This is a genomic window from Aminobacterium sp. UBA4834 (assembly GCF_002400205.1).
GTDB classification, from domain to species: Bacteria; Synergistota; Synergistia; order Synergistales; family Aminobacteriaceae; genus Aminobacterium; species Aminobacterium mobile.
On record NZ_DHFC01000019.1, the window covers coordinates 1 to 48,497 of the forward strand.

50 protein-coding genes, 5 tRNA genes and 1 pseudogene are annotated in these 48,497 nt (G+C 41.8%); 54 read left to right on the forward strand and 2 right to left on the reverse strand.

Features of this window, described 5'->3' with window-relative positions; translation table 11 throughout:
- The first annotated feature begins 221 nt into the window (after positions 1-221).
- The 22 genes from B3L97_RS09125 (at position 222) to B3L97_RS09230 (ending at position 20,259) form a co-directional block, all read left to right on the forward strand.
- Complete coding sequence (locus B3L97_RS09125; RefSeq protein ID WP_286934934.1) at positions 222-1,802, forward strand: GspE/PulE family protein; 1,581 nt, start codon at positions 222-224, stop codon at positions 1,800-1,802.
- An 18-nt stretch (positions 1,803-1,820) separates the two neighbouring features.
- Positions 1,821-3,023, forward strand: coding sequence for a type II secretion system F family protein (locus B3L97_RS09130; RefSeq protein WP_286934935.1), 1,203 nt, complete (start codon positions 1,821-1,823; stop codon positions 3,021-3,023).
- 33 nt (positions 3,024-3,056) lie between these two features.
- Positions 3,057-3,515, forward strand: a complete 459-nt coding sequence (locus tag B3L97_RS09135; protein ID WP_286934936.1) for a type II secretion system protein — start codon at positions 3,057-3,059, stop codon at positions 3,513-3,515.
- Positions 3,497-3,853 (forward strand): hypothetical protein, encoded by a 357-nt coding sequence (locus B3L97_RS09140; RefSeq protein WP_286934937.1) that lies wholly within the window; start codon positions 3,497-3,499, stop codon positions 3,851-3,853. The genes B3L97_RS09135 and B3L97_RS09140 overlap by 19 nt, the downstream gene beginning before the upstream one ends.
- Positions 3,819-4,685 (forward strand): hypothetical protein, encoded by an 867-nt coding sequence (locus B3L97_RS09145; RefSeq protein ID WP_286934938.1) that lies wholly within the window; start codon positions 3,819-3,821, stop codon positions 4,683-4,685. The genes B3L97_RS09140 and B3L97_RS09145 overlap by 35 nt, the downstream gene beginning before the upstream one ends.
- 5 nt (positions 4,686-4,690) lie before the next feature.
- Positions 4,691-5,158 carry a hypothetical protein gene (locus B3L97_RS09150; protein ID WP_286846720.1) on the forward strand — a complete coding sequence of 156 codons (468 nt, stop codon included), beginning with the start codon at positions 4,691-4,693 and terminating at the stop codon, positions 5,156-5,158.
- A gap of 15 nt (positions 5,159-5,173) precedes the next feature.
- Positions 5,174-6,067 carry a hypothetical protein gene (locus B3L97_RS09155; protein ID WP_286934939.1) on the forward strand — a complete coding sequence of 298 codons (894 nt, stop codon included), beginning with the start codon at positions 5,174-5,176 and terminating at the stop codon, positions 6,065-6,067.
- Positions 6,064-6,609 carry a hypothetical protein gene (locus B3L97_RS09160; RefSeq protein ID WP_286934940.1) on the forward strand — a complete coding sequence of 182 codons (546 nt, stop codon included), beginning with the start codon at positions 6,064-6,066 and terminating at the stop codon, positions 6,607-6,609. The genes B3L97_RS09155 and B3L97_RS09160 overlap by 4 nt, the downstream gene beginning before the upstream one ends.
- Positions 6,606-7,124: a hypothetical protein gene (locus B3L97_RS09165; protein ID WP_286846715.1), complete on the forward strand. Its 519-nt coding sequence runs from the start codon at positions 6,606-6,608 to the stop codon at positions 7,122-7,124. The genes B3L97_RS09160 and B3L97_RS09165 overlap by 4 nt, the downstream gene beginning before the upstream one ends.
- Entirely contained in the window at positions 7,108-7,683 is a 576-nt protein-coding gene (locus B3L97_RS09170) for a hypothetical protein (protein ID WP_286846713.1), read from the forward strand. Before B3L97_RS09165 ends, B3L97_RS09170 begins: the two co-directional genes overlap by 17 nt.
- A gap of 29 nt (positions 7,684-7,712) precedes the next feature.
- A complete protein-coding gene (locus tag B3L97_RS09175; protein WP_286934941.1) occupies positions 7,713-9,314 on the forward strand; it encodes a hypothetical protein in 1,602 nt (533 codons plus the stop codon).
- 37 nt (positions 9,315-9,351) lie between these two features.
- Positions 9,352-9,440 (forward strand) — tRNA-Leu (locus B3L97_RS09180).
- A 41-nt stretch (positions 9,441-9,481) separates the two neighbouring features.
- Positions 9,482-9,558: transfer RNA gene (locus B3L97_RS09185), tRNA-Met, on the forward strand.
- 8 nt (positions 9,559-9,566) lie between these two features.
- Positions 9,567-9,643 (forward strand) — tRNA-Met (locus B3L97_RS09190).
- A 74-nt stretch (positions 9,644-9,717) separates the two neighbouring features.
- Entirely contained in the window at positions 9,718-11,130 is a 1,413-nt protein-coding gene (gene tilS / locus B3L97_RS09195) for a tRNA lysidine(34) synthetase TilS (RefSeq protein WP_286846707.1), read from the forward strand.
- A 1-nt stretch (position 11,131) separates the two neighbouring features.
- Positions 11,132-11,668: a hypoxanthine phosphoribosyltransferase gene (gene hpt / locus B3L97_RS09200; RefSeq protein ID WP_286846704.1), complete on the forward strand. Its 537-nt coding sequence runs from the start codon at positions 11,132-11,134 to the stop codon at positions 11,666-11,668.
- Between the two features lie 39 nt (positions 11,669-11,707).
- A complete protein-coding gene (gene ftsH / locus B3L97_RS09205) occupies positions 11,708-13,615 on the forward strand; it encodes an ATP-dependent zinc metalloprotease FtsH (RefSeq protein WP_286846701.1) in 1,908 nt (635 codons plus the stop codon).
- Positions 13,616-13,731: 116 nt separating this feature from the next.
- Positions 13,732-15,783: an excinuclease ABC subunit UvrB gene (gene uvrB, locus B3L97_RS09210; RefSeq protein ID WP_286846699.1), complete on the forward strand. Its 2,052-nt coding sequence runs from the start codon at positions 13,732-13,734 to the stop codon at positions 15,781-15,783.
- On the forward strand, positions 15,707-18,550 hold the full coding sequence (uvrA, locus tag B3L97_RS09215) for an excinuclease ABC subunit UvrA (protein ID WP_286846697.1): 2,844 nt from the start codon (positions 15,707-15,709) through the stop codon (positions 18,548-18,550). Before uvrB ends, uvrA begins: the two co-directional genes overlap by 77 nt.
- Positions 18,528-19,304 carry a 23S rRNA (guanosine(2251)-2'-O)-methyltransferase RlmB gene (gene rlmB / locus B3L97_RS09220; protein ID WP_286846695.1) on the forward strand — a complete coding sequence of 259 codons (777 nt, stop codon included), beginning with the start codon at positions 18,528-18,530 and terminating at the stop codon, positions 19,302-19,304. The genes uvrA and rlmB overlap by 23 nt, the downstream gene beginning before the upstream one ends.
- Before the next feature lie 15 nt (positions 19,305-19,319).
- Positions 19,320-20,120, forward strand: a complete 801-nt coding sequence (gene proC, locus B3L97_RS09225) for a pyrroline-5-carboxylate reductase (RefSeq protein WP_286846693.1) — start codon at positions 19,320-19,322, stop codon at positions 20,118-20,120.
- 64 nt (positions 20,121-20,184) lie between these two features.
- Positions 20,185-20,259: transfer RNA gene (locus B3L97_RS09230), tRNA-Val, on the forward strand.
- A 116-nt stretch (positions 20,260-20,375) separates the two neighbouring features.
- On the opposite strand, the gene B3L97_RS09235 is transcribed toward B3L97_RS09230, so the two are convergent.
- The gene (locus tag B3L97_RS09235) at positions 20,376-21,443 is read right to left on the reverse strand and encodes a serine hydrolase domain-containing protein (RefSeq protein ID WP_286934942.1); all 1,068 of its coding nucleotides are present in this window, start codon (positions 21,441-21,443) and stop codon (positions 20,376-20,378) included.
- A 272-nt stretch (positions 21,444-21,715) separates the two neighbouring features.
- Here B3L97_RS09235 and B3L97_RS09240 point away from each other — a divergent pair, with 272 nt between their 5' ends.
- From B3L97_RS09240 to B3L97_RS09395, 32 genes and pseudogenes are all read left to right on the forward strand, one after another.
- Positions 21,716-22,081 (forward strand): holo-ACP synthase, encoded by a 366-nt coding sequence (locus tag B3L97_RS09240; RefSeq protein WP_286846689.1) that lies wholly within the window; start codon positions 21,716-21,718, stop codon positions 22,079-22,081.
- 6 nt (positions 22,082-22,087) lie between these two features.
- Positions 22,088-23,620, forward strand: coding sequence for an NAD(P)H-hydrate dehydratase (locus B3L97_RS09245; RefSeq protein ID WP_286934944.1), 1,533 nt, complete (start codon positions 22,088-22,090; stop codon positions 23,618-23,620).
- The gene (locus tag B3L97_RS09250) at positions 23,601-23,825 is read left to right on the forward strand and encodes a hypothetical protein (RefSeq protein ID WP_286846685.1); all 225 of its coding nucleotides are present in this window, start codon (positions 23,601-23,603) and stop codon (positions 23,823-23,825) included. The genes B3L97_RS09245 and B3L97_RS09250 overlap by 20 nt, the downstream gene beginning before the upstream one ends.
- A gap of 20 nt (positions 23,826-23,845) precedes the next feature.
- Positions 23,846-24,313, forward strand: coding sequence for a tRNA (adenosine(37)-N6)-threonylcarbamoyltransferase complex ATPase subunit type 1 TsaE (gene tsaE / locus B3L97_RS09255; protein WP_286846683.1), 468 nt, complete (start codon positions 23,846-23,848; stop codon positions 24,311-24,313).
- On the forward strand, positions 24,310-24,987 hold the full coding sequence (gene tsaB, locus B3L97_RS09260) for a tRNA (adenosine(37)-N6)-threonylcarbamoyltransferase complex dimerization subunit type 1 TsaB (RefSeq protein WP_286934946.1): 678 nt from the start codon (positions 24,310-24,312) through the stop codon (positions 24,985-24,987). Before tsaE ends, tsaB begins: the two co-directional genes overlap by 4 nt.
- Positions 24,988-25,189: 202 nt before the next feature.
- Positions 25,190-25,399: a 4Fe-4S dicluster domain-containing protein gene (locus B3L97_RS09265; RefSeq protein ID WP_024822388.1), complete on the forward strand. Its 210-nt coding sequence runs from the start codon at positions 25,190-25,192 to the stop codon at positions 25,397-25,399.
- Positions 25,392-26,525: a 2-oxoacid:acceptor oxidoreductase subunit alpha gene (locus B3L97_RS09270; protein ID WP_024822387.1), complete on the forward strand. Its 1,134-nt coding sequence runs from the start codon at positions 25,392-25,394 to the stop codon at positions 26,523-26,525. Before B3L97_RS09265 ends, B3L97_RS09270 begins: the two co-directional genes overlap by 8 nt.
- On the forward strand, positions 26,525-27,352 hold the full coding sequence (locus tag B3L97_RS09275) for a 2-oxoacid:ferredoxin oxidoreductase subunit beta (RefSeq protein WP_024822386.1): 828 nt from the start codon (positions 26,525-26,527) through the stop codon (positions 27,350-27,352). The genes B3L97_RS09270 and B3L97_RS09275 overlap by 1 nt, the downstream gene beginning before the upstream one ends.
- Entirely contained in the window at positions 27,345-27,905 is a 561-nt protein-coding gene (locus tag B3L97_RS09280) for a 2-oxoacid:acceptor oxidoreductase family protein (protein ID WP_024822385.1), read from the forward strand. Before B3L97_RS09275 ends, B3L97_RS09280 begins: the two co-directional genes overlap by 8 nt.
- A 144-nt stretch (positions 27,906-28,049) precedes the next feature.
- Positions 28,050-28,427, forward strand: a complete 378-nt coding sequence (locus B3L97_RS09285) for a P-II family nitrogen regulator (protein ID WP_286934947.1) — start codon at positions 28,050-28,052, stop codon at positions 28,425-28,427.
- A 15-nt stretch (positions 28,428-28,442) separates the two neighbouring features.
- A complete protein-coding gene (locus tag B3L97_RS09290) occupies positions 28,443-29,627 on the forward strand; it encodes a cation:proton antiporter (protein WP_286846671.1) in 1,185 nt (394 codons plus the stop codon).
- A gap of 96 nt (positions 29,628-29,723) precedes the next feature.
- Positions 29,724-31,115 carry a 23S rRNA (uracil(1939)-C(5))-methyltransferase RlmD gene (gene rlmD / locus B3L97_RS09295; protein WP_286846669.1) on the forward strand — a complete coding sequence of 464 codons (1,392 nt, stop codon included), beginning with the start codon at positions 29,724-29,726 and terminating at the stop codon, positions 31,113-31,115.
- 546 nt (positions 31,116-31,661) lie between these two features.
- The gene (locus tag B3L97_RS09300; RefSeq protein WP_286846667.1) at positions 31,662-32,045 is read left to right on the forward strand and encodes a cupin domain-containing protein; all 384 of its coding nucleotides are present in this window, start codon (positions 31,662-31,664) and stop codon (positions 32,043-32,045) included.
- Between the two features lie 370 nt (positions 32,046-32,415).
- Positions 32,416-32,730, forward strand: coding sequence for an ArsR/SmtB family transcription factor (locus B3L97_RS09305; protein ID WP_286846664.1), 315 nt, complete (start codon positions 32,416-32,418; stop codon positions 32,728-32,730).
- Positions 32,731-32,812: 82 nt separating this feature from the next.
- Positions 32,813-33,826 carry a permease gene (locus tag B3L97_RS09310; protein WP_286846662.1) on the forward strand — a complete coding sequence of 338 codons (1,014 nt, stop codon included), beginning with the start codon at positions 32,813-32,815 and terminating at the stop codon, positions 33,824-33,826.
- A 211-nt stretch (positions 33,827-34,037) separates the two neighbouring features.
- Positions 34,038-34,580, forward strand: a complete 543-nt coding sequence (locus B3L97_RS09315) for a DUF2703 domain-containing protein (RefSeq protein ID WP_286846658.1) — start codon at positions 34,038-34,040, stop codon at positions 34,578-34,580.
- A 9-nt stretch (positions 34,581-34,589) separates the two neighbouring features.
- Positions 34,590-35,150 (forward strand): thioredoxin family protein, encoded by a 561-nt coding sequence (locus tag B3L97_RS09320; RefSeq protein ID WP_286846656.1) that lies wholly within the window; start codon positions 34,590-34,592, stop codon positions 35,148-35,150.
- Entirely contained in the window at positions 35,147-35,836 is a 690-nt protein-coding gene (locus B3L97_RS09325; protein ID WP_286934949.1) for a cytochrome c biogenesis protein CcdA, read from the forward strand. Before B3L97_RS09320 ends, B3L97_RS09325 begins: the two co-directional genes overlap by 4 nt.
- 27 nt (positions 35,837-35,863) lie before the next feature.
- Entirely contained in the window at positions 35,864-36,217 is a 354-nt protein-coding gene (locus tag B3L97_RS09330) for a thioredoxin family protein (protein WP_286846652.1), read from the forward strand.
- Between the two features lie 5 nt (positions 36,218-36,222).
- Positions 36,223-37,279, forward strand: a pseudogene (arsB, locus tag B3L97_RS09335) (ACR3 family arsenite efflux transporter).
- Between the two features lie 44 nt (positions 37,280-37,323).
- Entirely contained in the window at positions 37,324-37,479 is a 156-nt protein-coding gene (locus tag B3L97_RS09340) for a hypothetical protein (RefSeq protein ID WP_286846643.1), read from the forward strand.
- A gap of 261 nt (positions 37,480-37,740) precedes the next feature.
- A complete protein-coding gene (locus B3L97_RS09345; RefSeq protein WP_286934951.1) occupies positions 37,741-38,013 on the forward strand; it encodes a GNAT family N-acetyltransferase in 273 nt (90 codons plus the stop codon).
- A 390-nt stretch (positions 38,014-38,403) separates the two neighbouring features.
- Positions 38,404-38,479: transfer RNA gene (locus B3L97_RS09350), tRNA-Gly, on the forward strand.
- Positions 38,480-38,692: 213 nt separating this feature from the next.
- Positions 38,693-39,019 carry a cell envelope integrity/translocation protein TolA gene (locus B3L97_RS09355; RefSeq protein WP_024822375.1) on the forward strand — a complete coding sequence of 109 codons (327 nt, stop codon included), beginning with the start codon at positions 38,693-38,695 and terminating at the stop codon, positions 39,017-39,019.
- On the forward strand, positions 39,006-41,012 hold the full coding sequence (locus tag B3L97_RS09360; protein WP_286934953.1) for a V-type ATP synthase subunit I: 2,007 nt from the start codon (positions 39,006-39,008) through the stop codon (positions 41,010-41,012). The genes B3L97_RS09355 and B3L97_RS09360 overlap by 14 nt, the downstream gene beginning before the upstream one ends.
- Positions 41,013-41,054: 42 nt before the next feature.
- Positions 41,055-41,534: a V-type ATP synthase subunit K gene (locus B3L97_RS09365; protein ID WP_024822373.1), complete on the forward strand. Its 480-nt coding sequence runs from the start codon at positions 41,055-41,057 to the stop codon at positions 41,532-41,534.
- Positions 41,535-41,560: 26 nt separating this feature from the next.
- Entirely contained in the window at positions 41,561-42,142 is a 582-nt protein-coding gene (locus B3L97_RS09370) for a V-type ATP synthase subunit E (protein WP_286934955.1), read from the forward strand.
- A gap of 17 nt (positions 42,143-42,159) precedes the next feature.
- Positions 42,160-43,170, forward strand: a complete 1,011-nt coding sequence (locus B3L97_RS09375; RefSeq protein ID WP_286934957.1) for a V-type ATPase subunit — start codon at positions 42,160-42,162, stop codon at positions 43,168-43,170.
- Positions 43,163-43,501: a V-type ATP synthase subunit F gene (locus B3L97_RS09380; protein WP_286934958.1), complete on the forward strand. Its 339-nt coding sequence runs from the start codon at positions 43,163-43,165 to the stop codon at positions 43,499-43,501. Before B3L97_RS09375 ends, B3L97_RS09380 begins: the two co-directional genes overlap by 8 nt.
- Before the next feature lie 25 nt (positions 43,502-43,526).
- Positions 43,527-45,323, forward strand: coding sequence for a V-type ATP synthase subunit A (locus B3L97_RS09385; protein WP_286934960.1), 1,797 nt, complete (start codon positions 43,527-43,529; stop codon positions 45,321-45,323).
- Positions 45,313-46,734 carry a V-type ATP synthase subunit B gene (locus B3L97_RS09390; RefSeq protein WP_286934961.1) on the forward strand — a complete coding sequence of 474 codons (1,422 nt, stop codon included), beginning with the start codon at positions 45,313-45,315 and terminating at the stop codon, positions 46,732-46,734. Before B3L97_RS09385 ends, B3L97_RS09390 begins: the two co-directional genes overlap by 11 nt.
- A 14-nt stretch (positions 46,735-46,748) precedes the next feature.
- The gene (locus tag B3L97_RS09395; RefSeq protein WP_024822367.1) at positions 46,749-47,372 is read left to right on the forward strand and encodes a V-type ATP synthase subunit D; all 624 of its coding nucleotides are present in this window, start codon (positions 46,749-46,751) and stop codon (positions 47,370-47,372) included.
- A gap of 135 nt (positions 47,373-47,507) precedes the next feature.
- Here the strand turns inward: B3L97_RS09395 and B3L97_RS09400 are convergent, their stop codons facing one another.
- Positions 47,508-48,317 carry a CheR family methyltransferase gene (locus tag B3L97_RS09400; protein WP_286846621.1) on the reverse strand — a complete coding sequence of 270 codons (810 nt, stop codon included), beginning with the start codon at positions 48,315-48,317 and terminating at the stop codon, positions 47,508-47,510.
- Between the last annotated feature and the right edge of the window lie 180 nt (positions 48,318-48,497).

A 48,497-nucleotide genomic window follows, 5' to 3' on the forward strand; every position in this document is an offset into this window, starting at 1 on the left:
GCCTTACATTCTGGAATGATAGAGAACTGACAAAAAGCGTGTAAAGAAACGAAAAGAACAGAAAGAGTATTTCCCTTCACTGAAACGATCATTATATAAGTACTACTTCCCTTAAGTCTTTCTATTCCATATTTTCTATAAAGAAAATAATCTCTTAATATGTTATTCTTTATTATATTATTTATAGCTTTTCTATATCTTTCTTTACATGTGGTGATATTGTGTTTTTAGATGAGAGAACATGGAAAAACTTTTCTGCTTTTCTTTTGAAAGACGAAGTGACAGGACCTCTTATTAAGAATAATTATGAAAAATATCGTCGTACATCTTTTCCTATTGCCGAGTTTTTACATCTTTCGCCAGGATTAGAAGATCGTCTTCTTGCTCTCATGCGAATGTTTACGCAGCTTCCTATTGTATTTTTGCCTCTTTCCCCTCCTAATAAAGAGGCGTTGGCTTTTTTTACTATGGAACAGATAGAACGGTTAGACATTCTTCCTCTCTCATGTATTCCTGAAAAAAATGAACTTCAAATAGCTCTTTTTGACCCTTTTAACGCAGATAAACTCCGTTATATACATAATGCGACCCATATGAACCTTAAACTTTTTCTAGCTCCTCTCTCCCAGATCCGCAAAATCGTTTATGGCCTCCAAGGTAATAAAGAAGGGGAAGTAAGCTTATCATCTCCTAACTCAGTTGTATGTTTTGTAGATTCTATTATCGAAAAAGCTTTAACATGTAGAGCCTCTGATATACATGTAGAACCTTTCGCAGATTTTAGCCGTATCCGTTATAGAGTTGATGGATGTTGCTACCCTATGTATGTCTTTTCTCCTGATTTTCATCCATCTGTGATTTCTCGAATAAAGTTGCTTGCATCTATGGATATAGCAGAAAAGAGACTTCCTCAAGATGGCCGTTTTTGTCTCCATCCATCTCTGTCTATGCCTATAGATGTCAGAGTTTCTTCTTTACCGACGCTCTACGGAGAAAAATTAGTTCTTCGTCTCCTGGACCCATCGGCATCTCCTGAGAATATTGAAAAATTAGGACTTGGCAGTAGTGAGCTCGATCAACTAAGAAATATTCTCAATAAAGGAGAAGGAATGTTCCTTGTTACAGGACCTACTGGGAGTGGAAAATCAACAACTTTGCACGCTTTAATTGACGAAATGAATGCCGATGTTCTGAATATAACAACTGTGGAAGATCCTGTAGAACGTACACATGAAGGTGTAACACAAGTACAGGTAGACGAAAAAACAGGTCGTTCTTTTCATTCTGTTTTGCGCTCAATTCTGCGACAAGATCCTGACGTTATTATGGTCGGCGAGATTCGGGATCCTGAAACAGCGCAGCTCGCCATGAGAGCAGCACTTACGGGGCATTTCGTTTTATCTTCTCTTCACACGGAGGATGCAGCAAGTGCTCCTTTGCGCCTGATGGAAATGGGAGTTCCTCCATTTCTAGTTGTATCGGCTCTAAAAGCAGTTCTTTCTCAGCGACTGATACGTCTTCTTTGCCCTTATTGCAAAGAAGTTCTTTCTGATATAAGCGTGGGTAAAAAATACACAGCGAGAGGATGTCATTATTGTCAAGGGACTGGGTATAAAGGAAGGACTGGAGTTTTTGAACTCATGTTCATAACTCAAAATATACGTCGTCTTCTTTTGCAAGAAGAGCCAACGCAGTTACTTCGTGTTCAGGCTAAAAAAGAAGGAATGAAAACTTTAAGCGAGAATGCAATGGAAAAAGTGTATTTAGGAGAAACGTCTGTGGAAGAAATTTCTCTGCTTTAAAGGGAGGTTAAGAGAAAAGTGATTTTCCGGTACCGTGCTCGTTCGACTTCAAATGGCGAACGAATTTCGAGTGGCTCTATAAAAGCTTCATCAAAGAAAGACGCAGCACAAAAACTTCAAGCACAAGGCCTTATGCCTGTCTACTTGAGGCGACATGTATCAGCGGAACTTTTTTCTTTCCCTTCAAGAGGTAAACGCCGTCTTTCTTCTCGTTTCTTAGCGAGCTTTTTTTCTCAACTTTCCTCTATCCTGCAAGCAGGGGGAACTATATCATTAGCTCTTGTTGTAATAGAGCAAGAGTGCCCCAAAGCTTCTTTTATTCCGTTTATTAAAGATTTGAGAGTAAATTTAGAGAAGGGGTTGGCGTTCAGTGATAGCTTATATGAAAGTGCTTTTTTGCCTCCTGGAGTTGTTCCTATTGTAAAGGCCGGAGAAGAAAGTGGAAAACTTCCTAAAATGCTATCGCAATTGTCGCTTTTCTTTGAACAAAAAATTGATTTTCATCGGAAGCTTTTTACAGCATGGCTTTATCCCGCTTTTATAGGAATTTTAGCTTGTTTTGTCTTTGGAATTCTTTTTAATAAAGTCTTACCTGAAATAGAGGACTTTTTAAAAAGACTGAATATCCCTCTTCCTAAAATAACGAGGCTTATTATTTTTTTATCAGAGAGGCGGAAATTTATAGGGCTATTAACGTTGATGTTTTTGGTATTTTCTGTGGTTATCTGGCACTATTTCAGAAAAGGGTTTCCCTTTGATCGTTTTAATTATCAGAGATGTTCTATCAGTTTTTTTAGAAAAAAATTTTTATTGGTTCGAAGCCTGTATATATTGGCAGCTCTTTTAGAGGCGGGAATGCCCTTGTTAAAAGCTATTCACTTGACAGGAAATGCTACCGGTCATGAGGGAGTCCAAAGAATCTGGGAGGAAGTGGCTCAGAAACTTGGTCAGGGAGTACCCCTGGGGAGAGCTTTTCGAGAGCACTCTTTTTTCCCTTCCGCTTTTGCTCCTCTGGTTTCTTTAGGGGAACAGACAGGCACTCTGCAATGGGTGATTCAAAAAGAAGCAGAACAAAATAAGAAGAGCCTCGCTACAGATTTCAAGAGGGTTGAAGTCCTTATGGAGCCTGTCCTTACACTTGTAATCGGCATTTTTGTTCTCTTTATGGTTGTAGCTCTGTTTATGCCTCTTATGAGAGCTGTGCATAGCCTTGTGTTGTAACAAATTTATAGGGAAAGGAGCGAAAATAACAAAGTGAAAGGATTTAAAGGAAAAACAGAGGGGTTTTCGTTAATAGAACTGCTTGTGGTTCTCATGATCATGGGGCTCTTATCAGGGGGGGTAATGATTGCAGCTTCTCGGGCTATGGCTTCTGCGGAGGCGGTTCGAATTATATCTGATTTGAGGTCTATTAAAGTTGCTTATCTCATGTTTTCTATGGAAGAAGATGCAGAAATTAATGATCCATCTACTTTTGATATAACGTGCCTCGAAACGTATCTTGATAGAAAAATTCAGGCCGAATCTTTTTCTTTGTATGGAAATGAGGAAAAACTTTTTATAGGTTGCGGTCCCATAAAAAAGAAAGTTTCTCGGTATATAGAACAACGGGCGGAAGAAAATGGACTATATGGCTCATCCAGCTCTTCGGAAGAGCCCCAAACACCCTATGTAAGTGGTGAAGAACCTTGGGTATGGATAAGGGTTATGTAACTGAAGACGAGAAAAAGTCTGAAGGTTTTATCTTTGTCGAAGCCTTAATAGGTCTTTTAATAGGTTCTCTTCTTTTAACAAGTGTGTTTTATACCCTTACCAATACTATGGCTTTCATTTCTCGAAACCATAAATCTTTCGTTGGTTGCTGGGCTGCTCATTACGTAGCGGAATATGGCTGGGATGAGGACAACTTTTCCTCTCCAGATTTAGGCTTTTGGATTGAGAAGAAGCTTGTAAATTCTTGCAATATCATAGTTTCAGTTTTTTCTTGCTCATTTGTAGAAGGGGACCTGAAAAATCATGAAAAAATTTATGAACTTTCAATCTGGAGATAGAAGGAAATATTATGGTTTATGTCTTCCGGAAGTTCTTATGGCCCTCTTCGTAGGAGCGATGGTAAGCACAGCTTTATTATGGGGCTGGCGAGGAATGTCTGATTGTGTGTCTCTTATGGTTTTGGAAAGAAAAACGCAAGTAAAAACAGCTCATGCTATAGCTCTTTTAATGCCTAAAGTTCTCAATGGAGCCTTGGGGATTCCTGGAGTGCCAGAAGAGTACCAAAAGACCTTTAGTGATATACCAGCTCTTGGAGCATGGAGAAAGCCAGTAACTATTGTTCCGAACAATAGAGCTCAGAACCTTGGCATTGACTGGGGAGATGAGCTTCGAATAGTTTATGCCGTCCCTACTGCCAATAAAGTACAGTCAGTTTTTCCAGAAAAACAAGAGGTGGTTCTCTCTGTTCCTCCTTCACCTAATAAGCTTAGAGGAACGACAGGAAAAGCAGGAAAAACTTTTAATTGGGTGATTTTCTTAGGAGCTTCTCGCCCTTTGCGATTGAAGGGGATACGGGGAAGAATATTACAATTATCCGAATTGAGTGAAGATGTTGCAAGTATCCCAGTTGGTGCTTCCTTACATTTGCTTAGAGCTGCCAAAATATATGTAAAGATGGGACCAAGTGGAGGTCCAGAGCTATATTGTCACGATGTTACATATCAAAACTCGCAACCAGTGGTAAGCGGCATAGAAAAAGCATCTTTTGCTTATAACGAGGAGAAAGGAGTTCTAGAAGTTTGCTTTTTAGTAAAGCACAAAAAAAAGAGCCAAGAAGTAAACACTGCCTTTCGACTACGCAATATGCCTCTAAAAGCGGAGGATTCGTAGTAATAGTGATATTAATCTCTTTGGCTTATTTTTCCATGTTAATCCCTTGGTTCTATTCTTTCCTGGAAGACAATCTATGGATGACTGATGTTGTGGATATCTGGGTAAAACTTTATCACAGCTCTCTTTTTGGAGTATATCAAGGAATTCACTGGATCAAAACATATCATCAACAAGGGAAAGAATGGATTTTTTATGCTAGGAAAGAAGGGGTACCTCCTTATAATTTGTTACCCCCTGAATATGAAATTTTGAATCTTAATGGAGTAGAGGTACAAGTTGTAGCTTTGGATTGTGGTGTTTATTACGAAGATCGGGAAAAATGGATGCCTCCATATTTCAGATCATCTCAGGATGATCGATATATATGGTTTTGTTCTAAAGGGAGGAAGGGATCAACAGCTATAAAGGTGGAGTGTCTAGTGCATTACCCTACCTGTAGAAGTATCTATTGGTCTTTTGGAAACCTTTAAAGAGAGGTGATTTTTTTGTGGAACTTCCCTTGGGGGAAAAAATGGAAGAAAATTCCCCTCACTGGGGTTTCTATAGAGAAACGGGTGGTTCGATATATTCATCTAGACTGGGAAAAAGGGCAGTTGCATGTTAAGCAAGCATTAAAGTTGCCATCCCCAAAGGAAAAGAATATTTTTGATCGGACACAGGATTGGCTCTCTCTTTTCTTGTCCTTGAAAAAGGAATCGTTTCTACCGCTGAATCCGTTAATGAACATAAGTTTTATGCTAAAGGAAACGGCTTTGCATACTTTGTGTTTCCCTTTAATGTCTCATAAAGAATTGCGAGAGGCTTTTAAATGGGAGTTTCAACGAATTTTTGGGATGGGCTTAGATGATACGTGTAGAGACAGTGTTGCTCTAGAGCTGTCCGATGGGCGGAAGGGGCAACATTGTTTTCTTACTGCGGCTATAAAGAAATGTCATGTTTTGAAACTTATGAAACTTTTAAAAAAATCTCGAATAGGTGCAGCCTGCCTTGAACCTCCTCAAATAAGTCTTTTGCGAGCCTTTAAAGGGGTCGATTCTTTAGAGAGAGAGCCAATGATGCTTGCTTTTCGAGATGAAGAAGAAGAAATAACGTCTCTTATCATTTCTGAAAATGAAGATATACGAAGTGCTATTCTCCCTTTAAAAGAAACAGTGGAACAGATCCACATGGAAGTAGCTCTGTGCGAAAAAGATATTCAAAATCTTTCGGGACAATACTGGCTTAGGGGGTGCAAAGACATGAAGAATGAAATTACGCAAATTCTTCCTTCGTTTATACCAGCACTATCTCCATGGAAGAAATGGAAAATAGAAAAAAATGGGTTTGATTTAGATGGTTTTGAAGTCGCAGTGGGCGTAGCGTTAAGGGATTTCTCATGAGTTTATCTATGGATTTGCTTCCATCTTATATAAAAGGCAGAAAAAGAGACCTCCTTAACAAATGGGAAGAAGGGATTATGTGGGGCGTGGTTGCATTTTTTACTTTTTCCTTGGGATTTGCCTTGCATAACGGAAAGAAATGTGGAATGAAAATGGAGGAAAATATAGGATACATGCAGAATAAAATAGCCCAGATGGCGATTTTGCAAAAAGAGTTAGATCATCAATATACGACATTATGTTCTGAATGTAAAAACTGGATCTCGTTTTTTCAACAATCAAGATTTTTCTTCGGGCGTTTTTTAGAGATTCTCACAAGCAATCTTCCCGATTCGGTTTCTCTTAAAGAAATTTCTTTTGACCAAAAGTCTGTTCTTTTGGTAGGAGAGGGTAGAGGTGATGAGATATTGTTGTGGAGAGATTCTCTTTCTGAGTTTTTTCCTTCAGAAGAGATATGCTGCCCTCTCCTCTCGTGGAAAGGTGATTTTGCTCTGTTTAAAATGAAAATAACCCAGAGCAAGAGATGCGAGCGATCTCATTGAAGAAAAGTTCACTGTATCTGCGTTTTTTCAAGGGGACATGGGGAGTATTTATTCTCGTCTGTTTCTTTATTTTATGTTGCATGGTTGTGAGACAAAAAACAGCGAGGACGCGATTGCTACAAGTAAGCCTTCAAAAGCAACGAGTAGAGGAAAAGGTTGCGTGTTTAATGCAGCAAGTCTCTCTTTACGAAAAAATCTTAAAGCAAGTTGAAGAAAAATATAAAAGAGATACAGCTTCTTCCCCGAGCCCGAGAAAGAGACTTTATGATCTGGCAAAAAAATGTGGGTTGACTATTGCAAGGTTTTACGAAGATCAGAAGGAACCGAATCTTGTACGTATGGAATGTAGAGGGCTCTACTCTCAGTGTGTCGATTTTATTAAAGAAAGCGAAAAACTTTATGGCTTAGCACATTTACAGCAAGGGGAACTATATCCCTGTCGAGAAGAAGTTTTTTTACACATTTCATTTGATATAAGAAAGATAGGTGAAAAACAAAGTGACAGTAAAATATAGTCTATGGAAATTTTTATCTCTACTCAGTCTTCTTAGTGGTTCTTTTGTTTTTTTATATTTAGGTTATATCTGGTTCCCCCAAAATGTCGCAGTTTATGGTGATGTGATGGAATCAAAAAAGGCTCAGATTCCTCAATGTAACGAAAATTCACATGAAGACGAGCAGTATATAAAAACTCTCGCTACTTTTCTTCGTTGCGAAGTAGAAAGTAAAGGGAATAGAGAGCAACTTTTTGCACTCCCACGAAAACTATCCCCATTTATAAGCTCTCGAAGAGAATCTTTAGAAAAACGGAAGGAAGAGGAAGCTTCTCATCCTCTTATGCGCATCTCTGGCGTTCTACTGGGGGAGGGGGGAAATTTATCCCTCGTGGATATGTTGTCTAGCGGAGAAGAGGGCACCATTGTAAGAGAAAAAGAAGTGCTAGGAGACCAAAAGGTAGTGTTCCGTCATATCTCCATAGATAATGTGGAATTAGAGGTAGGGGGGCAGCATTCATTTGTGGCGATAGGGGAAAAATGGGAAAATTCTTCTTTTCAAGGTGCTGAGGGTCATTGATATTATTAAAAAAAGAATATGTTTCTTTCATGAAAAAATCTATCTTTTTTATTTTTGTTTGTATCTGTACAAGTAGTGTGGCTTGGTGTGAAGATTTCCCTACTATGCTTGGGGTTAAAGTTAAACAGATAGGGGATCAGAAGGTTTGTATGGAAGTATCGGGTATTTCCTTACCATTTCCAGAGATACGTAACAGTGGAGAAGGAGAAAGTCTATTGAAATGGCCAGGAGTCTTTCTCCCTGCAAAAAAGTGGGAGAAAGACTATCCTTTCCCTCTATTGTTTTCAGTTCGGGCCTGGGAAGAAAATGGCCATACTTTTATGAATTTATTACACGAAGATGGCATGCACATTTCCCTCAAGGATGGGGGGAATGGTAAAAAGCATATTTCTCTTGTAAAAATATTACAAAAGGAGAGGGGGCCTCTTATACAGAAAAGAAAAGAAATTACAAATTTTTCTGAGTACTCGAAACCTATCTCACTCTCTTTAAGAGAAGTGAGACTTACGGATGTTTTTCGTCTTTTTGCGGAGTTTTGGGGTGTGAATTTGCTCCTCGATGATTCTGTTCCTCAGAAGAATATAACCCTTACTCTTAAAAATCTTCCTGCCGATGTAGCTTTCGGATATATATTAAAGACTCAAGGTCTTCGCTTTGCTACTCTCGGTGATACAACTCTATGGATTGGGTCCTCTGAGGATCTTGGTAAAAAACTGGGGATGGCCAGAACAAAAGCGTATCATTTAGCCTATAGCGATGTAGTTCAGGTCAGGAACATAATTATGCGTCTTACAGGTTTACGTAAAGTAGTTGAAGATAAAAGAAGGAACTTTCTTTACATTACGGCGGTAGAAGATGATCTTTTAAAGGTTGAAGAGTTGCTTTCAGTTATTGATCATCCTGGGAAACAGGTCATGATTGAAGCTCGAATAGTAGAGGTGTCTGACCGAGCGGGGGAAGAAGTCGCTTCATGTATTGACTCAATTTATCGTCATTGGCTTTTAGAGTATCAAGGCGGAGGCAGCCCCGGAAAGGTAAGGTATCAGTACAGCTCTGGAGAAAAGGATTCTCCTGTAGTAGAAACTTTAACAGGTACTATGAGGAAACTTGATGCTCTTCTATCTATGTTAGAAAAAGAAGAGAAAGGACATGTTCTGGCCGAGCCATCGGTTATTGCTGTAGAGGGAACTAAGGCGAAAATTCGTCTTGTTCAGAAGTATCCCTATGTTTCTGTCCGCGACGAAGCTGGCAATCCTTCTTATGTTTCCGAAGAAGTGGGGCCTCAGTTGGAAATGACCCCTTTCATAGGAAGAGATCAGATAGTTACAATAGATTTAGCTATTCGAACGGGGGAAGTCTTGTCATGGCGAGAGGGAGCAAGGGGAGAAACCTACCCAGAAACGAGTACCCGAGAGGTTGAAACTACTGTTCGGATTCGTGACGGAGAGCCTTTTGTCATAGGGGGTCTTTTTAAGGAACAGAAACGGGAAAATCATTATAAAGTTCCAGTTTTGGGAGACGTGCCTTTTCTAGGGACAATGTTTGCTTCTCATAACACGGAGAAGGAAAAAAATGAGGTAATTGTGATTGTCATTCCACATATTCTTCATGTTTCTAATTCCGCCCCTTGACTAAACTGGGAGTCCTCCTTATAATGTCTGAGTGCTGGCCGGGCTGGCGGAATAGGTAGACGCACGGGACTTAAAATCCTGGGGACCGAAAAGTCCGTGCGGGTTCGAGTCCCGCGTCCGGCACCATAAAAGAATTCGTCGAGTTTTTATTTTAGGTAAAACTACATCGCGGGGTGGAGCAGTCAGGAAGCTCGTCGGGCTCATAACCCGAAGGTCGCAGGTTCAAATCCTGCCCCCGCAACCATTTTTTTAGGCGGTGTAGCTCAGATGGCTAGAGCATGCGGTTCATACCCGCAGTGTCACTGGTTCGATTCCAGTCACCGCCACCAATATTTAAAGATAACAGGCGGGAGCCATGTCTCCCGCCGTTTTTGTTTCACCTCGTATTAGTGGAGGTGGAGTGATGAATGGTGTGAAAAGCGTAGACAAAGATCTTCCCTTCGAAATGTCCTTATCATATTTACGTCGCCGCTTTTGGGCTATAGCCCAAAAGCAAGGCTGGGCAGATAAAAAAGGCCCGGCAGTGGTCGCTGTCTCAGGCGGTAGCGACTCCGTGGCCCTCCTGTGGTTTTTTGTTCAATTTTGGCCTTATGAAGTTATCGTAGCCCATTTGGAACATGGAATTCGAGATCAGAGCTCTCTAGATGATGCGGTTTTTGTCCGCCATCTAGGAGAGGGGTGGGGTTGTCGAGTATGTATAGAACATTCTTCTGTGCCAGATCTTCTTCGCAAGGGAGAATCTGTAGAGGAGGGAGCTCGAAGGATCCGCTACGATTTTTTAAGACGTGTGGCTCAAAAACATAATGCCGTAATAATAGCACTAGGCCACACGGCTAATGATGTAGCAGAGACGGTTCTTTTTAATATATGCCGAGGGACAGGCCCGTCTGGACTTGTGGGAATTCCAGAAGTGCGTGGTCTTTTTGTTCGGCCCCTCATAAATTGGTGGCGTGACGAATTAAGAGAGCTTATATCTTCTCGAGGAATTTCCTGGAGAGAAGATATAACGAACGTTGACGTTACTTATACAAGGAATCGAATTCGCCTCGAAATCCTACCTCTTTTGGAACGAACAGTAAATTCAGCTACTCGAAAGCATCTAGTAGCGTTGGCAAAAGATATGCAGGAGTATAGAACGGAAGAGGAGGAAACCGGACAGGCTCTTTTGTTAGAAGGAAGACGGGATTTCCCACTAGCCCAATATGCGGCGGATGTTTCTTTTGCTCGTTCTTTATCGAAACGAGATCTGGCCTGGTTTATCCGTGCAGTAGGTCGAGATCTTCGCCTTAAAGCTCTTCCAAGGCATCGTCTCACAAATCTCATTGATACTATCAAAAAATCTGGACGATGGCTTTTCCAGTGGGAAAAAGAAAGTTTTGTATATTGTGGATCTGATTTTATAGTATGGATAAATCCTAAAGTCCTGTATAATACTCTCGCTGAAGATCAAGAAATTCTCCTAGAAGGAGAGGGTTGTAGTTTCAGATGGGGAAGATGGAGTGTGGAATGGGAGAAGGTTCGTTCTTTACCCCCGATCAAAAAATATCCTCTTTCTTCTAGATGTGTTATATATTCTTTACAAGAGGGCAAAAAATTTCGTATTACTACTGTCTCCGCTATCAGTGCCACTCTCTCTAAAGAAGAACGGAAAGCTATTCCGTGGTGGCTCTTTGATTTCTGGCCTGTTTTAGAAGGTCCTGGCGGATGGCGTTGGATACCACAATGGGGGGCTTCACATAATGTCGTGAAAGAAGAAGGCCCCTGGATCATTTTTAAGCTGACGCTTCTGGCTTCAGCCCTGGAAGGGGAACGGTAGAATGAACTATGTAGTGTCGGAAGTGCTCCTGTCGAAGGATACCATATCGAAAAAGGTACAGGAGCTTGGGGAACAGATCGCTCAAGATTATGCTGGAGAAGATTTGGTAACAGTGGGGATATTGAAAGGAGCCGTTGTTTTCCTTTCTGATCTCGTTCGTCATATTGGAAATAATGTGAATGTTATTATGGATTTTATGGCAGTATCTTCCTACGGGGACTCCACGAAAACCTGTGGTGTTGTTAAAATAAACAAGGATATTGATACGAGCATTAAAGGGAAACATGTTCTTATCGTAGAAGACATTGTAGATACGGGCCTAACTCTTTCTTACCTCATTCGATTGATGAAGGAGCGTCATCCTAAAAGTGTTCGTGTGTGTGTTCTTCTTGATAAGATGGAGCGGCGTAAAGTTCCAGTGTCAGTAGATTATAAGGGATTTGATATTCCAGATGAATTCGTGGTAGGGTATGGGTTAGATTATGCTGGCAAATGGAGAAATCTTCCTTCAATCCACGTTGTGGATGTACAAGAATAGCCCTATAGAGGGCAATTTACTGAGAGGCGGCGATATTTAGTGGGCCGATTGATCAAGAATCTCGGGTTGTATTTGATTCTCGTTGTGCTTGTGGTCAGCTTGGTGAATGTTTTCCTTTCACCAGTTCACAACCCCCAGCAAGCAGAAGCAATTACGTACTCCGAGTTCCTGACCGCTGTGAATACGGGCCAGGTTAAAAGTGTTTCTATTAAAGACAATACTATAAGTGGACGTTTTATAGACGGCAGAAATTTCCAGGCGGAAGTAGTTGGAACTGGTGATCTTGCAAAGGAGATTGCAGCGAAGGGGGTTAATGTAGAAGTTACTCCTCCCCAGAAAACTCCGTGGTGGGCGACAATGATTTCGTCGTTCTTCCCTACCTTGTTACTTATAGGAGTATGGATATTTTTCTTATATAACATGCAGGGTGGCGGAGGTAAGGTCATGAACTTCGCTAAAAGCAAGGCAAAGCTCTTCCTTGATAATCGCCCGAAGGTAACGTTTAAGGATGTGGCGGGATGTGACGAATCGAAAGAGGAGCTCAGTGAGGTCGTTCAATTCCTCCGTGATCCAGGGAAGTTTAAGGCGTTAGGGGCGAGGGTTCCTAAAGGGGTGTTGCTTCTGGGACCTCCGGGAACAGGGAAAACCCTTCTCGCTCGAGCTGTAGCTGGAGAGGCTGACGTACCCTTCTTTAGTGTCAGTGGCTCCGATTTTGTAGAAATGTTTGTTGGGGTTGGGGCTGCGCGTGTGCGAGATCTTTTTGAGCAAGCAAGAAAGTATCAGCCTTGCATTATATTTATCGATGAGATGGATGCCGTCGGTCGTCAGCGTGGAGCAGGACTTGGTGGCGGCCATGACGAGCGCGAGCAGACCTTGAACCAGTTGTTAGTGGAACTAGATGGTTTTGACGAGTCTACAGGGATTATCCTTATCGCGGCGACCAATAGGCCGGATATTCTTGATCCAGCTCTTCTCCGCCCAGGGCGGTTTGATAGGCATGTAGTTGTAGATCGCCCAGATGTAAAAGGGAGAGAGGAAATTCTAGAGGTCCACGTTCGCAATAAGAAATTAGATAAAGATGTAGACCTTGGTGTTGTAGCTCGCCGAACCCCCGGTTTTGTAGGGGCGGACCTTGCTAATTTAGTGAATGAAGCTGCTCTGCTTGCCGCAAGGGCTGGGAAGAATCTCATAACCATGGCTGAGTTTGAAGAAGGCATTGACCGAGTCATAGCTGGACCAGAACGCAAAAGTCGACTAATTAGCGATAAAGAACGACGCATCATAGCGTATCATGAGACGGGGCATGCTTTGGTAGCGAAGTATCTTCCTGATTGTGATCCGGTGCATAAGATATCTATTATCCCTAGAGGGCATATGGCTCTTGGATACACTCTTCAGCTTCCTGTGGAAGATCGCTTCCTTATGTCAAAGGTGGAGCTGATAAACCAGATTACAGTGCTTCTTGGCGGACGAATAGCTGAGGAACTCAACTTTGGGGATGTGACAACCGGAGCCGGTAACGATCTAGAACGAGCAACATTCATTGCTCGTAAAATGGTTACTGAATACGGTATGAGCGAGAAATTAGGTCTCGTTAAGCTTGGCCATAAACATCAGGAAGTCTTTTTGGGACGGGATATCACGGAAGATCGAAATTATAGTGATCATGTAGCCTATATGATCGATCAGGAAATAAAATTCCTTATCGATAGTTGCTATCAGAAGGCTAAAAATATATTAAGTGAAAACCAGGATCAAGTGGACCTTGTAGCAGAAGCCCTTCTTGAGAAAGAGGTTATTGAAGGGAAAGAGCTTGACCAGCTTCTTGGCATTTCTGGTGGAGAAAGTGCGGAGAGAGAAGAACCTACCCGAAATGTGGATCTAGAAGAGAAAAGTCAGGTTCGTACAGGGGCAGGAAGGCCTGGAGTTGTCGGGAATCCTGCATAAAAAGTAGAGAAGAAACAAGGGCGTGTCTGCAAAAGCGGGCACGCTCTTTTGTTGTAAAAAGGGATAAAATAAAAAGATATTAGTAAAGCATGTAAAACTAAAGGAGTTCTAGAGTGATGGCTCATTTATTTAATCTTGAAGCAGACTGGCCTCCATCAGGGGATCAGCCGGAGGCCATCGAAGCTCTTACCCAATCTTTGCGGCAAGGGCATCGTTTCCAAACCCTTTTAGGGGTAACTGGTAGTGGAAAAACCTTTACTGTAGCAAATGTCATAGCTTCTTTTGATAGACCAGTGTTAGTTTTAGCACATAATAAAACGCTGGCGGCGCAGCTTTATACAGAGTTCAAAGGTTTTTTCCCAGAGAATGAGGTTCATTATTTTGTAAGTTACTATGATTACTATCAGCCGGAGGCTTATATCCCTTCAAGTGATACTTACATAGAAAAAGATGCCTCTGTGAATGATCGGATAGAGAAATTGCGACTTGCTGCGACAAAAGCTCTTATTGAACGCCGCGATGTTATTGTAGTGGCAAGTGTATCGTGTATCTACGGTTTAGGGAAAAAAGAGATGTACGAAAAAGTTATATTCCCTTTTGCTGTGGGAGAAGAGTGGGAGCGCAGGAAGTTCATGGAATGTCTTCTAGATAGTTATTATGAGCGAAACGATATGCTTTTGGAGCCAGGGAAATTCCGTGTTCGAGGCGATATTATTGAAGTTTTTCCCTCATATAGCAACGACACTGCCCTCCGTATAGCTTTTTTTGACGAAGAGATAGAACGTATTGATGAGATAGATCCAGTAAGTGGCCGTTCAGTGAAGCAGCTTGAAAAAGCTTCGATTTTCCCAGCTCAGCACTATATAACCAGTCGCGATGCTATAGATCAAGCTATGGAAGATATTCAAAAGGAACTTGAGGAGCAAGTTTGTCTCCTTAAGGAACGGGGAAAATTGCTGGAGGCCCAAAGACTTGAAATGCGTACTCGTTACGATATGGAGATGCTCCAAGAAGTAGGATACTGTTCGGGGATAGAAAACTATTCTCGTTATCTGGATGGACGGGAAGCCGGAGAACCTCCAGGTACGCTTCTTGATTTCTTCCCCGATGATTTTATTATGGTAATAGATGAGTCTCATATTACCTTGCCGCAGGTTCGTGGTATGTATAATGGCGACAGAGCTCGTAAATTGACGCTGGTAGAAAATGGTTTTCGTTTACCCTCCTGCTTAGACAATAGACCATTGAATTGGCAAGAGTTTAAAAAACATATGGGGCAGGTTATTTTTATCTCGGCTACTCCTGGTGATTGGGAGAAGAAGGTCTCTTTAAGCATAGTGGAACAGATTATACGCCCTACAGGGGTGGTAGATCCGGAAGTTATTGTGAGCCCAGCTACGGGGCAAGTTGATGACCTTGTCGGCCGTCTTAGGGATGTTATAGCTCGTAATGAGCGGGCACTTGTAACAACCCTTACTAAAAAATCGGCAGAAGACCTGGCTGAATATCTATCAGAATTACAATTTAAAGTAAAATACATTCATTCCGAGCTTAACGCTTTTGAACGAGCTGAGCTTATTCGTGATCTTCGGAGCGGCGATATTTCAGTTCTCGTAGGAATTAATTTGCTACGAGAGGGAATGGACCTTCCAGAAGTTTCTCTCGTGGCTATTCTTGATGCAGATAGAGAAGGTTTTTTACGATCCCACCGGTCTTTGATTCAGATTATGGGGAGAGCGGCTAGAAATATTCAGGGACAAGTTATTCTCTATGCTGATGAAGAGACAGAAAGTATTCGTACCTCTGTGGAAGAAACGCGTCGTCGCCGGGAAATCCAAATGGATTTCAATGTAGAACATGGCATTACACCTCAATCTGTGTATAAATCTATCCAAAACTTACTCCCCGAAGAACTTGTTTTTGAAGAAAAGCAAGAAATAGGCGGTGGAGAGAAGAGAACTTTGCCGGTTCAGACGTACTCTCAGCCTGATCTGGAACAGCTTATGTGGGAAGCGGTAGAGCATTTAGATTTTGAAAAAGCGGCACAAATTCGCGATATTTTAACTGCATCGAAAGGGAAGGAGTGGCAACGTGTTGCATCTCATCAGCATAAGAGGAGCAAGAGAACACAATCTCAAAAATATAAGCGTTACTCTTCCGAAAAATAAATTAGTTGTCATTACAGGCCCCTCGGGTTCTGGAAAGTCTTCCTTGGCTTTCGATACCCTCTATGCAGAGGGGCAGAGACGCTATGTGGAATCTCTTTCTGCATATGCCAGACAATTTCTTGGAATGCAAAAAAAGCCTGATGTTGACGATATTTCAGGTTTATCTCCTGCTATTTCTATTGAACAAAAGGGGACATCTCATAATCCCAGATCTACAGTTGGAACTGTAACCGAGGTTTATGATTATCTTCGACTTCTCTTTGGAAGGCTGGGAGTACCGTATTGCCCTTCGTGCGGGAAGCCTGTTATTCGCCATTCTCTAGATGAAATAGTGGATATTATTTATAAGGATTATCCGGAGCAGCGTCTGGAAGTTCTTGCTCCGCAAGTTCGAGCTAAAAAGGGAGAGTTCAAAAACCTCTTTCTTCAAAACAGAGAAAAGGGTTTTATGCGAGTTCGAGTTGATGGAACAGTGTATTGGCTTGAAGAAGAGATTCCTCTCGATAAAAACAAAAGGCACACCATAGAAGTGGTGATAGATCGGCTTAAAGTTTTAGAAGACAGAAAGGCTCGAATTAGTGAGGCAGTAGAGACGGCTCTTTCTTTAAGTAACGGCTATGTTTTGCTTGTCACTGACGGAGGCGTAGAGCGGCTCTTAACAGAAAATTATGCTTGTCCTGATTGTGGGGTTGCGCTTCCCGAGATAGAGCCGAGGCTTTTTTCTTTTAACAATCCTTATGGAGCTTGTCCTGATTGTTCAGGTCTCGGAAGTCACGAGCATTTTTCCGAAGAATTGGCAGTAGATCCTAGTCGTACCGTAAGTGATGGAGCCCTTCTACCGTGGAAGAAAAAACACTATATGTTGAGTAAACTTTATACTTTTGCTACTCAAAAAAACTGGGATTTATCTATCCCTTATAAGAACCTCTCTAAAAAAGTTCAAGACTTCATCCTTTGGGGTTCTGATGAGCGCCTCCCCATGTTTTTTACAGATAAGGGGCAAAGTCGCCAATATATGGGGCGTTACGAAGGACTTCTTCCATGGCTAGAAAGTCGATGGCGGGATACAGAGTCTGAGAACGTTATGGAAGAGCTTGGCGGATATCGTGTGGAGGATCTCTGTCAGACCTGCCAAGGATTACGGCTCCGTAAGGAAGCCCTTATGGTTCGACTTAAAGGCTACTCTATAGGAGACCTTATGGAAACGCCTATAGATCGGCTTATACCAGTTTTAAAGGCCATGGAGTTTTCGGAAAATGAGCATAAAATTGTAGGACAAGTTATGTTAGAACTTGAAAAACGTCTCTCTTTCTTAGTGGATGTGGGGGCAGGCTACCTCTCTCTTCTTCGTAGAGCTGATACCCTCAGTGGAGGGGAAAGTCAGCGTATTAGGCTTGCAACCCAGATCGGTTCAAAACTTAGTGGTGTTTTGTACGTACTCGATGAACCTACGATAGGACTTCATCCTAGAGACACAGACCGCCTTCTTCGCACCCTTCAGTCTATCCGGGACTTAGGAAACACTGTTGTAGTTGTAGAGCATGACCGGGAGACCATGCTTGCTGCTGATTCTATTATAGAAATGGGGCCAGGGGCTGGAGAGCGAGGGGGAGAAATTGTTAGTGCCGGTTCGGCGGAAGAGATTCGCAAAACGAAAGGTTTGACAGGTCCTTATTTGCGGGGAGAAGTTTCAGGATGTATACGAAGAGACTTTGTACGTCCCCCTGTAGGATGGCTCACTCTTAGGAAAGTGGCTCATCATAATTTGAAGGATATTGATGTATCGATTCCCGCAGGTGTTTTTACATGCATCAGTGGTGTTTCTGGCTCTGGTAAAAGTAGTCTCCTGTATGACGTATTATATAAAGGAATGAAAAGACTTTTAGATAGAGATTTTCGGGAGAGAGCTGGGAAACATGATGGCATAGAAGGGATAGAGCTGTTTAAAAATGTGGTAATGGTTGACCAAAGCCCTATTGGGCGAACCCCACGTTCAAACCCCGCTACATATACGGGAGTGTTTACCTTGATCCGAGAGCTTTTTTCTCAGCTGCCGGAGGCTAAATTAAGAGGATATGCTCAGGGTCGTTTTAGTTTCAATGTTAGGGGGGGACGATGTGAGGCTTGTGGTGGGGCTGGATCAGTGAAGGTCTCAATGCTTTTTATGCCTGATGTATACGTTGATTGTGATGTATGCGGCGGTACAAGATATAACAGAGAAACCCTTGAAGTTCGTTATAAAGGGCGTAATATTTCAGATGTTTTGAACATGACAGTAGACGAAGCTTCCGAATTCTTTAAAGATATTCCTCGTATATCCTCAAAACTTGCTTTAATACAAGACGCAGGGTTAGGGTATATACGATTGGGGCAGTCTGCTTTAACCTTGAGTGGCGGAGAAGCTCAAAGAGTTAAATTAGCTAAGGAGCTCAGTAAACGTTTTACAGGCCCCACTCTCTATCTTCTTGACGAACCCACTACAGGACTTTTCTATACGGATGTTAAAAAACTTCTAAGGATCATCCATCGGATAGTCGATCAGGGGAATACTGTGGTGATGATAGAACATAACCTCGATGTATTGCTATCGGCGGATTATATTATTGACCTAGGTCCTGAAGGTGGATTAGAAGGAGGAACAATTGTCACGCAGGGAACTCCCGATGAAGTCATGACTTCGAAACGAGGATATACTGCGGCGTATATGCATGAATATGCTAAGCAACTGGAGAAGGAGGAACGTTATGGCGAAAAAACAGGATCGTGATGCCATCGATCAGGAATTTATATGGGGTCGCCAGCCAGTATTGGATTTACTACGGCATTCCCCGGAAAAATGTTTAAAATTATGGATCTCAGAGAGAGCTCAATCGGCTTTTGTTAACGAATTTGTAACACTTGCTAAGTCAGCAAGTGTTATTTTTCAGAAGGTACCTCCATCGGTTCTTGATGAAATGTGCCCCAAAGAGCTTCATCAAGGTGTCATAGCCCGAATTACGGCAGTGGAACAGATAGACCTTGATATATTTCTTAAGAGTCCTTATGCTCAAGCTAAACATATATTGATCGTTGTATTAGACCATATCCTTGATCCTCACAATATTGGTGCTATTGTGAGAACAGCAGAGGCGGCAGGGGCTGCGGCAGTTATCTACCCCCGACGGCGCTCTGCACTACCTGGTGGTACAGTAGTAAAGGTGAGTGCAGGAGCTGCTCTGCGCGTTCCTATGATTGCTGTAACAAATATTGCACAGACGTTGTTACGGTTGCAAGAAGAGGGATTTTGGATTGTTGGCCTAGATCACAATGCAGAGCAATCTTTTTGGGAGGCTTCTTACCCGAAACGTACAATTCTCGTGATAGGGGCAGAAGGAGAGGGATTGTCTCGTCTGGTAAAGGAACGCTGCGATCTTCTCTTCCGTATCCCTATGACTGGAGAAACTGGGTCTCTCAATGCTAGTGTTGCTGCGGCTCTTGGCATGTTTGAATGGGCGAGGGCCTGGGGAGAACAAGAACAATAGAAGGGGCTGAATGAAATGACTTTTCGCGTTGCTGTGATTGGAGCAGGCATGTTAGGTGGATCTGTTGCGAAAGGATTAGCGCAAAAGGGTTGCCATGTGGTGGCTGCGGATAAAAATCTAGAGAAGGCTAAACATTTAGAAGAGGCGGGAATAGTTCTTCTTCATGACAATGTAGAAGCAATTCGTCAAGCAGATGTGGTTTTTTTTGCATTGAAACCCCATATCCAGTTGCCGGTAATCTCCTTGCTCGTTGAAGAATTAAAAGGAAAACTATGTTTCTCCATGGCGGCAGGTGTGCAGATAGGACAGCTTTTTTCTGTGGCGCCTGAAGTTCATTGGGTTCGTGGAATGACAAATATATGTGCATCTGTAAATGCGGCCTTTACAGCTTTTACTCTGTCTCAAAATACGACGGATCAGGATCGGGATACAGCTATAAAACTCTTTTCTCTTTTGGGAGAGGTAGAGGAGACTGAAGAGCCCTACCTTGACGCTATAACAGCCATATCTGGCTCTGGGCCAGCATATATCTTTACAGTTTTGGAGGCGCTTACCTATGGGGGCCTTCGCGTTGGCATTCCTAAAGATTTAGCCCTAAAAGCTTCTGCTGCTACAATGATTGGAGCAGCTCGACTTGTACTGGAAACAGGGAAGCATCCGGCAGAGTTAAAAGATGGGGTTGTAACTCCTGGTGGGACCACAATAGAAGGCCTTTATGAACTAGAAGAAGGCGATGTTCGAAGTGCTTTCATCCGAGCCATTACTTCTGCTACGCGGAGAGGGAAGGAACTGGCTAAGGAAAGTAAAAACAGTTAAAAAAAGTCTTATCTCTCCTAGGCGTTGACAATTCAGGTACAGACCTGTAGAATACCAAGTCGTTGGGTGGTTAGTTCAGGGGGAGAACGCTTCCTTGACGCGGAAGAGGTCAGAGGTTCAATTCCTCTACCACCCACCATATGATGATTAAAGGCTTTCAGGGGGAAACCCTGAAAGCCTTTTTGTTATGAGGAAGGAGTCATAAAAGGCTCTTTTTTACATTAGCTTTAGCTGACATTTACCATTTTTAAGAAATCAAGCCGTCTTCGCCAGAGAGAGGCTTTTTGTTGCCTGAATAATTTTTATCATAGTTTGAAATGCGATATTCGGCTTAGCTTGTTGATTTGTTGTTCCTGTAATGTATAGTTTTTCATTTGGTATATAAAACGCTACTGAACCTGTAGAACCGCAATGTCCTAGCATAGAGGGCACAGGCTGAAATGGGGAAAGAATGCGAGGCAGAGAAAATCTTTCTATCCCAATGCCATACTGAAAGGGGAAGAAAATTTTATTCCATTTCTCTAATTCTGAAAGTCGTTCTTTAGGGAAAAAATACCCGTTAAAGAATGCTTTTAAAAATGTCATTTGATCCCGTGCTGTGGAAATAATATCATTTCGCGTAGAGTTGAGAAACATAGGTATGTGCATTATTTTAGTTTTATATCGAATGGGAACGAATTTTTCACTTTTGCTTTCTTCATATACGTACGTCTGAGAGAGCCCCAATTCTTGAAACAACTTGCTTAAAACGACATGTATAGGTTCTCCTGTAATGTTTTCTATAATGAGCCCCAAAATTTGGTGGTTTGTATCTGTATATTTTGCGCACCCTCTTTGTCCAGGCGAAAAGTGTGTTTTCATTTCTCTTACCCTTTGTATGACTTTATCAACAGGCCAAGGTTGGTCAATACTTGCTTCAAGTTCTTTCATCACTTTCCCCCCGTTATTTTGTTTGTCTGTTAAATAACAGGGGAGCCCTGATGTCTGAGAAATAAGGTGGAGAATGGAAAGGTCATAAGAATATTCTTTCCCTTTGTAAATATGTAAACCTCGGAGAATTTCGTCAGAAAGATATTTAGAAATTTTATCGTATAAATCTAAAATTTTTGTTGCAGAGAGCCTTAGAATAATGGAGGATACAAATAGCTTATTGATGCTGGCGATGAAATAGTGGCTGCCTTCCTGCATATCCCCGCAAGCACTAATTGCATCAATCCTTTTATCATCGGACGATATATAAAAAACAGCCCCATAAATATATCTTTTGGTAGCGGCACTATATACTAACTGATCTAAGATTGATTGATTACATGCCTTTGTCATCGCTCATTTCCTCCCAACTGGTTATTATTCACGTTTGTCCCCCCCTTTTTCTTTATCAACTTTAACTCTTGCGTTTTTCTCTTAACCAAGCCTGTGTCGTCATATATTTGATAGTGCTGTTATATAGTTCTTTATGCGTTGCTTATATTTGTGAGATTAATGTAGAGGATTTTATAAGGTTGTTTTTGAGCGATTTCATAAATTGCATGGTATAAAATAAACATAGTGAAATAGTGTAAAAGTGTAAAGATCTAAAAGGGGGATTTATATCGATGATTCAAGGCATAGGGGTTGATTTATGCCGTATCTCCAGAATTGGGGAACTGGTTAAGAATCGCCGCTTCCTTCAAAGGGTTTTTCATGAAGAAGAGCAGGATTATGCCTTTAAGAAACCCGTTCCTGCGAGACATCTTGCTGCTTCTTTTGCAGCACGCGAGGCATTTGTCAAGGCTTCCGGTCTTGACTTTTTTCAGATTGTTTTTCGAGGAGTATGGATTCGTCGATTTTCAACGGGCCCTTCAATTGTTTTTTCTCCACAAATAGAACAGTGGATGAATAAACACTGTTTGTTAGCCCATGTGAGCCTTTCTCATGATGGAGATTTTGCCCTCGCTTTTGTTGTGCTCGAGAAGAGGTGACTGAAATTGAAATTTTACGATGTTTCAAGTGTACGGCAAGCCGATGAAAATGCCATAAAGAAACTGGGCATACCTGGTGTTGTTCTTATGGAAAATGCAGGGAAAGAAGCGTCGCATATCGTTGTTGAAAAATATCCTTACGCTCAAAAGATTTGTATTGTCGCTGGTTCGGGAAATAAAGGTGGAGATGGCTATGTTATGGCGAGGCATTTTAAAGAACAAGGTCTCGATCCTCTGATAGTTTTGACCTCTCCTAAAGAGAAAATTCATGGAGATGCTCGTATAAATTTAGACATTGCAGAAAGACTTTGTATTCCTATCTATTTTTCTTCAGAGTGTTCAGATGAAGATCTGAGAATACTTTTCCGATCAAACGATATTGTAGTAGATTGTCTTTTAGGTACTGGAAGCATAGGGGCTCCGCGAGGCGAAGTAGAGAGGGCTATTCGTTTACTCCAGGGAAGGCGTGGCATTGTCTCTATTGATATTCCTAGTGGAGTTAACGGTGTTACGGGAGAAATTTACGAGCCATGTATAGATGCGGAAATAACTATTACAATGCTTGCTCCTAAGACAGGTCTTGTAGTTATGCCTGGATCTGAAAAAGTGGGAGAGCTTTATGTAGCTCATCTTGGTGTCTCTCCAGAAGCTATTCTTGATGACAAACCAAGAGCTTTTTTATGGGATGAGAAAAATACAGCTGCTTACTTGTCTCCTCGCCCCCTGGGTTTGCATAAAGGAGGGAGAGGTACTCTTCTCATTGTTGGGGGAAGCTATTTGTATCGAGGAGCCCCCTTGCTTTCCGCTTTGGGTGCATTAAGGAGCGGTTGTGGAGTAGTAATAGTGGTAGCTCCAACGGAAGTTTGTGAATCAGGATCTTCTTTTTTGCCGGAAGCAGTTTTTCATCCTCTTGATAATCCAGAGGAGGTAGAATCGCTGCTTTCATGGGAGAATCGTGCTACCATGACTGTTGTGGGACCAGGTTTGGGACGAGGGGAGAGAGGACGTCGCCTCATGGATTTTTTATGGAACCAGTGGGCTCATCCTTTGCTAATTGATGGAGATGGGTTATATTGGCTTTCCGAAATGAAAGGGTGTCTGAGAAAGCGTCGTGATGTTATTCTTACTCCTCATGAAGGTGAAGCTGCTACATTGCTTGGAACCTCCGCTCAAACGATAGCTAGTTCTAGGCTTGCAGCGGCTCGGGACATAGCTATGGAATGGGGCACTGTCGTTTTGAAGGGGTATAGATCTATTATTGATAACGGAGCAGAAACTGCAATTATAAGCAGAGGTGGTCCTGAATTATCTATCCCTGGATCTGGAGATGTCCTTACAGGAATTATAGGATGTCTTGTTGCTGGGAATCACTTTTCGTTGTTAGAAGGAGCCGCATCAGGGGCATGGATTCACGGACAAGCAGGTTCTTGCCTCTCATGTCAGCGGGGTGTAGATGGCCTTCTAGCGCGAGATGTGGCAAATTATATCCCTACAGTCCTCGCAGAGCTGAGAGGTAATCATGAGAAGGCGAAAAGTTAATTGGGACGAAGAGATCAAGAAGTCGGAAGAGATTCGAAGAAAGGGTTTACGACTCACCCTTGTAACCTTTCTAATGGCATTGTTTTGGCTGTTTGGAATGAAACATATGCATAAAGAGTGGTCTTGGGGTTCTGCGTTGTGGGTCATTCTCTTCTTTATGGGGGGAGCTCTTCTCATTTTTTGTGTTGCGGGTAAGCGGAAATAAAAGGGAAAAGAGGCTGCCTTATGAAATTCATATCCTCATCTCCAGAAGAAACAATTCTCTTGGGGCAATTTATGTCGCATCATGTCTATCCTGGTCTCGTCATTTTACTTTACGGAGATCTAGGAGCTGGAAAAACGGAACTTGTCAGAGGTCTTGGTAATGGCCTGGGTATTCGTGGGGTTCGAAGTCCTTCTTTTACTCTTATTAATGAGTATAAAGGGCAATTATTACTCGCTCATGTTGATCTTTATCGGTTACATAAAGGGGCGGAAGATGAATTAGGTCTTTTTGAATATATTGACGAGGGATTTGTAGTAGTCATAGAGTGGCCTGATCGACTCGTTACCGTGCCTGATACAGATGTTTGGCTGTTTTCCTTTGAAATAAAAAATCAAAACACTCGAGAAATAACTTTATCTGCGAGAGGTCCGAAAGCTGAAAAAGCCCTTTACGCCCTTTTGTCAGATGTTAAGGAGGGGCTGGAATGAGTCAAAATATTATTTTAGGTTTAGATTGTGCGACCCGATGGACTAATCTCGGAGTGTCGATAGATGGAACTGTCATAGGAGAAATAAATGTGAACATAGGGAGAGAACAGGCCTCTAAACTCCCGGAGTTAGTGAATAAACTTCTTGATTTAACAGATATTGCACTGAATCAAATCTCTGCTGTAGCGTTGACTGTTGGGCCAGGATATTTTACAGGAGTGAGGGTAGGGCTTGCTTACGGATGCGCTCTTGCAAAAGGATTAGGTATTTCTGTAATTCCTCTCACCACTCTAGAGGTCATGGCATTCCCTGTAGTACGCATGGGAGTTGTTGCTATTCCCATTATTTGGGCAGGACGGGGGGGAGTGTACTGTGCTGCTTATGATAATAAGGATGGTGAGATGAATGTTCTTTGTCCGCCTCTTTTTTGTTGCGCGACTAATCTTCACGAAATAGCGACTCGGATATCTTCAGATGTCCCTTCCCAATGGCTTTGTGATGATAAAAGCAGAATAATGACGCTATTCCCTGAAGAAAAAGTTTCAAATTGTATTCATTTAATCCCTTCCGGTGGTAATATCGCTCAATTGGGGCATATAAGAAGAAATATGAATACGCCTGCTGATAGAGTTCAAGCTTATTATTTAAGAGAGCCAGATTTCGGGAAAAATTAAATTAAAACCATTAGATATTCCCTAGATGAGGCTTGTATTGTATTTTTATCTTTTTTATCACAATAAAAAAATAAAAATAAAAAGAAAAAAATAAAAATCACCTTGAATAAAAAAACAGAAACCTATATTCTTTGGAAGAGTTGTTTTTTTGCTAACCCTAATAAAATTATTTAAATGTCCCTTTCATTGGGAGGTGGCAACGTTGCCAAAAAAATTTGATGTAAGTATTAATCGGACATGGTGTAAAGGATGCGGCTTGTGTATTAATGTATGTCCCAAAAAGGTTCTTAGTTTCAATGAACAAAGAAAGGCTCAGCCCGAAAAACCAGAAGATTGTATAGGTTGTAGACAGTGTGAAAATATTTGCCCAGATTTTGCTGTAACTGTAAAGGAGGAAAAAGAGGATGCCTGAGGTCCGGTTTTGGCAAGGAAACGAGGCATTGGCTCACGGGGCTTTGGCTGCAGGATGTAGATTCTTTGCAGGGTACCCCATCACTCCGTCTTCAGAAATAGCTGAAATTATGGCTCTTGAGCTCCCTCGTTTGAATGGGCGGTTTCTCCAGATGGAGGATGAAATTGCCGGTATTGCTGCTATTATTGGTGCTTCTATTGCGGGAATGAAATCTTTAACAGCTACTTCGGGACCTGGCTTTTCCTTAAAGCAGGAGAATCTCGGACTCGCATATATGGCTGAGATTCCTATTGTTGTAGTAGATGTTATGCGTGGGGGACCTTCTACAGGGCTTCCTACGAAAGTGAGTCAGCAAGATGTGATGCAGGCGCGGTGGGGAACGCATGGAGATCATGCGACTATTTGTTACTCTCCATCTTCAGTTCAAGAATGTTTTGATATAGCTATCAGAGCGTTTAATATGGCTGAGCGTTTTAGACAGCCAGTGCTTATCTTGAGCGATGAAGTGTTGGGACACATGAGAGAAAAAATAGTTCTTCCTGAAGCAGGGTCTTATCCAATAATGAATCGTAAGCGGCCTGTTGATGTCCCGGAAAAATTTGTCCCATATCGTCCAGATCCTCAGGATGATTTGCCGTGCATGGCTTCTTTTGGAGACGGTTATACATGGCATGTTACGGGATTGACTCATAACGATTGGGGATTTCCTACCAACAACCCGGAAGAAATCGAAAAGAAGATGCTTCGGCTGGTCCGTAAAGTAAGTCGTTTCCGAGATGATGTGGTGGAGTATGCAGTGGAAGACGTAGAAGATGCTGATGTTATTGTCGTTTCTTATGGCAGTGTTGCTCGCTCTAGTTTGAGAGCTGTAAGAGAGGCAAGAAGCAGAGGGCTCAAAGTTGGATATTTCAGACCGATTACTTTGTGGCCTTTCCCTGATAAAGAGATCGAAAGATTGGCACGGAAAGCAAAAGCCATTCTTGTTCCAGAGTTGAATTGCGGACAAATGGTTCTCGAGGTGGAGCGAGCTGTCCATGGTAAAGCTAAGGTTATTCCTCAAAACTTGGTAAATGGAGAGCTTTTCCAACCTGATGATATCCTTTCTGCAATAGAGGAGGTGGCATAATGCCTACTCAGGAAGTTATGAGCTGGCTTAGGACGCGCTTTTTTCCTCATATCTGGTGTCCAGGATGTGGTCATGGGATTATTATGCACGCCTTACTTAGAGCACTTGTGAGTCTAGATAAGAAGAAGAGCCAAACCGTCATTGCGTCTGGAATTGGATGCTCTAGCCGTATGCCTGGTTATATAGATGCTTGCACAGTACATACTACGCATGGTCGCTCTTTAGGTTTCGCCACAGGCATAAAATTGGCTAATCCTTCTCTAACTGTAGTGGATGTTATGGGAGATGGAGATTGTTCTGCTATTGGAGGGAACCATTTCATTCATGCATGCCGTAGAAATATTGATATTACGGCCATAGTGATGAACAATAATATTTATGGGATGACTGGAGGCCAAGCTTCTCCTACGACACCTCAGGGTGCTTTAGCCACTACCACTCCCTACGGAGCCATTGATCCTCCTTTCGATATTTGTCGCCTTGCTGAAGGGGCGGGCGCTTCTTATGTTGCCCGTGCTACTATAGCGAATCCTAAAATGGCAGAGCAATATATTATGAACGGTATAAATAAGAAAGGCTTTGCTGTTGTAGAGATAGTGAGTAGCTGCCATACGCAGTTTGGACGCCGCAACAAGAGAAGATCTCCTATGGATAATATTAATTTCTTCCGAGAAAACTCTGTCTCTATAGCGAAAGCGAAAGACATGTCTCCAGAGGAATTACAAGGCAAGATAGTTGTTGGTGAATTTGTCAATAGAGATGTTCCTGAATATACAGAGCAGTATCTCTCTCTCATTGAAATGGTAAGGGGGAAGGATCATGAGTAGATATGAAATTCGCTTTGCTGGGTCTGGCGGTCAGGGCATTATCTTGGCTGCAGTTATTGCGGGTGAAGCGGCTGCTCTTTTCGAAGAAGAGCTGTACGTTGTTCAAACTCAATCTTATGGTCCTGAAGCTCGAGGTGGAAAATCTAAAGCTGAAGTAGTCATTTCTACAGAACCTATAGATTACCCGAAAGTTACCCGTCCTAACCTGCAGGTTATCTTAACGCAGCAGGCTTGCGAGGAGTTTTCCGGAGATACGTTGCCGGGTGGACGAATTATATTGGATGATACTTTTGTAACAGATTTCCCTCAGGTTGATGCCTATATCTATCATTTACCTATTTCTCGTACTGCTAGAGAAAAAATAGGGAAAGAGCTTGTTACCAATATGGTAGCCTTGGGCGCAGTTGCCCGTGTTCTTGAATTGGAGCATGTGGCGAACCCTGAATCTGTTAAGAGAGCTATCCTCGAAAAAGTTCCTGCTGGCACTAAAGAACTTAATGCGCAAGCTTTTGAGGAAGGCTATCAGTTGTTTAAAGGAAGCGTTCATTTGTAAGAAACACACCCCTCTATAGAAGTAAAACTGTTTGGGTCATATTACCCACAGTAATGAAGGGTCGGTCTGCTAACATTGGCCGGCCCTTCCTTGTTTTTTGTTATATTATGGAGGGAATAAAACAATAACAACAAAGGAGTGTGTATGATGCAGTTGCTAGTTGTTGTTACTAACAGGATAGAAAAAGTAGAAACTCTCTTTAAAGAACTTCTCGATATTGGAATACGAGGAGCAACGGTCATAGATACACAGGGGATGGCCCGAGTTTTGCACGATGATCTCGATAAAATCCCCCTTTTCGGCTCTCTTAAAATGCTTATTAATGATCAATATCCTTTCAACAAAACAATTTTTGTGGTTCTGGAAGATAGTCAAGTTCAACCTGCAATAGGAGCTGTGAAAAAGGTTTTAGAAGATTTATCTAAGCCTAATGCAGGGATTCTTTTTACGGTGCCGGTTAATTATGTTGAGGGGCTTTTTCTTCGTTCTCCAGATGTTGATTCAAAATCTAAAACATTTTAAAGGGGTAGATAAACGGTGCACTCTTTGTATTATCTCGCCATAGTCCTCTTTGCCGGGCTCTTTATGGCGAAAATTGTAAGGAAATTTAAATTACCTAATGTAACAGGTTATATTTTAGCGGGAGTCTTTATTGGCCCTTCTTTTTTAGGCTTTATTCCTCACGAAGTTGTCTCTTCTTTCAATATTCTTTCAGAGGCTGCTTTAGGGTTTATTGCTTATAGCATCGGTAGTGAATTTAATCTTAAGCATTTGCAGAAATTAGGCCCGTCTATTCTCTGGATTACAATTGCGGAATCTTTAGGGGCGATGCTCTCTGTTACGAGTGCTATGGTCTTGATTTTCAAGCAACCGATAGCTTTTAGTCTTATTCTGGGATCCATTGCAGCGGCTACTGCCCCTGCTGCGACAATTATGGTGATTAGACAATATAATGCGAGAGGGGTTGTTGTCGATACCCTCCTTCCTGTTGTGGCCATGGATGATGCTGTAGCCATTATGGCCTTTGGAATAGCCATTGGAATTGCCCAGTCATTGTCATCGGTAGGTGGAGGAAATGTTTCTCTACTCAAAATAACGGTAGAGCTTTTGTTAGAGATCTTTATCGCTATTGGCTTAGGGGGATGTATTGGCCTTTTCCTTTCCATTATTTCCGGACGACTAAAGGGGCAAGAGACTCTCCTTTCTTTTACTATAGCTTGTATTTTTTTAGCGGTAGGGATTGCTTCTGAATTAAAAGTATCACCTCTTCTCGCATCTATGACGGTTGGAGCTACTGTATCAAATTTAGTGTATCACCGAGATCGAGTTTTATCTGTAGTGGATCGTTTAACACCGCCGATTTTTGTCAGTTTTTTTACGATATCAGGGGCGGATTTGAAACTTTCAGTTCTTCGTCAAGTGGGTTTGCTTGGAGTGGGGTATGTGATTTTTAGGATAGTAGGGAAAATTATAGGGTCTTATATAGGGGCAAAATGGACTAAGGCACCGGCTACTGTGCAAAAATATTTAGGGTTAACTCTTGTTCCCCAGGCTGGCGTGGCTATAGGCCTTTCTCTTTTGGCAGAAAAATCTCTTCCTGGGATGGGAGTTGCATTGAGAAATATTATTCTTGGATCTACAGTTATATATGAACTAATCGGACCTGTTATAGCAAAGCAAGCTCTCTTAATGGCAGGGGAAATTTCTTCAGATAATTCTTAGTTTAAGCGTAGAAATAAGGATACTTATAAACGTCTATGAACCTTAGAATAGTGAGCTAGTATAAATAATAATAAAACGTGGAAGGATGATCTTTTTTTGGGAACACCTATTCTTCATAAAGAAAATCAACATATAGAGCTAGAGATAGATGCATTAAGTAATGACGGTAATGGCATAGCTCGAGAGAAAAATAGCAGCTATGTCTACTTTGTTCCTGGTGCATTACCTGGTGAGAGAGTAAGAGCTACGGTTTTACAAAAAAAGAAAACCTATGGTATTGCAGATGTAGAGGAAATCCTTTCTCCACATCCACAGCGAGTAGAACCGAAGTGTCGCTGGTATTCTCTTTGCGGCGGATGCCAGTTGCAGCATTTTTCTTATAATGCTCAACTTGAGGCAAAAAAAGATTTTGTTCGGGATGCCTTCCGTCGTATTGCCCACATGAATATAGAAGATATCCTGTCTCCTTGTGTGCCCAGTCCGCGCCAATGGGGATACAGAAACAAGGCTTCCTTTCCTGTGCAAGGAACAAAAGATGGCATAGAAACTGGCTTCTATCGCCGTCGAAGCCACGATTTAATCCCGATCGATTTTTGTCCTCTTCTGGAGCCAGCTTTAAACGAGATGTATGTTTATATGAGAGAGGCTTTACCTGCCTTAGGGATTCTTCCTTATAATGAAAAAAATCATTCCGGAATGTTACGTCATCTGGTTTTTAGATATGGTAGCTTTTCTAAAGAAGCAGCAATTTGTTTTGTATGTAGAAGAAGATTGTCGAAAAAAGATAACAAAAATATCCGAGAGCTTTGGGAAAAGTTTCAAGGGGAAAATATAAATGTGGCAGGTGTACTTGTTAATCATAATCCCCATCGCGGGAATGCTATATTAGGTCGCCATTCGACTATCCTTTCAGGACGTTCATGGCTTCGAGAATATCTTCACTCCTTGGAAATTCGCTATGAAGCGACGGCTTTCCTACAGGTGAACAGTTATCAAGCTAAGCAATTATATCAATATGGGGTCCATTCCCTTCGCTCCTCTCCTGCGGATCATTTACTCGAACTTTATGCGGGAGTTGGATCTATGACCCTCTTTTTTGCTCCTGCCGCTGCACAGATTACTGCGGTGGAGGAGTGGCCAAGCGCTGTGGAAGCAATGAAAGAAAATGCGAAAATTAATAGATTTTCTAATATAAAAGTTTATGGAGGAAGGGCGGAAGAAATAATATCAAGCCTCAAGGGGCCTTTTGAGGCCGTTATCCTTGATCCACCTCGAAGCGGATGTGCTCCAGAAGTAATAAGTAAAATATTGGAATTGAATCCGGCTAAAATTTTATATGTAGCATGTAACCCGGCAACTTTAGCGAGGGATATATCTCGACTTTGTGGGGAAGGTCGCTATACGTTAAAATCTTTACAGCCATTTGATATGTTTCCACAAACTGCCCATGTTGAGTGCGTCGCGTTAATAGAGAGAGAAAAGGTTTGATTCCAAAGGAATCGCGGGTTTTAGGGTAATTAAAGAAGTGTGTTTTGTGTTTGCCTAGACTTATGTTTAGGCGATTTTCCGCTAAGGGGACGTATGGTTGGTTACACGGAAATCTACAAATACGCGTAATGTGGTAAGATTTTGTGTAAGAGTATGGAAGATATATGCAAAGTGACTATTTCTTCGGAGTGCCAGGGGGAAGTATAGTTTTTCTCAATTCTGGGGAGTCCTACGTTGCGAAAGTGGAGAATTTTGTTTCGCAACTTTACTCCATTGTATTTTGCAATAAACACCTCTAACTTTAAACTATAATACAATGAAATTGTACAATATATAATAAAGTATTTTTATAATGCACAAGCGAATTAGGGGGTGAAAATAAAAACTGGTATATTATTGTTGATCGGAGTTTTTATTATCAACTTCTTAATAATTGTACTAATGGGATAACAATATTTTTATTGTTCCCCAAATAGAAAGAACAGCAAGTGAGAGTTAAAAATTATCTAAAGAGCTTAAAAATATGAGGGAGGTACAGAGGTACATATGGAAAATCAAAAGAAATATAATTACAATCAACAAATGAATATTAAATTTGATTATCTGGAAAAAATTACTATTAAAGATATTATTAGTAATAATACGGACAGGTGGTTTAATCAGTCATTATGTGAAGTAAACTCATCTGTTTTAAGACTTGGAATATTTGAAGGCGAGTACCACATGCACAAGCATGAGAATGATGATGAAGTTTTTTTTGTATTAGAGGGTGCTATGATATTGGAAACAGAAAAAGGTAACTTTAATCTGGAACAATACGAAGGAACTTGTGTGCCAAAAGGCACAATGCATAGACCAGTGGTACCAGAAGGCAAGGCTGTAGTTTTAATGATTGAAAATAAAGGGATTGACCCTATCGGTACGGTGTGATACTCCCCAAGGTCAAATCATAAATGCTTGAAAAACCGATCCACAACGTGTCAATAACGGTCCGGCTTTCTTTGCTGATATTGTTGTCATGACTTGGTCAGGTTAGCTTAATCTCTATTTTTTGCATGAAGAAACACATAGCTGAACTTGAGTTGGAGAACGAGATATTAAAAAAAGCTACTGCTATATAAAAAAGGCGCTTTACCGAAATTTACGGTAAAGCGCCTTTTTTATTATCTCTTTCACTGTACCTAAGTAAACGGAACGAAACTCTGACTCATCTACATAGAAAAGCTAAAGTATATATTGACAAAAGTTGATATGAAGCATATATATTACATATCAAATAAATTCGATACGAGGTGATGAATTGGATACAACATATGAGGATTATGCAAAAGTGTTTAAGGCATTTTGCGATGAAAAACGCCTGCGGATACTTGAACTGTTACGCAGTGGAGAAAAGTGTGCATGCAAGTTATTAGAAGATCTGGATATAGGTCAGTCATCGCTGTCTTATCACATGAAAATTCTGGTTGAATCGGGTGTTGTAGAGAGTCGACAAGATGGTAAATGGACACACTATACAATCAGTGAAAAAGGTAGCGACTATGCGGCCGAACTACTTAAAACATTGACAACGCCGGATGCAATAAATGTAAAAGATAATTGTTGCAAAGCTTAAAAACACATTTATAAGAATATTTTTTTAACATTAAATCGAAAATATTTAATTGTTCTGAATTAGAAAGCGAGGTTCTTATGGTATGCAAATATTAAAAGCGATCTGGATTTTCTTCCAGAATCAAATACTGGCGATGAAATGGCTAAACGAATTAATCGACAGTGGAGTTAATGCATTAGGTCTTGACACAACTAATCGTTGGATGGGAAGCATTCAATTTTTTGTTTATGATGTTATTAAAATTACTCTACTCTTGTGTTTCTTGATTTTTATAATCAGCTATATTCAAAGCTATTTCCCGCCGGAGCGGAGTAAAAAAATCTTGGGACACTTTCATGGAATTGGTGCGATTACTGTTGCTGCTTTGCTTGGTACGGTAACACCCTTTTGCTCATGTTCGTCCATTCCACTATTTATTGGTTTTGCCAGGGCAGGACTATCGCTGGGAGTGTCGTTTTCGTTTCTTATATCCTCTCCTATGGTTGATTTGGGTTCTCTTGTTCTTTTAATGAGCATTTTTGGAGCGAAGATAGCTGTTCTTTATGTTGTTCTCGGCTTAATTATCGCCATTATTGGCGGTACCATAATTAAAAGATTGGATATGGGAAAATACGTAGAGAGCTTTATTACCACAGGTGGTAGTGTAGACATCGAATCTCCTGACCTTACAAAGCATGACCGTTTGGTTTTTGCCAAAGAACAGGCAATCGACACATTCAAAAAGGTTTTCCCATATATATTGGTAGGAGTTGGAATAGGCGCAGGTATTCACAATTGGATTCCACAATCTTGGGTTGAAAATATTTTAGGTAGTGGTAATCCCTTTGCTGTTATCTTTGCTACTCTTGTGGGAGTTCCGATGTATGCTGATATTTTTGGGACTATCCCGGTTGCAGAAGCTCTATTAAGTAAAGGAGCACAACTTGGTGCCATTCTGTCCTTCATGATGGGGGTTACTACGTTATCCCTGCCATCTATGATTATGCTTCGTAAAGTAATTAAGCCCAAGCTTCTGGCGCTTTTCATTGCAATCTGTACAATCGGAATTATAATTGTCGGTTATTTATTCAACGTTTTTCAGGCGTTGATAGTTTAGGAGGAAATAAAGTATAGCAAAGAAATGGCATCCTTTTATTGATTATCTCACATGTGTTGAGTGCGGTAGTTGCATCGCGAAGTGGTATATACGAGACAGAAAAGGGACCTTCGCCTGTCGTAAAAAAATGGAATTCTGTATTGACCATTGCCATGGCTGCGGCAACTGTTGCCCAGTTGGAGCAATTACTTATGTAGGTGATGACATGGGTTTGACGCCGCTGAATGGGAAGCAAACATCGGAAGAATCCTGTTGCTCTTTCGGATGTGGGACGGTTTCCGAAAAGAAGATCGTTGTTGAGTATCTCTATCTAGATCTTGAAAGCTGTGACCGTTGCGTTGGGACAGACAATGTACTTGACGAGGTTATGGTGACACTTACCCCTGCGCTGAGCCTTGCGGGCTTTGAAATAGAATATAACAAAATTGAGATGAAGACAGCGGAAATTGCAAAACAATACAGGTTTATTTCCTCGCCTACGATCCGCGTGAACGGTCAGGACATCTGTCAATCGGTTGTAGAGAATAGCTGCGGCTGCTGCAGTGAAATAAGCGGAACCGATGTGAACTGTAGGGTGTTTGAATATAACGGGGAACCCTACGAGGTGCCTCCAAAAGAAATAATTGCTGAAGCTATACTAAATGCAGTATTTGGGCAGGTTGAAACTGGTTGTTCCTGCGTAGAGTATGAATTACCTGAAAATCTAAAAGAATTTTTTGAAGGAAAACAAAACCGGCTGCTCCTGAGGAGGTAGTTGCTTTTGATGGATAAGAAAAAACTGTTAAAGATCATAATTCCCATTAGTTTGGTTCTCATTGTTGCAGGAATATGGATATTCAAGAATGTGTATAAGGAGTCAGATTCCATTGTGTCTCTTTCTGAGAATAAATGTTTAGAAAATCTTGTAAAACCCAAGAATGAAGAAGATTTTGTGCTTGAGGCAACATCAATTGATTTAGATGTGCTGAAGGAATACAATTTGCCTATCATCATTGATTTCGGGGCGAATTCATGTATTCCATGCAAAAAAATGGCCCCTGTACTAAAAACATTAAACGCGGAAATGCAGGGCAAAGCCATAATCAAGTTTGTTGACGTATGGAAAAATGGAGCCGTTGCAAATGATTTCCCTATCCAGGTTATTCCCACTCAGGTTTTTATCAACGCTGACGGTACACCTTATGTGCCAAGCGGTGATATGCAAATTAAGTTTGACATGTATAGACGCAAGGATATCTATGAACATGCTTTCACTGTACATCAGGGCGAATTAACCGAAGATCAGATGCGGGCTATCCTTGCCGACATGGGGGTGGATGAATGACACAAATCCTTGAAGGTTTATCTAAAATAATTTCTGAGAGCAGTTGGCTCGCACCAATTCTTGCGCTTTTTGCTGGAGTGCTTACTTCTTTTACACCATGTTCTTTGTCTGGTATCCCTCTTGTCATAGGTTATGTGGGTGGTACTGGTCAGAGGAGTACGAAAAAAGCGTTCTGGCTTTCTGTCACTTTCACGTTGGGAGTTGCTGTCACATTTACAACGCTAGGGGCGAGTGCTTCTATTGCCGGTCGTTTAATTGGGACTTCAGCATCATGGTGGTACATCATTCTTGGAATTTTAATGTTGTTAATGGCTTTGCAGACGTGGGGTATATATGAAATTATTCCTTCAAGTTATCTTCTTTCTAAGAATACTAGAAGAAACTATTTAGGCGCTTTCATTGCTGGAGTTCTTGGAGGGGTGTTTGCTTCACCCTGCTCCACGCCTGTACTTATCGCTCTCCTTGCTATTGTAGCTGGAAAAGGAAGCGTTTTATGGGGAATACTACTATTGCTACTGTATTCAATCGGTCATGGCATTCTTGCTATTGTAGCTGGAACGTCTATAGGCTTTGTGCAAAAGCTTTCTTCAAGCGAAAAATACGGTAAAGCAAGCACTATACTGAAAATAGTGATGGGTGCTCTGATATTGCTCATTGGGTTTTATATGTTTTATCTTGGGTTCTAAAATAATATAAAAAAGGTGAGGTTTGTTATGGGATTGTTTGGTAAGAAAAATAAAAAAGAGGGAACTACATCTTGTTGCTGCAGCGGAAATTGTGACGCAGAAAGCATGGCAAAAGCAGAGGCCGCTAAATCTAAAGGTGCTGGAGTAAAAGTATTGGGAAGTGGATGTGCCAAGTGTGATCAACTTGAAACGGTAACAAAAGCAGCCTTGGAACAACTTGGAATGGATACTACTATTGATCATGTAACTGATTTTTTGCAGATTGCAGCCTATGGAGTGATGACTACCCCTGCTCTTGTGGTCGATGGTAAGGTGGTTTCTTACGGGAAGGTACTTAAAGTTGATGAGGCAGTAAAAATACTTCGAAAAGTTAGGGGGTAGTTATAATGGGAAAAGAGAAGTTGTCTGGTATTGTTTTTTTGAGAAACACCTTCCTGTTTAGGTTTTTATTTGTATGGCAGTAGGTGTTTTAGTAGGTATTTATTTACCGGGAGTTCCAGAACTCCTTAGTAAATTTGAGTATGCAAGAGTTTCTATCCCGGTTGCAATACTTATATGGAGTATGATTTATCCCATGATGCTAAAAGTTGACTTTAATAGTATAAGACAGATGGGCAGAATCCAAAAGGATTGATTATAACCGGGGTTACAAATTGGCTGATCAAACCATTTACGATGTATGGAATTGCAGCATTCTCCTTTTGTGTTGTTTTCAAAGGGCTTATTCCTCCTGAACTTGCAAGGGCTTATCTGGCAGGTGCTGTTTTACTTGGAGCAGCTCCATGTACGGCTATGGTTCTTGTTTGGAGCCATCTTACTAAAGGAAATCTTGCATATACTTTGGTGCAAGTAGCTACAAATGACCTTATTATATTAATTGGGTTTGGACCTATAGTTGCACTTTCTTTAGGAATTAGCGATATATCTGTACCTTGGATGACATTATTCTTATCAGTAGTATTATTTGTTGTAATACCGCTTGCGGCTGGATGTATTTCTAGGGTAATAATAACAAAGAACCGAAGCCTAGAGTATTTTGAGAATACATTTATGCCTAAATTTAACAATATAACAATTATTGGGCTTTTGTTAACACTAATAATTATTTCTCCTTTCCAAGGGCAAACAATAATTGGTAATCCAATAAACATTGTTCTAATAACCATACCTTTAGTTATTCAGACCTTCCTTATTTTCTTTATAGCTTATATATGGTCAAAGCTATGGAAACTTCCCCACGATGTGGCGGCGCCTGCTGGAATGATTGGTGCATCAAACTTCTTTGAACTTGCGGTTGCAGTTGCTATTTCATTATTTGTTTTGCAATCAGGAGCTACAGTAACTACTGTTGTTGGTATGCTTGTGGAAGTGCCGATTATGTTAACTCTTATGAGAATAGCGAACAATACAAGGGGTTGGTTTGAAGTGGGAAAACAGGACTAGGAGGCGCCCAATGAGCAAAAGCAAACTAAAAGTGGGTTTTATCTATGTTCGTTATTCATGAAGAAGTCAAATTGCAGAAATGCTTAGCCGCAGATGCTTTTGAACGCTATTCCGTTGGCACAGAAACAAAGTTGCAAATCAACAAGGATGCTGCTGGAATTATGAAGGAACTGTATGGAATTGATATGAAAAAGGCTTAGTATTCGAAGCTATTAGACGAGATCCCACCAATCTATATTGTAGTAAAGATAGGATGCAACGAGTTTGCCCGTGTCTTTCGGCTGAATACGTTGTAACTGATGAGGAACTCGATGATCTGGCAGGGACAAAAGGGCGATTATGACGAGGTATATGGATTAGTGCGAGCGGTCTTTGCCCATGCAGAACATACGAATCACAACAAGCAGAATCTTGTGGTATGACTGTAGGACAGCTCCGTCTTCTTGCCGGAGCTGTCCTTGGTGGCAGAGGTAGCAGGTGAGATCGTTGGTTATATCTTGTTTACTAGGGCGGTAATTCGACAAGAAGTACGAGAGCACGAGACTCTTGTGTTGGCCCCTGTGGTTGTGGCGCCAGATTTCCAGAGAAAAGGTATTGGTGGCGGCTCATTGAAGAAACAGCCTTTAGGTTTTAAGTCAGTGCTTCTGTTGGGGGCACCCAACTTATCATCCGTTTGGCTACCGGTCGGCAGAAATGTTCGGGATTGTGACAGACTTAGAATTGCCAGCAGGTAGGTTTGTGGCATATGAACTGATGGAAGGCGCACGGATGAGATAAGGGGCTTACTGGAGTTTGCGCTGGGGGGTTAACCTTTAGCTTGTGAAAACATAACTGAATGAAAAAATACGTTGCATTAGTGCCTAAATTTGAACTTAGGTTTTTTTGCGAAATTGATAAAAATATTTTATGAGATTGGATTTTTTGTGTCTACGGTTCTATGCTAAATCCAATTTATGGCAATAGATTCATCTAAATTGAAAGCCAACCTTAAATATATAAGATAAAAACTGTAACTTTGAGCAGGCAGGTATTACTAGAAACAACAATAACCTTGTGACTTTTTGAAATGTGGTAGATCTTGTTGCAAAAAGAAGGTTCCACGTTTATAATGTCCTATCGGTGGCGCGGACATAGCTCAGCTGGTAGAGCATTAGCTTCCCAAGCTAAGGGTCGCGGGTTCGAATCCCGTTGTCCGCTCCATTTTTTTATTTCAAACAACTTCCCCCAAATAATAATCCAGAAAAACCTTAGTTTATTAACTTTAGTTACTTTAATTCGACACTATTTACAAACTTGGTTAACTTGTTAAGTTTGACACAAATTTTTATGGGTATTACAATAACTCCAGTTTTGCGCTTTGAACGGCCTGCTGTAATAGATATGTAGTTTTGTTGTCGGAGGGGGGTGGATGGCATGGTGACAAACCTAGCCGAAGAAATCAAACAGGCAGAGGCTGCAGCAAGGCAACGGGTTAAGGATGCAAAAAATGAAGCTGCTCGGCTCGTCAGTAAGGCTAAGAATGAGGCTGATCAACGGATCAAAGAGACAAAACAACAAGCTTTTCGTAAGTATCGTGACAATATTGTTCAAGTAGAAAGCGAGGCCGAGACAAATGCGGCGAAAATAGTTGAAGCAGGAAGGGAAAGCGCGCGCGCTTTTACTGATAGCCATCAGGGGCGAGTAAAAGAAACAGCCACTTGGATAGCGGAAGAGGTGATGGCTAGATATGGCCGTGGCTAGTATTAAAAAAGTTGAGTTTTACGTTCACAACTCTGTCGTGGAAGATGTTTTATCGATTTTGCAGAAAACAGGGACATGCGAGATAGTTTCCCGACAGGATGTAGATGAGGTTGATAGTCATTCAACTGCTCATCTACAGCGTATCGATAGTTTGCTCAGCGAAACACGGTTCCTTCTCCGTTTTTTTGAACCTTTCTATGAAGATAGCGTTCCTCCTATGGCCAGAGCCCTTGGCGAAAGGCCAGACTTTTCAGTAGAGGAGCTTGCGTCTCTTGCTGAAAAAACGGATTTGCTTCAATTAGCTGAGCACATACGGACCTTGGAGCGGCGGCTCATAGAAATACGCTCAGAAATTACCCAGATCGATAGTACAAAAGCTATTTTATCTCATATAACAGAACTTCCATACTCACTGGAGCTTGTTTCTCGTGGGACTCGTTTCGTGGGAGGGTTTGTTGGTATGTTGCCCGTGGAACAAATAGCAGGTTGGAAACAGGCTATCGAGAAAAATTTAGGTGATGCTGGCGAATTTTTTATCGCTTCCTATGAAGAAAAAGAGAAGGAAGCATGGGTAGCCCTTTTCTGTCGCAGAGATAAGGAACAGGAGGCATTAGATCTCTGTAGCAAATATGGATTTTCTCGTATAGAAATCCCCGATACTTTAACTGAAAGCGTTGGGGAAGAGTTGCTAAGACTCGAGACGCGACGAGAAAGCCTCCTAAAAGAAGAGGAAAAAATAGAAATGCAAGCTTCTTCTGAGGCAACAAAATGGATGCCTACCACTCGTGCGCTGAGCGATTATTGGAATATCCTCAAGTCTAAATACGAAGTTCTCTCCAATAGTGAATTCACAGATAAGACCGTTATCATCAAATCTTGGATCCCCGAAGTTGCTGTTCCTAAAGTAGAGGAGCAATTAAAACAATATCGTGCAGTTTTGGAGATAGCAGTGTCGGATCCCTCTCCAGAGGATGCCCCCCCCACTCTTCTTGTCAACAAAGGATGGGTATTGCCTTTCGAAACCCTTACGAAGCTCTATGGTTTGCCGAAATATGGAGAACTAGATCCTTCACCTCTTCTTGCTCCTTTCTTTTTTGTGTTCTTCGGTATGTGTCTGGGAGATGGTGGTTATGGTTTAATCATGCTTGGTTTTTTCCTTTTCTTCATGAAAAAATTCAAGCGTATGCCTGAAGGAGTTAAAAATTTTATTACATTGTTTATCCTTTCAGGAATTTCTACAATATTTGTTGGGGCTCTTACTGGAAGCTGGTTTGGCGATCTAATCGATGTTTTTGGGGTGTTTAAGTTTATTCGCCCGATTAAGAATATCCCGGTTGTTCTGGATCCTATGAATGATCCCATGACAGTTCTTTTTATCTCTTTGGGCTTAGGAACGATCCAGATTTTCTTTGGCTTGTTTGTTGCATTTTACGACAGCCTTCGGAAAAAAGACTATATGGGGGCTTTTGCAGATCAGGGCGGATGGATTCTATTCTTGTTAGGATTGCTTCTCATAGGGGGGACTGTGAGTGGAAAATTGCCAGCCAGTTTAAGCGGGCCTTCAAAAGCTACAGCTGCTGCAGGAGCTCTTGTCTTGGTTTTGACTCAAGGTAGGGCTAAAAGCGGAGTTGTACAGAAAGCCATTTCTGGTGTAATGAGCCTTTACAACGTAACGTCTTATTTAGGGGACGTGTTGAGTTATAGCCGATTGCTAGCCCTTGGTTTGGCTTCAGCCGCAATAGGTTCCATTATCAATATGCTAGCAAGTCTTGCAATGGGGATTCCCTTTATAGGTTGGGTACTTGCGTTAATCCTTATATTCGGCGGACATTTGTTTAGCGTTGCCGTAAACATACTCGGAGCTTTTGTGCATTCGTTACGGCTCCAGTACGTAGAGTTTTTTAGTAAGTTTTACTCCGGTGGGGGCAGAAGTTTTGCTCCTTTAACGTATAACACTAGTTTCGTTACCATATCTGAAACTAAAGAAGCTTAATTGATGGATTAAGTTCTCAGAACGAGGGGAGTGTTTTAAAGTATGGATCTTCTTGGAATGATGTTAGCGATTTTAGGAGCGGCTATAGCTGCGGGTTTTGCCGGCTCGGGGTCTTCTATAGGTGTAGGCATTGCTGGAGAAGCTGGGGCTGGTGTTATGACTGAGGATCCGGGTAAATTTGGCCTTGTACTGTTGCTTCAGGCTTTGCCGGGAACTCAGGGTATTTATGGTCTTTTAATTGCTTTCTTTGCCATTTTGAAAGTAGGGTTGCTTGGTGGAGGAGCAGCGGTAGCTGTAAACGTATGGCAAGGGCTTGGAATATTTTTTGCATGCCTTCCCGTGGGCATTGCCGGTTATTTTTCTGCTATAGCCCAAGGCAAAACATGTGCTGCTTGTATTCAAATGATCGCTAAAAGGCCTGAAGAGACTGGTAAAGCTGTTATTCTACCAGCTATGGTTGAAACTTACGCGGTTCTTGGTCTCCTTACAAGCATTATTTTGCTTAATGGCATCCAGATATAGCCATTCGCGATTTGAGGTGAATGGTTATGTCTTTGGCAGATATAAAAGTTAAAATTGAAGCTGATGCACAAAAAGAGGCAGAGAAAATTCTGGAAGATGCGAGATTGAAAGTAAAAGAGATAGAAACTGTTACTGAAGGCGAAGCAAGTAAAATAGAGTCGTTTTATGCTAATCGCTTTAGTACAGAAAAACCAGAAGTTTTCAATAGGCGTGGAATTGTTGCAAACTTAGATGTAAAGAAAATCTTGCTTGGAGCTAAACAAGATCTTATTACAGAAGCTTTTGGCGAGTCGTTGAAAATTTTAGCGTCTCTTCTAGAAGAGAAATATCTTGCTTTTTGTGAAAAGCTCTTAGAACAGGCTTCGGAGTCAGGAGATGAAAAAGTATTAGTCTCTCCAAAGGAGAAATATCTCAACGGGGAATGGCTAAAAAAATATAATGGGAAACATAAAACATCTCTCACCCTTGAAGCCGTTCAAATTCCTATGAGCGGAGGGTTTATCCTTCGAAAGGGCGATATTGATACCAACTGCTCTTGGGATATGCTGATTATGTGGATTAGAGAAGAAATCGAGGCAGACGTTGCGAAACGGCTGTTCTCGGAGTAGACGGGAGGTGGGGCAGCATGGCTACAGCTGAGCGGTATTGTTATGCGGTTGCTCGCCTGCGAGCTATGGAAAGCCGCCTTCTCGATGATAGCGTGCTGCAGAGACTGATCGATTGTGAAGATCTGGACAGCGCCATGAAGGTTTTGGGGGAGACAGTATATTCCTCATGGTTAGTGGAGCTGAAATCCAATACAGAATTCGATAAGGCCATAGAGTCGGAACTTCTTTATATTTATAATGAGGTAAAAAAATTTGTTCCAGACTCTGGTTTGGTAGAGATATGTCGGTTGCCTTACGATTTTCATAATGTAAAGGTTCTTCTCAAAGGCCAGATTCTTCAGCGCGAGGGAGGAGAGCGTCATTTCGAGCTATTAACGGCGCTAGCCAATATCCCGACAGATGATCTTATTATGGCAGTAGAAACGGAAGATTACAGGTTGTTGCCTTATGATCTTCACTTGGTTTTACCGAAGTCTTTTGCCTTATGGGATCAAACCCGAGATATTCTTGAGGTGGAGCGCCTCCTTGACAACGTACTTTTCCGCGAAATGTTTAAGATAGCCCGTAGTTTGGAGTATGAAGCTCCTTTACGTTGGGTTCGTGGAAAAGTTGACGCTGAAAATGTACGAAATATGTTCCGCCTTAAAAGAATGGATAAAGATGCGGCCAGTGTTCAGTCTTATCTCCATGATGGAGGTTTCGTATCAGTAGAGCAGCTGCTTTCTATGTTGTCGGAACCTATAGAAAGTTGGGTTCGGGTTCTTTCTTATGCAGATATAGGGAGAGTTCTTTATCACGTACAAGATGGGGCAGATATGAATGCACTCCTTGTGGAAATGGAAAAGATTTTAGATGACTATGTAACAAGTATTCTTCAGACAGCAAAATATAGTGCTTTTGCTCCGGAAAATGTTCTTAATTATTTATGGCATAAAGAAATGGAAGCGAAAAACGTACGAGTTGCGTTGGTTTCTGTTGCTAATGCCATGGACAAAGATCTGGCGAGGGGGTTGATGCGTCGTGGCTAAAGAAGTGAATCAGCCTATGGCTGCTATCGGCGAATATGAAACAGTACTTCCTTTCCAGGCGGTAGGGGTGAAGCCTTATGTTATGTCTGAAGAAGAGAGTGGGCATTTTGAATCTCTTCTTTTGCAGCTGGCTCGAGAAAAGTACGCGGTTATTTTTGTTCAAGAGCATCTTTTCGAAAAATTTATGTCCACAGTGGAGACTGTGAACGAGGAATATGCTGTAAGCGTTTTACCGATCCCTGGACTCAAAGGAAGTTCTGGGGCAGGACTAAAATCCATTCGTAACAGTGTAGAACGAGCTGTCGGCATGGATATCTTTGCTGTGAAATAGAATTTGATGCTGGAGGCGATACATTGTGGCCACGGAAAAGGTCATAAAAGGGACCATTGAAAAAATCTCCGGACCGCTCGTTGTCGCGAAGGGCATGTATGGTGCTAGTATGTACGACGTGGTACGAGTAGGGAATATAGGTCTTGTAGGTGAAATTATTGAGTTGAAAGGCGATACAGCTTCAATTCAGGCCTACGAAGAAACTTCTGGCCTTATGCCTGGTGAACCTGTCGTAAGTACCGGCGAACCCCTGAGCGTAGAGTTAGGTCCAGGAATCATAGAGCAGTTTTACGATGGGGTACAGCGTCCTTTGAACCTAATAGAGGACGTTGCCAAGAGCCACTTTATTTCTCGTGGAATTGAAGTTCCTTCCATAGACAGAGAGAAAAAATGGGAGTTTATACCACGAGTTAAAGTTGGGGATACTGTTCAGCCCGGCGATGTCCTGGGTATAGTTCAAGAAACAGTTTTAGTGGAACATCGGATAATGGTTCCTTATGGAGTACGAGGAACTGTTTCTGAGATAAAACAGGGCCAGTTTACAGTAGAAGAAACAGTGGCTGTTGTAAAAGCGAAAACAGGAGACGAAGTGAATGTTTCTATGTTCCAACGTTGGCCTGTGCGCAAGCCTAGACCAGTAGCTCGGCGTTTGCCCCCTATTATTCCGTTAACTACAGGACAACGAGTTGTAGATGCTTTCTTCCCTATAGCAAAAGGGGGAACAGCATGTGTCCCAGGACCTTTTGGTTCAGGGAAAACAGTTATTCAGCACCAGCTTGCAAAGTGGGCGGAAGCCGATATCGTAGTGTACGTAGGTTGCGGTGAGCGAGGCAACGAAATGACAGACGTTCTGTTGGAGTTTCCTGAGCTAGAAGACCCACGTTCGGGGGAACCGTTGATGAAACGTACGGTTCTTATAGCAAACACGTCTAATATGCCAGTCGCTGCGCGAGAAGCGAGTATCTACACTGCCATTGCAATTGCAGAGTACTACAGAGACATGGGATACTCTGTGGCTCTTATGGCAGATTCTACAAGCCGTTGGGCTGAGGCTCTTCGAGAAATGTCAGGACGACTTGAAGAAATGCCAGGAGAAGAAGGGTACCCTGCGTACCTAGGAACGCGGTTAGCCAGTTTCTATGAAAGAGCGGGACGGGCTATTTGCCTTGGTTCTGATGGTAGAGAAGGATCTGTAACAGCTATAGGAGCAGTTTCCCCTCCTGGTGGAGACCTTTCTGAACCAGTAAGCCAAAACACTCTCCGTGTGACTAAAGTATTTTGGGGACTTGATGCTAGCTTGGCCTATCAGCGCCATTTCCCGGCGATTAACTGGTTGTTGAGCTACTCCCTATACACCGATACTATGGACAAATACTGGGATTCTCAGTTTGACGATGAATGGAGTTCTCTTCGCGTAGAGGGAATGTCTCTTCTTGAAGAAGAGGACCAACTGCGGGAGATTGTTCGTCTCGTGGGAATAGACGCTCTTTCCAAAGAGGAGCGAATGGTCTTGGAGACTGCTAAATCGCTTCGAGAAGATTTCTTGCACCAAAATGCTTTCCATGAGATTGACACATATGCTTCTATGAGAAAGCAATTTAAAATGTTGAAGAATATTTTAATATTCCATCACCTCTCTATGGATGGGTTGAAACGTGGCGCAGATATGAATAAGGTATTCAATCTTCCTGTACGAGAGCAAATCGCTAGAATGCGTTATGTAGATGAAAAAGAGATTGAACAGCTTGATGCGCTAGAAGACCAAATGAAGAAAGAGATAAATGCATTAATACCAGTGGGGGGCGATAGTGATGCTGCCTAAAGAGTATAGTACCATCACCGAGTTATCTGGCCCACTTCTGGTTGTGGAAAAAACCAAGGATGTTCGTTATGACGAACTAGTGGAGATTGAGCTTGCCAGTGGAGAATTGCGACGAGGACGTGTTCTTGAGATAACATCAGATAGGGCCCTTGTCCAGGTCTTTGAGGGAACCGATGGAATCGACATACAGAATACAAAAATCCGCTTCCTTGGGAAGGTTTTGATGCTTCCAGTTAGCCGGGATTTGTTAGGGCGTATTTTTAATGGACGGGGAGAACCTATTGATGGAGGAGCTCCTATCCTTCCTGACAAAAAGCTGGATATCAATGGGATGCCGATGAATCCTTATTCTCGAGACTATCCTTCTGAGTTTATCCAGACCGGTATTTCTACTATTGATGGCATGAACCCAATGGTTCGTGGACAAAAGTTGCCTATATTCTCTGGAAGTGGTCTTCCTCACAACAGAATGGCTGCCCAGATAGCTCGTCAGGCCACCGTTATTAGCGGGCATGAGGATTTTGCAGTTGTTTTTGCTGCCATGGGTATCACTTTTGAAGAAGCTTCGTTCTTTATGGAAGACTTCAGAAGAACTGGCGCTATACAGAGGACTGTAATGTTCGTTAACTTAGCTGATGACCCAGCTATTGAACGGATTACTACACCTCGACTTGCATTGACAGCTGCGGAGTACCTAGCATTTGAACAGGATATGCATGTAGTGGTTATTTTGACAGACTTAACCAACTACTGCGAAGCACTGCGAGAGATTTCTGCTGCCCGTAAGGAGGTTCCGGGACGGCGAGGTTATCCTGGTTATCTCTATACAGACCTTGCCACCATGTATGAAAGAGCTGGTCGTCTGAAGGGGAAAAAGGGATCCATTACTCAGATTCCTATTCTGACTATGCCAGAAGACGATAAGACTCACCCTATTCCTGACTTGACAGGATATATTACAGAAGGGCAGATTATCTTGAGTCGAGGCCTTCATCGTAAGGGCATCTATCCGCCTGTAGACGTTATGCCTTCTTTGTCTCGTCTTAAGGATAAAGGTATCGGTAAGGGGAAAACCAGAGAAGATCATGCAGACCTTATGAACCAGCTTTTTGCTGCTTATGCTCGCGGTAAAGAAGCTAAGGAGCTTGCAGTTATTCTTGGAGAAGGTGCCCTTACTGAAGAAGATAAGGCCTTTGCCTGTTTTGCAGATGAGTTTGAAGACAAATATGTCCGTCAAGGCGAGTATGAGAACCGCAAAGTTGATGAAACACTCGAATTAGGTTGGAATCTTTTGACGATGATTCCAGTGAAAGAGCTCAAACGTGTTCGTGACGCATATATAGAGAAATATCTCAAACCGAGGCTGCAAGAAGAGGGGAAAAACGAAGAAGCAGTTCCCGTTGTAAAGTAGGGGGGTGACGAAGTATGCCACGGTTGAACGTCAACCCCAACCGGATGGAGCTTTCTCGTCTAAAAAAACGACTCGTTGTAGCTAAACGTGGACATAAGCTTCTTAAAGATAAGCAAGATGCCTTGATTAAGGCCTTTCTTGAACGTGCTCGCGAAGGGAAGGCATTGCGAGAGGAGCTTGAGGTAGAATTGGGAGATTGTTACCATAGTTTCCTTCTTGCCCGGGCTCAGACGTTACCTGCAATGCTGGAGCAGGCTCTTATGATTTCAGGGACACGATGTAATTTGAAAGTACAAGAACGCAATGTCATGAGCGTTGTTGTACCTGAATATACTGTAGAGCAGCAGGGAGAGGCTTTAAGCTATGGGCTTGCAACGTCTCAAGGGAGTTTGGACGTCGCTTTAGAGCGATTCTCCAAGTTAATTCCTAAGCTCATTGCTTTGGCAGCAAAAGAAAAGGCTATTCGGCTTATGGCTTCTGAAATTGAAAAAACGAGACGTCGAGTCAACGCTTTGGAACACGTAATGATACCTAACTTTAACGAAACTATTCGGTATATTACGATGAAGCTAGATGAACAGGAGCGGTCAACTCTCAGCCGGTTGATGAAAATTAAAGATATAGTGCGTTCACATTAAAACAAGAAGGCCGGGAAATTAAATTTTCCCGGCCTTGTCTTTTTATAAAAATCAGAGGAATATAATAAAGGTCATGTTTTTGCTCTGCTCCGGTATTTCCCACGAGAGCATAGGGGTTTCTACAGAGAGAGGATATCAAGGAAGAGTTTTTTTATACAGAAATGGCCCGGCAGATTCAAAACCTAGCGCCTTATGTTCAAAAATCTGTTCGGTAGATCCCACAAGAAGAAAACCGCCAGGACGGAGGGCTTTGTAAAATTTTAAATAAAGATTTTTCTTAGTCTCTGTGGAAAAGTAGATAACGACATTTCGACAGAGGATGAGGTCAAAATCTTGTCCAAATGGGTTGTCTATTAAATTGAGTTGTTCAAAGTTGACTCGTTTCTTGACTCCTTCCTGTATGGAGAAGATTTCCTCATTTATCTTTGAAAAGTATTTATCAACGTACTCTTGAGAAAGGTTGGCTAGCTGCCGTATGTGATATTCTCCTTTCTGTGCAATTTTAATTGCTCCTTCATCTATATCGCTGGCGAGTACATAAGGGGGGCAATGAAGTTTTGTTTCCATAGACAACATCGCAAGAGAATAGGGTTCTTCTCCTGTAGCGCTGCCAGCACTCCACAACTTTAGTCTTTTGGATCCCCGAGTTTTAATTAATTCAGGTAGAACCTTGTTTTGAAGATCATCCCATCGAGGGGGGTTCCTAAAGAATTCCGATACATTAATCGTAAGATAATCGAGAAATTCTCGAAGCTTTTTTTCTTCTTTTTTTACTAAATCAAAATATGCATCATAATCGGTTATGTTCCATCTTTGCATTAACATGTGTACGCGACGGTGGATTTGATTTTTATAAGAATTTAGATCAAGCCCAGTCAAAATTCGTATCTTCTTCTTAAAGTTGTTGTATGCAGGAGAATCATAGTTTTTTTCTAGCTCGTCCATTTTCTCACCTCAATTAAGTTCTAATCCGATTATTACGCATAGTTTATGAAACATATATACCATATTTATAGGATTTTGCTCTTTCTCAAAGAATAAAAAATGTTAAAATAATATATAAGGAGTATTTTAGATGGCCGCTGCACCTTTGGGTGTAGAGGAAAGTCCGGGCTCCATAGGGCA

Excerpts from the sequence above, each read along its gene's own strand:
- B3L97_RS09270 (WP_024822387.1), top strand. The coding sequence starts at position 25,392 with ATGCCTGAGGTCCGGTTTTGGCAAGGAAACGAGGCATTGGCTCACGGG.
- rlmB (WP_286846695.1), top strand. The coding sequence starts at position 18,528 with ATGGCGAAAAAACAGGATCGTGATGCCATCGATCAGGAATTTATATGG.
- B3L97_RS09340 (WP_286846643.1), top strand. The coding sequence starts at position 37,324 with ATGTTCGTTATTCATGAAGAAGTCAAATTGCAGAAATGCTTAGCCGCA.
- B3L97_RS09235 (WP_286934942.1), bottom strand. The coding sequence starts at position 21,443 with ATGACAAAGGCATGTAATCAATCAATCTTAGATCAGTTAGTATATAGT.
- B3L97_RS09250 (WP_286846685.1), top strand. The coding sequence starts at position 23,601 with ATGAGAAGGCGAAAAGTTAATTGGGACGAAGAGATCAAGAAGTCGGAA.
- B3L97_RS09160 (WP_286934940.1), top strand. The coding sequence starts at position 6,064 with ATGAGTTTATCTATGGATTTGCTTCCATCTTATATAAAAGGCAGAAAA.
- B3L97_RS09375 (WP_286934957.1), top strand. The coding sequence starts at position 42,160 with ATGGCTACAGCTGAGCGGTATTGTTATGCGGTTGCTCGCCTGCGAGCT.
- B3L97_RS09395 (WP_024822367.1), top strand. The coding sequence starts at position 46,749 with ATGCCACGGTTGAACGTCAACCCCAACCGGATGGAGCTTTCTCGTCTA.
- B3L97_RS09365 (WP_024822373.1), top strand. The coding sequence starts at position 41,055 with ATGGATCTTCTTGGAATGATGTTAGCGATTTTAGGAGCGGCTATAGCT.
- B3L97_RS09355 (WP_024822375.1), top strand. The coding sequence starts at position 38,693 with ATGGTGACAAACCTAGCCGAAGAAATCAAACAGGCAGAGGCTGCAGCA.
- uvrB (WP_286846699.1), top strand. The coding sequence starts at position 13,732 with ATGGCTCATTTATTTAATCTTGAAGCAGACTGGCCTCCATCAGGGGAT.
- B3L97_RS09275 (WP_024822386.1), top strand. The coding sequence starts at position 26,525 with ATGCCTACTCAGGAAGTTATGAGCTGGCTTAGGACGCGCTTTTTTCCT.
- B3L97_RS09330 (WP_286846652.1), top strand. The coding sequence starts at position 35,864 with ATGGGATTGTTTGGTAAGAAAAATAAAAAAGAGGGAACTACATCTTGT.
- proC (WP_286846693.1), top strand. The coding sequence starts at position 19,320 with ATGACTTTTCGCGTTGCTGTGATTGGAGCAGGCATGTTAGGTGGATCT.
- B3L97_RS09400 (WP_286846621.1), bottom strand. The coding sequence starts at position 48,317 with ATGGACGAGCTAGAAAAAAACTATGATTCTCCTGCATACAACAACTTT.
- B3L97_RS09240 (WP_286846689.1), top strand. The coding sequence starts at position 21,716 with ATGATTCAAGGCATAGGGGTTGATTTATGCCGTATCTCCAGAATTGGG.
- B3L97_RS09145 (WP_286934938.1), top strand. The coding sequence starts at position 3,819 with ATGAAAAAATTTATGAACTTTCAATCTGGAGATAGAAGGAAATATTAT.
- B3L97_RS09280 (WP_024822385.1), top strand. The coding sequence starts at position 27,345 with ATGAGTAGATATGAAATTCGCTTTGCTGGGTCTGGCGGTCAGGGCATT.
- tsaE (WP_286846683.1), top strand. The coding sequence starts at position 23,846 with ATGAAATTCATATCCTCATCTCCAGAAGAAACAATTCTCTTGGGGCAA.
- B3L97_RS09320 (WP_286846656.1), top strand. The coding sequence starts at position 34,590 with ATGGATAAGAAAAAACTGTTAAAGATCATAATTCCCATTAGTTTGGTT.
- B3L97_RS09370 (WP_286934955.1), top strand. The coding sequence starts at position 41,561 with ATGTCTTTGGCAGATATAAAAGTTAAAATTGAAGCTGATGCACAAAAA.
- B3L97_RS09360 (WP_286934953.1), top strand. The coding sequence starts at position 39,006 with ATGGCCGTGGCTAGTATTAAAAAAGTTGAGTTTTACGTTCACAACTCT.
- B3L97_RS09325 (WP_286934949.1), top strand. The coding sequence starts at position 35,147 with ATGACACAAATCCTTGAAGGTTTATCTAAAATAATTTCTGAGAGCAGT.
- B3L97_RS09310 (WP_286846662.1), top strand. The coding sequence starts at position 32,813 with ATGCAAATATTAAAAGCGATCTGGATTTTCTTCCAGAATCAAATACTG.
- B3L97_RS09140 (WP_286934937.1), top strand. The coding sequence starts at position 3,497 with ATGGATAAGGGTTATGTAACTGAAGACGAGAAAAAGTCTGAAGGTTTT.
- hpt (WP_286846704.1), top strand. The coding sequence starts at position 11,132 with ATGAACTATGTAGTGTCGGAAGTGCTCCTGTCGAAGGATACCATATCG.
- B3L97_RS09285 (WP_286934947.1), top strand. The coding sequence starts at position 28,050 with ATGATGCAGTTGCTAGTTGTTGTTACTAACAGGATAGAAAAAGTAGAA.
- B3L97_RS09300 (WP_286846667.1), top strand. The coding sequence starts at position 31,662 with ATGGAAAATCAAAAGAAATATAATTACAATCAACAAATGAATATTAAA.
- tsaB (WP_286934946.1), top strand. The coding sequence starts at position 24,310 with ATGAGTCAAAATATTATTTTAGGTTTAGATTGTGCGACCCGATGGACT.
- tilS (WP_286846707.1), top strand. The coding sequence starts at position 9,718 with ATGAATGGTGTGAAAAGCGTAGACAAAGATCTTCCCTTCGAAATGTCC.
- B3L97_RS09175 (WP_286934941.1), top strand. The coding sequence starts at position 7,713 with ATGAAAAAATCTATCTTTTTTATTTTTGTTTGTATCTGTACAAGTAGT.
- B3L97_RS09390 (WP_286934961.1), top strand. The coding sequence starts at position 45,313 with ATGCTGCCTAAAGAGTATAGTACCATCACCGAGTTATCTGGCCCACTT.